The 57,671-nt window shown below is 36.9% G+C and carries 49 protein-coding genes and 2 tRNA genes (1 of these 51 running past the window's edge); 19 read left to right on the top strand and 32 right to left on the bottom strand.

Going from position 1 to position 57,671, the window contains the following annotated elements:
* From J0M37_15975 to J0M37_15965, 3 genes are all read left to right on the top strand, one after another.
* A protein-coding gene (locus J0M37_15975; GenBank protein MBN8586586.1) for an FKBP-type peptidyl-prolyl cis-trans isomerase crosses the window boundary here: on the top strand, nt 1-319 show its end. 449 nt of this gene lie to the left of the window's left edge; the window shows 319 of its 768 coding nt (coding positions 450-768); its start codon lies off the left edge, out of view; its stop codon occupies nt 317-319.
* Nucleotides 320-1,576, top strand: a complete 1,257-nt coding sequence (gene kynU, locus J0M37_15970; GenBank protein MBN8586585.1) for a kynureninase — start codon at nt 320-322, stop codon at nt 1,574-1,576. It abuts the gene before it with no gap.
* Nucleotides 1,577-1,732: 156 nt separating this feature from the next.
* Nucleotides 1,733-3,100, top strand: a complete 1,368-nt coding sequence (locus J0M37_15965) for an FAD-dependent monooxygenase (GenBank protein ID MBN8586584.1) — start codon at nt 1,733-1,735, stop codon at nt 3,098-3,100.
* Here the strand turns inward: J0M37_15965 and J0M37_15960 are convergent.
* Nucleotides 3,097-4,767 carry a hypothetical protein gene (locus tag J0M37_15960; protein ID MBN8586583.1) on the bottom strand — a complete coding sequence of 557 codons (1,671 nt, stop codon included), beginning with the start codon at nt 4,765-4,767 and terminating at the stop codon, nt 3,097-3,099. The two genes, J0M37_15965 and J0M37_15960, sit on opposite strands and share 4 nt — an antisense overlap.
* A 110-nt stretch (nt 4,768-4,877) precedes the next feature.
* Here J0M37_15960 and J0M37_15955 point away from each other — a divergent pair, with 110 nt between their 5' ends.
* Nucleotides 4,878-5,579, top strand: coding sequence for a hypothetical protein (locus tag J0M37_15955; GenBank protein ID MBN8586582.1), 702 nt, complete (start codon nt 4,878-4,880; stop codon nt 5,577-5,579).
* 281 nt (nt 5,580-5,860) lie between these two features.
* Nucleotides 5,861-8,425, top strand: a complete 2,565-nt coding sequence (locus tag J0M37_15950; protein ID MBN8586581.1) for a T9SS type A sorting domain-containing protein — start codon at nt 5,861-5,863, stop codon at nt 8,423-8,425.
* A 71-nt stretch (nt 8,426-8,496) separates the two neighbouring features.
* Here J0M37_15950 and J0M37_15945 read toward each other — a convergent pair whose 3' ends face one another.
* Both J0M37_15945 and J0M37_15940 read right to left on the bottom strand, forming a co-directional pair.
* The gene (locus J0M37_15945) at nt 8,497-9,480 is read right to left on the bottom strand and encodes a hypothetical protein (GenBank protein ID MBN8586580.1); all 984 of its coding nucleotides are present in this window, start codon (nt 9,478-9,480) and stop codon (nt 8,497-8,499) included.
* 38 nt (nt 9,481-9,518) lie between these two features.
* Nucleotides 9,519-11,012, bottom strand: coding sequence for a beta-propeller fold lactonase family protein (locus tag J0M37_15940; GenBank protein MBN8586579.1), 1,494 nt, complete (start codon nt 11,010-11,012; stop codon nt 9,519-9,521).
* A 370-nt stretch (nt 11,013-11,382) separates the two neighbouring features.
* Between J0M37_15940 and J0M37_15935 the strand changes: the two genes are divergently transcribed.
* Entirely contained in the window at nt 11,383-12,144 is a 762-nt protein-coding gene (locus J0M37_15935; GenBank protein ID MBN8586578.1) for a hypothetical protein, read from the top strand.
* 250 nt (nt 12,145-12,394) lie between these two features.
* Here J0M37_15935 and J0M37_15930 read toward each other — a convergent pair whose 3' ends face one another.
* Together J0M37_15930 and J0M37_15925 are read right to left on the bottom strand one after the other, a co-directional pair.
* Nucleotides 12,395-14,101 (bottom strand): T9SS type A sorting domain-containing protein, encoded by a 1,707-nt coding sequence (locus J0M37_15930; protein MBN8586577.1) that lies wholly within the window; start codon nt 14,099-14,101, stop codon nt 12,395-12,397.
* Nucleotides 14,102-14,229: 128 nt separating this feature from the next.
* Complete coding sequence (locus tag J0M37_15925; GenBank protein ID MBN8586576.1) at nt 14,230-14,517, bottom strand: hypothetical protein; 288 nt, start codon at nt 14,515-14,517, stop codon at nt 14,230-14,232.
* A gap of 330 nt (nt 14,518-14,847) precedes the next feature.
* Between J0M37_15925 and J0M37_15920 the strand changes: the two genes are divergently transcribed.
* From J0M37_15920 to J0M37_15905, 4 genes are all read left to right on the top strand, one after another.
* A complete protein-coding gene (locus J0M37_15920; protein MBN8586575.1) occupies nt 14,848-16,014 on the top strand; it encodes a 1-deoxy-D-xylulose-5-phosphate reductoisomerase in 1,167 nt (388 codons plus the stop codon).
* A gap of 86 nt (nt 16,015-16,100) precedes the next feature.
* Entirely contained in the window at nt 16,101-17,426 is a 1,326-nt protein-coding gene (gene rseP, locus J0M37_15915) for an RIP metalloprotease RseP (protein MBN8586574.1), read from the top strand.
* Nucleotides 17,427-17,485: 59 nt separating this feature from the next.
* Nucleotides 17,486-19,378: a phosphoglycerate dehydrogenase gene (gene serA, locus J0M37_15910; protein ID MBN8586573.1), complete on the top strand. Its 1,893-nt coding sequence runs from the start codon at nt 17,486-17,488 to the stop codon at nt 19,376-19,378.
* A 44-nt stretch (nt 19,379-19,422) separates the two neighbouring features.
* Nucleotides 19,423-20,709, top strand: coding sequence for an HlyC/CorC family transporter (locus J0M37_15905; GenBank protein ID MBN8586572.1), 1,287 nt, complete (start codon nt 19,423-19,425; stop codon nt 20,707-20,709).
* A gap of 9 nt (nt 20,710-20,718) precedes the next feature.
* Here J0M37_15905 and J0M37_15900 read toward each other — a convergent pair whose 3' ends face one another.
* On the bottom strand, nt 20,719-21,093 hold the full coding sequence (locus J0M37_15900) for a hypothetical protein (protein MBN8586571.1): 375 nt from the start codon (nt 21,091-21,093) through the stop codon (nt 20,719-20,721).
* A gap of 163 nt (nt 21,094-21,256) precedes the next feature.
* On the opposite strand from J0M37_15900, the gene J0M37_15895 reads away from it, so the two are divergent.
* The gene (locus J0M37_15895) at nt 21,257-22,561 is read left to right on the top strand and encodes an HlyC/CorC family transporter (GenBank protein MBN8586570.1); all 1,305 of its coding nucleotides are present in this window, start codon (nt 21,257-21,259) and stop codon (nt 22,559-22,561) included.
* 11 nt (nt 22,562-22,572) lie between these two features.
* On the opposite strand, the gene J0M37_15890 is transcribed toward J0M37_15895, so the two are convergent.
* The 5 genes from J0M37_15890 to J0M37_15870 are packed head-to-tail and all read right to left on the bottom strand — an operon-like array spanning nt 22,573 to nt 27,703.
* On the bottom strand, nt 22,573-24,030 hold the full coding sequence (locus J0M37_15890; protein ID MBN8586569.1) for a polysaccharide biosynthesis C-terminal domain-containing protein: 1,458 nt from the start codon (nt 24,028-24,030) through the stop codon (nt 22,573-22,575).
* A 5-nt stretch (nt 24,031-24,035) separates the two neighbouring features.
* A complete protein-coding gene (locus tag J0M37_15885; GenBank protein ID MBN8586568.1) occupies nt 24,036-25,064 on the bottom strand; it encodes a glycosyltransferase in 1,029 nt (342 codons plus the stop codon).
* A complete protein-coding gene (locus J0M37_15880; protein ID MBN8586567.1) occupies nt 25,057-25,980 on the bottom strand; it encodes a hypothetical protein in 924 nt (307 codons plus the stop codon). Before J0M37_15880 ends, J0M37_15885 begins: the two co-directional genes overlap by 8 nt.
* 4 nt (nt 25,981-25,984) lie before the next feature.
* The gene (locus J0M37_15875; protein MBN8586566.1) at nt 25,985-26,968 is read right to left on the bottom strand and encodes a GDP-mannose 4,6-dehydratase; all 984 of its coding nucleotides are present in this window, start codon (nt 26,966-26,968) and stop codon (nt 25,985-25,987) included.
* Between the two features lie 18 nt (nt 26,969-26,986).
* On the bottom strand, nt 26,987-27,703 hold the full coding sequence (locus J0M37_15870) for a hypothetical protein (protein MBN8586565.1): 717 nt from the start codon (nt 27,701-27,703) through the stop codon (nt 26,987-26,989).
* Nucleotides 27,704-27,887: 184 nt separating this feature from the next.
* Between J0M37_15870 and J0M37_15865 the strand changes: the two genes are divergently transcribed.
* Nucleotides 27,888-28,649, top strand: a complete 762-nt coding sequence (locus J0M37_15865; GenBank protein ID MBN8586564.1) for an FkbM family methyltransferase — start codon at nt 27,888-27,890, stop codon at nt 28,647-28,649.
* Here J0M37_15865 and J0M37_15860 read toward each other — a convergent pair.
* From J0M37_15860 to J0M37_15810, 11 genes are all read right to left on the bottom strand, one after another.
* Nucleotides 28,646-29,344 (bottom strand): WbqC family protein, encoded by a 699-nt coding sequence (locus J0M37_15860; protein MBN8586563.1) that lies wholly within the window; start codon nt 29,342-29,344, stop codon nt 28,646-28,648. The genes J0M37_15865 and J0M37_15860 overlap by 4 nt on opposite strands.
* An 18-nt stretch (nt 29,345-29,362) precedes the next feature.
* Nucleotides 29,363-29,968 (bottom strand): PIG-L family deacetylase, encoded by a 606-nt coding sequence (locus J0M37_15855; protein MBN8586562.1) that lies wholly within the window; start codon nt 29,966-29,968, stop codon nt 29,363-29,365.
* A 27-nt stretch (nt 29,969-29,995) separates the two neighbouring features.
* Nucleotides 29,996-31,183, bottom strand: a complete 1,188-nt coding sequence (locus tag J0M37_15850; protein ID MBN8586561.1) for a glycosyltransferase family 4 protein — start codon at nt 31,181-31,183, stop codon at nt 29,996-29,998.
* Complete coding sequence (locus J0M37_15845) at nt 31,180-31,839, bottom strand: PIG-L family deacetylase (GenBank protein ID MBN8586560.1); 660 nt, start codon at nt 31,837-31,839, stop codon at nt 31,180-31,182. The genes J0M37_15850 and J0M37_15845 overlap by 4 nt, the downstream gene beginning before the upstream one ends.
* Nucleotides 31,840-31,850: 11 nt before the next feature.
* The gene (locus J0M37_15840) at nt 31,851-33,035 is read right to left on the bottom strand and encodes a hypothetical protein (protein ID MBN8586559.1); all 1,185 of its coding nucleotides are present in this window, start codon (nt 33,033-33,035) and stop codon (nt 31,851-31,853) included.
* Nucleotides 33,036-33,110: 75 nt separating this feature from the next.
* Complete coding sequence (gene asnB / locus J0M37_15835) at nt 33,111-35,060, bottom strand: asparagine synthase (glutamine-hydrolyzing) (GenBank protein ID MBN8586558.1); 1,950 nt, start codon at nt 35,058-35,060, stop codon at nt 33,111-33,113.
* A gap of 4 nt (nt 35,061-35,064) precedes the next feature.
* Nucleotides 35,065-35,799, bottom strand: coding sequence for an SDR family oxidoreductase (locus J0M37_15830; GenBank protein MBN8586557.1), 735 nt, complete (start codon nt 35,797-35,799; stop codon nt 35,065-35,067).
* A 1-nt stretch (nt 35,800) separates the two neighbouring features.
* Nucleotides 35,801-36,358, bottom strand: a complete 558-nt coding sequence (locus J0M37_15825; GenBank protein MBN8586556.1) for a hypothetical protein — start codon at nt 36,356-36,358, stop codon at nt 35,801-35,803.
* A 25-nt stretch (nt 36,359-36,383) separates the two neighbouring features.
* Entirely contained in the window at nt 36,384-36,671 is a 288-nt protein-coding gene (locus J0M37_15820) for a hypothetical protein (GenBank protein MBN8586555.1), read from the bottom strand.
* A gap of 2 nt (nt 36,672-36,673) precedes the next feature.
* Nucleotides 36,674-38,995, bottom strand: a complete 2,322-nt coding sequence (locus J0M37_15815; GenBank protein ID MBN8586554.1) for a polysaccharide biosynthesis tyrosine autokinase — start codon at nt 38,993-38,995, stop codon at nt 36,674-36,676.
* Nucleotides 38,996-39,010: 15 nt separating this feature from the next.
* Nucleotides 39,011-39,529, bottom strand: coding sequence for an SLBB domain-containing protein (locus J0M37_15810; GenBank protein ID MBN8586553.1), 519 nt, complete (start codon nt 39,527-39,529; stop codon nt 39,011-39,013).
* Between the two features lie 235 nt (nt 39,530-39,764).
* Here J0M37_15810 and fabD point away from each other — a divergent pair, with 235 nt between their 5' ends.
* A complete protein-coding gene (gene fabD, locus J0M37_15805; protein MBN8586552.1) occupies nt 39,765-40,688 on the top strand; it encodes an ACP S-malonyltransferase in 924 nt (307 codons plus the stop codon).
* Between the two features lie 13 nt (nt 40,689-40,701).
* Nucleotides 40,702-41,421 (top strand): 3-oxoacyl-[acyl-carrier-protein] reductase, encoded by a 720-nt coding sequence (gene fabG, locus J0M37_15800; GenBank protein ID MBN8586551.1) that lies wholly within the window; start codon nt 40,702-40,704, stop codon nt 41,419-41,421.
* 14 nt (nt 41,422-41,435) lie between these two features.
* On the opposite strand, the gene J0M37_15795 is transcribed toward fabG, so the two are convergent.
* The 10 genes from J0M37_15795 to J0M37_15750 all read right to left on the bottom strand — a co-directional run bounded on the left by J0M37_15795 (nt 41,436) and on the right by J0M37_15750 (nt 52,532).
* Nucleotides 41,436-41,789, bottom strand: a complete 354-nt coding sequence (locus tag J0M37_15795; protein MBN8586550.1) for a DUF309 domain-containing protein — start codon at nt 41,787-41,789, stop codon at nt 41,436-41,438.
* Between the two features lie 7 nt (nt 41,790-41,796).
* Nucleotides 41,797-42,342, bottom strand: coding sequence for a DoxX family protein (locus J0M37_15790; protein MBN8586549.1), 546 nt, complete (start codon nt 42,340-42,342; stop codon nt 41,797-41,799).
* A 50-nt stretch (nt 42,343-42,392) separates the two neighbouring features.
* Nucleotides 42,393-42,466 (bottom strand) — tRNA-Cys (locus tag J0M37_15785).
* Nucleotides 42,467-42,528: 62 nt separating this feature from the next.
* A tRNA-Gly gene (locus J0M37_15780) sits at nt 42,529-42,601 on the bottom strand.
* Between the two features lie 70 nt (nt 42,602-42,671).
* Complete coding sequence (locus J0M37_15775; protein MBN8586548.1) at nt 42,672-45,515, bottom strand: PD40 domain-containing protein; 2,844 nt, start codon at nt 45,513-45,515, stop codon at nt 42,672-42,674.
* 462 nt (nt 45,516-45,977) lie between these two features.
* Entirely contained in the window at nt 45,978-46,874 is an 897-nt protein-coding gene (locus J0M37_15770; protein ID MBN8586547.1) for a hypothetical protein, read from the bottom strand.
* 152 nt (nt 46,875-47,026) lie between these two features.
* A complete protein-coding gene (locus J0M37_15765; protein ID MBN8586546.1) occupies nt 47,027-48,028 on the bottom strand; it encodes a DUF4065 domain-containing protein in 1,002 nt (333 codons plus the stop codon).
* A gap of 45 nt (nt 48,029-48,073) precedes the next feature.
* A complete protein-coding gene (locus tag J0M37_15760; GenBank protein ID MBN8586545.1) occupies nt 48,074-48,421 on the bottom strand; it encodes a hypothetical protein in 348 nt (115 codons plus the stop codon).
* A 136-nt stretch (nt 48,422-48,557) separates the two neighbouring features.
* Nucleotides 48,558-49,583, bottom strand: coding sequence for an HNH endonuclease (locus J0M37_15755; protein MBN8586544.1), 1,026 nt, complete (start codon nt 49,581-49,583; stop codon nt 48,558-48,560).
* 63 nt (nt 49,584-49,646) lie between these two features.
* Nucleotides 49,647-52,532 (bottom strand): N-6 DNA methylase, encoded by a 2,886-nt coding sequence (locus tag J0M37_15750; protein ID MBN8586543.1) that lies wholly within the window; start codon nt 52,530-52,532, stop codon nt 49,647-49,649.
* Between the two features lie 167 nt (nt 52,533-52,699).
* Between J0M37_15750 and J0M37_15745 the strand changes: the two genes are divergently transcribed.
* Genes J0M37_15745 through J0M37_15725 form a run of 5 tightly spaced genes read left to right on the top strand, consistent with a single transcriptional unit; the run spans nt 52,700 to nt 57,578 of the window.
* A complete protein-coding gene (locus J0M37_15745; protein MBN8586542.1) occupies nt 52,700-53,134 on the top strand; it encodes a YbaN family protein in 435 nt (144 codons plus the stop codon).
* A complete protein-coding gene (gene ruvB / locus J0M37_15740) occupies nt 53,135-54,175 on the top strand; it encodes a Holliday junction branch migration DNA helicase RuvB (protein ID MBN8586541.1) in 1,041 nt (346 codons plus the stop codon).
* A gap of 45 nt (nt 54,176-54,220) precedes the next feature.
* On the top strand, nt 54,221-54,838 hold the full coding sequence (locus J0M37_15735; GenBank protein ID MBN8586540.1) for a DNA-3-methyladenine glycosylase: 618 nt from the start codon (nt 54,221-54,223) through the stop codon (nt 54,836-54,838).
* A 12-nt stretch (nt 54,839-54,850) separates the two neighbouring features.
* Complete coding sequence (locus J0M37_15730) at nt 54,851-55,606, top strand: ABC transporter ATP-binding protein (GenBank protein MBN8586539.1); 756 nt, start codon at nt 54,851-54,853, stop codon at nt 55,604-55,606.
* A gap of 40 nt (nt 55,607-55,646) precedes the next feature.
* Nucleotides 55,647-57,578, top strand: a complete 1,932-nt coding sequence (locus tag J0M37_15725; GenBank protein ID MBN8586538.1) for a hypothetical protein — start codon at nt 55,647-55,649, stop codon at nt 57,576-57,578.
* Nucleotides 57,579-57,671 lie beyond the last annotated feature (93 nt).

Below are 57,671 nucleotides of genomic sequence, written 5' to 3'. Positions count from 1 at the left end.
AAATGTTAGTAAAGCGATAGATACTTACTGGGACCTTTACAGCGAAAAGGAAAAAGAATACAATTTCAAAGAAAGCCAGCTTAACATTCTTGGTTACCAGCTTCTGCAGGTTGGACTGAATAAAGAAGCCGTAAAAATATTTGAGCTTAATATAGAGCAGTATCCTGAATCAGCCAATGTATATGACAGTATGGGAGAAGGTTGCATGATAGCAGGCGATAATAAAAATGCGATAAAGAATTATGAAAAATCACTGGAGATTGACCCCAAAAATGAGAATGCTAAAAAAATGCTGGAACAGCTTAAGAATAAAAATTAAATGAATTACGAGAATAAAATTGAGTTTGCTTTGCAAATGGATTCAAGTGATCCCCTGCATTCACACAGAATGAAATTCCACATTCCCAAAACCAAGGAGGGGAATGATGTTATTTATTTTGCGGGTAATTCCCTTGGACTACAGCCAAAGACCGTCAGGCAGTATGTTGAGCAGGAACTGCTCGACTGGGAAAAAATGGGTGTTGAAGGGCACATGCATGCAAAATACCCATGGCTGCCATACCATGAATTTCTGACTGAACAAACCGCTGCTTTGGTTGGAGCAAAACCCGAAGAAGTGGTGAATATGAACTCACTTACCGTTAACCTGCATCTTATGATGGTTTCTTTCTACAGGCCAACTAAAGAACGTAATAAAATTCTCATCGAAGCAAACGCATTCCCGTCTGATCACTACGCCGTGCAGTCTCAGATCAAATTTCACGGTTTCGATTCTGCAAAATGCCTTATAGAAATGAAACCGCGTGATGGTGAACTGACTATCCGGACGGAAGATTTAATCGAGCGGATAGATAAAGAAGGTGATTCCATAGCGTTAATTATGTTTGCCGGCGTAAACTATTACACCGGACAGGCGTTTGAAATAGAAAAAATAACAGCAGCTGCGCATAATAAAGGATGTTTGGCAGGATTTGATCTGGCGCATGCTGCAGGAAATTTAAAGCTTGAGCTTAATAAATGGGGCTGTGACTTTGCAGTCTGGTGTTCATATAAATATTTAAACGGGGGTCCCGGCGCCATAGCCGGTGCTTTTGTTCACAAAAAGCACCTGCTTGATATGAATATTCCCAAGTTCTGGGGATGGTGGGGGCAGGATAAAGCTACCCGCTTTCTTATGGATCATGATTTCCGTCCCATCCCTACTGTTGAAAGCTGGCAGCTCAGCAACCCGCCCATTTTGCAGCTGGCGGCATTACGCGCATCGCTTGATATTTTCCATGAAACCGGAATGGATAACCTGCGTAAAAAAAGTGAGATGTTGACGGGCTTTGCAGAATACCTGGTAAATGAAAATAATAACGGTAATATAGAGATCATTACTCCTGCATCTGCAAGTGAACGCGGGTGCCAGCTTTCCATTAGAGCTAAATCAAATGGTAAAGCTCTGCATACAAAACTGAACAATGAAGGTGTAATTTGTGACTGGCGCGAACCGGATGTAATTCGCATAGCCCCCGTTCCGCTCTATAATACCTATGAAGATGTATGGAATTTTGTAAAGTTGTTGTATAGCTAACATATTTTAAACCTGCCGGGTTTTAGGAATGAAATAAATTGATTAGCCACGGTCTATAGACCGTGGATGTGAAGAAAAAAGTATAGCGGCTTTAGCCGCAATTAGAATTTGAATTGAAATTGAGTTCCCCGCCTTCGAGGGGATAAAAATAACAAAATGCAAAATATAACAATTGTTGGCGCCGGACTTGCCGGCTCCCTTCTTTCAGTTTACCTCGCCAAAAGAGGTTTTAATGTAAACGTATATGAACGCCGCCCTGATATGCGTACTGCAGATATCTCAGCGGGTAAATCAATAAATCTGGCTCTTTCTACGCGCGGCATACATGCATTGAAAGAAGTTGGGCTGTATGATGAGATTAAAAAAATATCAATCCCTATGTATGGCAGAATGATACATACGCCTGATGGCACAACATCTTTGCAGCCATATGGAAAAGATAACAGTGAGTATATTAATTCAGTATCCAGGGGTGATCTCAACAAAAAGCTTATGGATCTTGCTGAAGGCTTTCCTTCAGTAAAGTTTCACTTTAATATTCCCTGCACAGGTATCGATCTGAGATCAAACACCATAAAATTCTACAACGAAAGTACCGGGCAAAACGAAGAATTAAGCGCTGATATAGCTATTGCGACCGATGGCGCTACGTCGCCTGTCAGAATGGAAATGCTCAAAATTCCCCGGTTTGATTTTAAGCAGGAATATGAAAATTACGGTTATAAAGAGCTTCACATTCCGCCTAATCCTGATGGCACATTTAAAATGGAAACCAATGCCCTGCATATCTGGCCGCGCGGCTCTTTTATGTTAATTGCATTGCCTAACATGGATGGAAGCTTCACATGCACATTGTTTCTTGCTTATGACAGTTCATTAGGAGGTGAAAACAGCTTCGAAGCACTGGGCGATAAGCAGGCAGTACAGCGATTCTTTGAAAAGAACTTTCCGGATGCAGTTAAGCTAATGCCGGAATTGCTCAATGATTTTTTTGAAAATCCAACGGGTACTTTAATTACGGTAAAATGTTATCCGTGGTGCCTTAACGGAAAAACAGCTTTGCTGGGTGATTCAGCCCATGCAATTGTTCCTTTTTTCGGGCAGGGTATGAATGCCGCTTTCGAAGACTGCACTTACCTTAATGAGTGCATTGATAAATATCCCGGGCAGTGGGATAAGATCTTCAGCGCTTACCAGCAGATGAGAAAGCCAAACACAGATGCAATTGCAGACCTAGCGCAGGAAAACTTCATCGAAATGCGCGACCTGGTTGCTGATGAACGGTTTCAGCTTAAAAAGAAGATTGAAGCGCTGTTATATAAAAAATACCCGGAAGTTTTCATTCCTAAATATACCATGGTCACATTTTTAAGGGTACCTTATTCCACGGCTTTAAAAAGAGGCAGGATACAGGAATCAATTCTGCACGAGCTGAGCGAAGGAATTTCCGCACCCGAAAATATTGATCTTGATTTCGCCCGCAGATTGATCAGTGAAAGACTTTCAGAACCATTGAATATTTAAGCACTGTTTTGAATAATTGAAAATATTTCCGGATTATTTTCACTTATCCACTGAGAAAGTTCAGCTATTTTTTTGTCAAGTTCTTCAATTTTTAGAATACCGGCAATAAAAATCAGCTTTGCGAAATCAGACGAGATATTAAACGTTTGTTTATCACTTTTGATCGTATCTATGAATTTTAAAAGGGAGTTTCTGTATTTACGGTAAACTTTTACACTTTTCTCAGATACAAGCATTTCGAATATTTTTATGCCAAGCCTTGTAGATTCTATCCAGCTGCTGCTTATATTTATGTAATGCAGCTTCATTATTCTTGCAGTTTTTTTAATGAAGTTTTCTGCCATTTCAAAGTCTGCATCCTTGTGTTTCCAGAATTCCTGCTCTGCTAAATTTACATAAAGTATAACCAGTGAATTAGGCATAAATAATCCACTGAACCGGGAAACTGAAAGCCTGTTGATTAGGCTGAATTCATCAAGTATTTTCCTGTTTATTTTGATCTCAAAACCATAATTATTTTTTTTCATTATATAAATACTGCTTGAAAGCTGGTCGCTCAATTCCAGGTACCAGCTGTTGAGAGCTTCCGCTTTGCGTGAATACAAGATCTGTTTTGAAACAAAATCTTCAGTTATCATTTCAGTTTCTTCACCGCCTGCATAGATCAGGAATCTTAAATAATTGAACTGAAAATCCATCAATTGCTGTACATCTGTGAAATTTTCTGATATAAATCTGAAATTATCCCTGTGAAACTGAAGTGCTTTGAATGCTAGTTTATTGTTTTCTGAAAATTTTCGTAAAAATATAAAGCTTTCAAATACAATCTCATCAGCTTTTAAACCGTATTTCCCGGCAAGTTTTCTGCCTTCCTCAAAAGCTTTTATTGAGTCATCTCTGAATTTCAATACATTATATAATAAACCCATTCTATGAAAAATTTTGAAAGCGGGCTCAGGTTTTAAGTTATTCCTGTGAATTTTTAAGATCTTTTCAAGTATATCAAGAGATCTTTTAAGATTTTCTTCTTTGAACCTGTTTGCCATCAGCTTAACAGAAAGTAACAGGTCATACCTTATTTTGATATTAACCTTTATATCTTCATTCAGTTTGCTTTTACAAATACTTCTGTAATATCCTGCTGCAAGCTTGAAACTTCTGCTGCTTCTCCTTTTATCTTTTAAATAATTATATAACTGAACTGACCTTTCGTGAATTTCAAATAAATCCGGTAATTTTTTCTGAGGGATCTTTTCTTTCTTAAGTTTTTTTTCCAGTAAGAAAAGCTCGATTCTTGCTTCGCGCAGCATTCCTGCTGCGAATCTTCGCCTTATCTTATTGATCTCACTTTCTCCCTTAATATTTTTCCAGTTAAAAGCATGTTCTCTTAAACTTTTTAAAAGTCTTGATTTATGACAATCAAGAATTCTTTTGCTTATCCCTAATTTTTTACTTAATTCTGCATAATGTTTTTCGTTAAAATCATCTTCATTTACAATTTCTTCCAGCATGTCGATCAATTTTACGTTCTTCTGCTCTTCAGCACCTTTTCTTTTTAAAAGCTTTGTCCGGAATCGGGCTCTCGTATTTTTATCAATAGCTGAATATTCAAACAAAAAGTAATCTTTTACAAAAAACGGGTTGTATTTGGGGTTTTTCAGGTTCATTTATATGATATAAAACATGCAACAAATTACATATATTTTGATTTTTTTACAATTCACATTAATGTTAGATTTGTAAGTATTTAAAAATTAAAAACTCTGAGGGAGTAAAAATGTCAAACACAGAAAGATCAAAAACATTTTTTTTCAGGAACAATTTTTTCATATTTTCATCAATTCTGGTTTTATTTGCTTTTATCCTTGCCGGTTGTGTTAATGTAGAACAAAAGACCACACTGAACCAGGATGGGTCAGGTACAATGAAAGTTCACTACTGGACTAAGATGTCGAATGTTAAATCAAGTTCTGATCTCGGCGGATTCAGCTTTGAAGAATCTAAAGCAAAACAGAATTATTCTTCATCAAATACTGATGTAACCGGGGTTAAGGTAGAAGAAAAGCTGGATGATTCAACCAAACATGTAACTGTTGATCTGAAATTCAAGAATATCAACGAAATTACTTCTGCAAAAGGATTTGAAAAGGTTAAAGCTTCATGGAAGGAAGGAAAAGAAGGAATGGATTTCAGCTATACCCTTCTTAAGGATACATCAAACGCAGGGAACATGGGATCAAGTGATATAAAATTGAACTATGAATTCGAAATGCCTGCTGAAATTATTAAAACGAACGGCAGAAAAGACGGGCAGAAAATTATTTACGAAAAGACTCTTGCAGATCTTAAAAATGATATAGAAATGACAGCAACTGTAAAAAATGAAGGCAAAAAATGCGGATTGTTTGGTATGGAATTCCCGTTAATGGCATTTGCAGGTCTGGCAATATCTGCTTTAGCGCTGCGCAGAAAAAAATAATAAGATTTAATGCTTTTGCAATAAGCCTGTTAGCATATTGTTTTCCCCCAATTAATAATAATGCTTTAACAGGCTTATTGCTTTATAGAAATTAAACTCAAAGGACACAAATCTATCTCTGTTGAATTTTCAGTTGGATCTTTCTGTGTGAGAATTCAAATAAATTCGCAGTAGATATTCAATTTGTGTCCTTTTTACATTTTATAATTATTTATTTGCATTCTAAAATTACCTTTATATTGCTAAATTATATTATTACTTAATGTAAATTTTCAAAAAAAATGCGAAAAATTATTTTTATAATACCTTCTGTTTTGGTAATATCCGGTTTATATTTACTGCTTTCAGGCAACTTTTACAATTCACCTGAAGAAGCTTTCCTGAAATACAAAAAAAATGCGCCGGGTGACTGGTTCTTCTACCAGCGGTCTTATCCTTTGGGTGATATTCCTTACGAGAAATATTATGATGCTATGGAAGAAAAAAAGGTGATGCAGCAAATGGATAATCCAACATCTATGCTGAACTGGACGCCCAACGGACCCTATAATATCGGCGGCAGAATTACAGCTATTGCTGTAAATCCACAGAACCCAAATATAATTATAGCAGGTGCCGCAGCAGGGGGAATTTTCAAAACAACCAACGGCGGGTTGAACTGGACAGCTAAAACCGACCAGTGGCCAAGCCTTTCAGTTGGTGCGCTGGTAATGCATCCTGTGAATCCAAATATCATTTACTGCGGCACAGGTGAAGGGAACAGCGCTATTGATGTGTACCCCGGTTTTGGTGTGCTTAAATCAACTGATATGGGTGAAACATGGAATATTTCAGGCCTAACCGAAGCTCTCCATATTCCGGCAATGGATATACATCCGCTGGACCCGAATATTATTTATGCATCAGTTATGGCTTTCCGTTCATTCGGGCAGAACAAAGGTATTTATAAATCTACGAACGGGGGAGTGAACTGGAACAAAGTGCTTTTTGTATCAGATTCAACTTCGGGCGTTGATGTAAAAGTATCACCTGATGACCTGAACCTTGTGTATGCTGCAATGTGGGAGCGTATCCGGACTCCTCCATCTATATCCAAGACAGGCGGCATATCAAGCGGTTTGTACCGCTCTTCAAATGGCGGCGCTAACTGGCAGCTGCTTGGCGTATCCCAGGGAATTCCAGCTCCGGCCGTTACTACCGGAAGGATAAGTATTGCCGTTTCACGTTCCAACCCGAATTTTGTATATTCAATTTTTAAAACTACCACAGGCAATAATATCAGCGGTATTTATAAGTCATCCAACAAAGGATTAAACTGGACGGCTATGCCAATGTCAGGTGTTCAGTCTTCGGGGTTTGACTGGTATTTCGGACTTATAGAAGTTGACCCCACTGACCATAATAAAGTATATATAGGCAGTGTTGATATTTTCAGGACAACAAACGGCACAAGCTGGGTTAACTTAACAAATTCATACAGCGGTACTTTTGACCAGCAGCACCCTGACCAGCATGTATTATGGATTAATCCCGCAAGCCCAAATAACCTTATATGCGGAAATGACGGCGGAATTTTTGAAACCAATACCGGCAATGCCCCATGGACAAAAAGCTATGACCTGCCGATCACACAATTTTACGCAACTAATATTGATAATTTAAATCCGGTAAGAAAAATTGGCGGCTCACAGGATAACGGTTCCAAAATTACATTTACCGGGGGTACTGCCAACTGGGAAGTTATCTACGGCGGTGACGGTTTTACCGCTCATGTTGATTATACAAATTCCAATATAATATACTGTACATCGCAAAACGGCGGACTTGGACGAAGCACAAATAACGGCGCTTCATTCAGTGATATTACAAACGGTTTAAGCGGAAGGTTCAACTGGTCAACACCGTATATTCTGGATAATACTGATCCCGCAATATTGTATGTTGGCAGCCATATGCTTTTCCGTTCCACAAACCGCGGAAGCTCATGGACAGCAATAAGCGGTGACCTGACACGCGGCCCCAACGGAAGGCTTGGTACAATTACATGTATTACAAGCGGTGTGCTTGGCAATAACCAGCGGGTAATTTATACCGGCACAGATGATGCTAAGGTTTCAGTTACCACAAACTCAGGGGCAAACTGGCTTGATGTTACCGGTTCGCTTCCGCAAAGATATATTACTGATATTATCTGTGACCGCAGAGATCCGGCGAAGGCTTATGTAACTTTAAGCGGGTTTAATGTTGATGAAAGAAATACTCATGTATACAGAACTACAAATTACGGTGCAAACTGGATAAATATTTCAGGCAACCTGCTGAATGTTCCTGTAAATTCCGTAATTGTAGATCATATCAGGGATTCAGTTTTATTTATTGGATGTGATGCCGGGGTTTATTATACCACAAACTTTGGTACAAGCTGGTCTTTACTTGGTACCGGTCTGCCAAACGCACCGGTGTTTGATATAAACTATCATGCAGGCTCACAGATATTATGCGCCGGAACTCACGGAAGGTCAATGTATGAGATCAGTACAGCAAATATTCCCATTGGAATTATCGGCAGCAGTGAAATTGCTGAGAAGTTTTCACTAAGTCAAAATTACCCGAATCCGTTCAATCCCGTTACCAATATTAAATTCTCTATTCCCAAAGCTGATTATGTACGGCTGAAGGTTTATGATATCAGGGGGAGTGAAGTTGCTGTGCTGCTGAATAAAAATATGCCTAAAGGTGAATATACCTATGAATTTGACGCTTCAAATCTTCCAAGCGGGGTTTATTTTTATACCTTAAAGACAGAAAAATTTACTTCAACCAAAAAAATGATCTTGGTGAAATAACGATATTAATTTCAAAATTAAGTAAATAAAAAAAGACCCGGAAGTAATGCCGGGTCTTTTAATTTAAAGTTCTAATTAGAAGAAACTCTTAACTGCGCTAAAGGCTGAGTGACACTGAAGTAATTTGTCATTTCCTGAACTGTGCCGAAAGGAAGCGGTAAAATATTTTTTTCAAAAATTTTCAGGTAAAACGGTTTGCCCAAAGCGCTTCCCTGCTCAAACCTTGGTTCTAAAGTTATCAATACGCTGTAATTGTTATTCAGGCTCTGTATATCAGGAAGTCCGCCGCCGGGACAGTTTGATTGCAGCCAGTCATGCCCGGGGACGTTCCATATCAAACCCCCGTTAAGCTCGCAAAGCTGATTGTTATCCCTGGCGTTCGGCGCATCAAACCTTCCGATATTATAATAATTATCTGCACCATCTTTAACCCATGCCTGGTAGGTCCATTCTGTAGTATCAGGCAGAACAGGTAATGATATTCCCAAAGTTGTACCGCCGGTATCAAGTGTAAACCAAATGCCCTTCTGGTATTGCGATGAAGCTGTACCTGTAGTTGGCGAAGCCAGAATATATTTTGCCAGGGCAGAGGAAAACTGTGAGGAAACCGGTAGAATATCTGTGTATTGCATGGACATATCAAAAACAAGCTCATTACCCTGAAGCTGTTTTGCGCCGCCAAGGAGCTTAATGTTGCTTGGTATAGTATCATTATAGCCGGGAGGCTGAATTGTAATTATTACATCCCCGATATTATTGATATTTGCTATCTTCCCTAAGTTCGGAGTGAATGTTCCGCCCGAAGTATCAGTTAAACCCCCGGATGAATTAACAGCAAATCTTCCTAAAGAGCGGAATGCGTTTTCATCGTGATCGAGTCCCGTTTCAACACTTGCCCAAAGTTCATATGTGCCTTCAATATTCTTATCAAGCTGTTTTAATCCTGTGATACTTAAAACTCCTTTGTTTTGTGAATTTACAATTCCGGAATCATCTCCGCAGGAGTAGAAAATAATTGAAGCAAAAAATAAAAATACAAAGCTTAATTTTAACATAGAATAAGTTAAGTTTAAATTATAAGATTTCATAAAACTTAATTTCCCAGTCCCGGTGTTATGCATATACCGGCAGGGAATGAAGCCATCTCAATATCTTTGATCTTGTTATGGCCTGATAATACATCGATAACCGCTGTTGTTCCCGGGGTTTTACCTGCACTAGGCGGGTGATGTACAAATCCTCCGCTGACTGATTCACATGTTACATATGCGTACCTTCCGTCTGCGGTAAAATCGATCTTATGGGGCTGTGCGCCAACATTTGCAATTGTTTTAACAACAGTATTTGTAGTCAGGTCAATAACAGAAACCGAGTTGCTGTTGCGGTTTGGTACGTAACACCACCTGCCGTCAGGTGATATTTCATGCGCAAGAGGGTTCAGGCCAACTGGTATGGTTAAAATGAAAGCCCTGTTTACAATATCAAAAACGCGTACGTCATTTGATTTTAGGCATGTTATATATGCATATTTATCATCAGGTGTAATTGATACCTGGTAAGGTATAAAATTATTTGTGCCGGTACCGTTGGGGGGAACAGAAGGATCGACCGGGTATGTATCAATTATCTGTCCGGTTGATGCCTGTATCAGGTAAAGAAACTCACTGCCTTCAGTAGCCATTAATACATACTCTTCATTGTGTGTAAGCCTTAGGCCGTGTGGCTTTGTCATACGGAACTCATCAATAACCCGGGTGACTGTCATTGACTGTGTATCGAACTCCTTCATTTCTTTCTGTGCAAGTGTCGCGTCAAAATTAGTGTACCAGCCCCTGGTTCCGTCATTAGAGAGGATTATATGAGCGGGTGAATTCCCTGCAAACATTCTTCCAACTCTTTCATAGGTCATTGCATCGTATTTTTCTATATAACCTTCAGCTATTAAGCTTACATAAAAATACCTTCCCTGGTTATCTACAGTAATAACATGCGGCGCATCAAGTGGCTGGGTTGCGTTATCACGACCCCCTACATTAATAAGCCTAACTAAATGATTGTTATCAAGATTCACAACAGCAACAAAATCGCTTGCCTGGTTCGTAATGAATGCTTTGTTGGTAATATTCTCAAACGCTACTTGTCCGTTATCGTTTTTAGCCCCCTGGTTGATCCAGTCAACAATCTTCATTAACTGGTTGGAAGCAAGCGGCATGCCGTTGGTATATGGCATCAATGCCTGAGGCATAAGTGGCTCTGAAAATGGCGATATGTTGGTATCGAACCTGTTAATATGCATCGTCATATGAGACCATTTTGCATTGTAGGGAATTATCTCAGCGCCGAAAGTTGAACCGGTGAGCATTGTTGATTCCCAGCTTGTCAGGTCAAGTCCAGCCTGTCTATCTGTGGAATTATGGCACCCCGGGAAGCTGCAATTTTCTGCCAAAATTGGCTGAATATCACGGTTAAAACTAACCGGCTCACCAAGCTGTGTTGTTGTGCCTGAATCACAACCCATAAAATTAATAGAATTTAAGGTAAGAATTCCGCAAAATGCTGATAAAATGAAGATAAATTTCTTTTTCAATATTTTTATTACCCGAAATTTTGAAATATAAGCGCTAAATCTATTCAATATTAATAATATAAACAATGAACATATTTTGCGTATTACTAACTTTAAACGGCTAAAATTACATATAAATTTCATGGGTTAAACATTTCATCTATTGATGAATATTAGCAAAAAATAACATCTGCTGAAAAAATATTCAATTTGAATGAATTTGCTCTATTGATAACTGTTTCGTTTGAGGGACAATTACCTGGTAAATCTATTTAAAATAAGAGAAATAATCAAAAAAAATCAATTTACTTAGCAATATTATGGGACAATTTCTAAAAAGTCTCTTTGTTGCAAGTTGTTCAATCACTTATATTTGCCAAAAAGAAAATTTATGAAATCTATAGTAATTTCAGCAATAATTTTAATAATCTCCACATTGATTTTTTCTTCATGCGGCAATGAAAATCCGCAGACCCCCGTTACAAATAATAATGATTCCTGCGGAAGCTCAACATTTCAGCAAAGAATAATGTCAACACCTTTCACACAACACGGATTTCCTTCAACTTACACATTAGGAAGTCAAAGATATTATAATTTTTTCTTCCTGGTTGATAGTATTTGTACTGATAAACATGTGAATTCTTCTTTTTCAGCCGCTGCAGTCAATGATACAGCCAGACCAATGAAATTCAGCGCTGCAATAGAATGGCAAATATTCTGGGAAAAGGTGGATACAGGAAGTACCACAATTTCCGGGGGAGTAAGAACCTGGAATGCAAATATTAATGATCTTGGATTAAGAGTTCCTTTTGGAGAAACTGCAGCAAAAGTGTACGTCAATGTATATGTAAATTTTCTTAGCTTGGGTACGCAGCAGCAGGATTCCCTGTATTTACTTTCAAAGTTAAGTTTTACAAATATGCAGTTTGAATATAATTTCCACAAACCTCCTGCATCTACCTCCGATAACATGATTAATAAAGATAATTATCAATTCATTTCAATTGTACCTGAAAAAAATGGGGCAGCTCCTTTTTATCACGAACCAATGCAGATATTTAAAAATAAAAATATGATATTAAGATCTGCAAAACCAATTATGTTAGGGGAAATGTTCCTTTTCCCCCCGTTGTTAGCGCCGGACTGCTAGGCAGTTTGTCAGGCAGCAAATACAGTTCGCTGGCGACGGCAGTTTAGCTAATGTAAATCGAAACGCCGTTTCGATTTAACCCGGATCAGCGATTCGAGTTACATAAGTTCCGGCAGCTGCAAAAGAAGTTTTTCTCCATTTAACTGCGATAAAAAGCATTTTACTACATAGAAACGCTGTTCATAAGCTTTTGTAAATCTCAGTCTTGCCCGGATAAGCTAAGTGTAAATTAATGATCAAATTTAGATTCTTATTTCACAAGAAGCATTTTCTTTGATTCTATAAATTCCTCACCGGTTAAAACATAAAAATACACACCGCTTGATAAATTGCTTCCGTCAAAAGTAAATGAATAAGTACCGGGAATAAGGAAATCGTCTACTACCACAGAAACTTCTTTCCCAAGAATATCATATATCTTAAGCGATGTATTCATAGCTTTGGGAATATCGAACTTAATTCTCGTGGTCGGGTTAAACGGATTTGGATAATTTTGATACAAATTATATGTACGCGGCACAATATAGTTTTGCGGTTCAACATTTATAAGCACACCGCCGCCCGTTGTGGTTTTGATGATCTGACCATATAAATTTACTCCATAACCTGTGTTATCATTTATGAAAAATAAACCATGAGAAGGGTCTGCATTTATACAGTATGTTGCAAACCAGCTTTCACCGCCATTGGTGGTTTTGTAAGTTATATTGTAATATGCAGAAGCATATCCTGTTAGTGCAGTTGGAAAAGTAACAGAAGCAATTGAAAGCGGTAATTTAATATATTGCCAGTTTATCCCAGAATTTGTTGATCTGTAGATTATACCTGATTGAGCAGTACCGTTATAACTGCCATATCCTGCGGCATACCAGTAATTTTGTGGGGAAATGCAAATATCATTAATCCATAATATTGAATCCAGATAACTAATTTGCCAGTTTACTCCTCCATTGGTTGTTCTCTTAATGATTCCTATATCAGAGTTAAAATTAAATCCTCCTGTAAAACCAGTCAGATTATTCATAAATTGTACATCGCCATAAGAAATTGTATCCGGACCGGTAAATGACCAGTTAATTCCGCCATTAACGGATTTTAGATAATAGCCTTGTTTGGTTACTGCATATCCCGTATCAACTGATGGAAAACTCATACCATGCAAATGATCATAATTCCCTGTTTCAAATACCTCCCAATTTACACCGCAGTTTGTAGTTTTTGCCACTCTGCCTCCATCGATACCGGCATAACCGGTATTTTCATTCGGGAACATAATATTTTCCACATGCGGCGGCCATCCTTCTATATTTAGCATATATACTTGCCAGTTAAATCCGGAATTTGTTGTTTTATATATTTTATTATACCCTCCAGTGAAACCCGTTTCGGAATTTATAAAAGTTACATCCCAGAGATCATCCGTAAAACCTGTTGTAATACTGCTCCAGTTTGCTCCTCTATTTGTAGTTTTGTATAAAAAATTATAATTATTTAAAGCTCCTTTTCCTAAACCTTCATTTATATTTTTTAGAAATAAAGTATTAAAAGTTATAACACTTAACCAGGTGATTCCTTGATTAGTGGTGTATAGGATTTCCTGGTTACTTTTTAAGTAACCGTTTGAATTATCAAAAAACTCAATTTGATTGAATGTAGTCTGAAGGCTATAAACAGAATCCCAAATCATACCTCCATTTGATGTTTTCAGTATTTTATTATTGGTTACCGCAAACCCTGTGTTATTATTAACAAAAAACAATGTTCTCACTTCGTATCTTGAAATTACAGGGACAGTATCCCAGCTTGCTCCACCATTGGTGGTTTTATAGATTCTTGCATCATTTAATATTGCGAATTTTTTGCCGCCGGCGTAACCTGTGCTATTGCTTGGAAAGTGAACAGTACGAATAGAATTATTTGTAAATGCAGTAAGACTTAAAATCCAATTCTCACCCATATCGCTGCTTAAATACACTTTGTTATCTTTTAAGCCATAAAGTATTATTGAAGGAGTTGAGCTGAAATTATAAACATAATCTACAGGTGCCGGGATATACCTCCAGTTATTTCCGCCGTTGGTAGTTTTTAAATTCCGCCGTTTGAACCTGAAAAACCTGTAAGATCAATTATGAATGTTAATGCTCCGCCGCTTTCTTTGTTTTGCATTACAAAAAAAGTGTTTCCGCCGTCAGTGGATTTCATAAGTGTGTTACCGGCTGCAGAAACATAAACGGTGTTATTAGCAGTGAATTCGATATCGCTGTATGAGTTACCCTGCGGCAAAGGATTCAGCCAGAACCAGCCATCCTGCGAATGGACGTTTAATGAAATTGATAAACAAATTAAAGAAAGGATAAAATATATTTTTTTCATAACAAATTACATTAGGTTACTTTTAACATATTAAATAAATAGAGTTTTAGCAATACCAATTTCAAAAATTATTAATTTGTCATTCATTTGATTTTTGTTGTTGGTGACGCTTCGCTAAACACCAACAACGGGGTAAAATTTCAAATATTATTAATTAGCTTATATGACCCCCTCCCGCTCCCCCTGTTAGGGGGAGAGTTATTTGAAGAATATTCAATAAATCGATTGAATTATCAATAAATCATAGTCTTCCTGCAATTTTCAATCACCTCAACTTTAGCATATTAACTTTCATAAATTAACCCTAAATTACCAAATATATACGCTATAATGAAAAATATTGCCGTTTTAGGTTCTACAGGCTCAATTGGTAAAAATACGCTCGAAGTTGTTAGGAATCTAAACCGCAACGGTTTTCCCGTTACGGTTAAATATATTTCTGCCAACTCAAATGTTGAGCTTCTTGCTGAGCAAATTGAAGAATTTAAGCCTAAAGCCGCTGTAATTTTTAACGAGGCAGGTTATAATGCGCTAAAGCTGCGTTCTTTAAAGCATAAATGCGAAATTCTTTGCGGGCAGGCAGGGATCAATGAAATTTCCCGGCGGGATGATTTTGAGCTAGTTGTAAATGCGCTTGTTGGCTTCAGCGGCCTCATACCAACTACCGAAGCTATCAAACACGGTAAAGATATCGCGCTTGCCAATAAGGAATCACTGGTTGTTGCAGGTGAGCTGATTTACTCCATGTTAAGCGGAAGCTCTGCACACCTGCTGCCGATTGATAGTGAACACTCGGCAATTCTGCAATGCCTGCAGGGTGAGCCAATGAAGCAGGTGACGAAGCTTATTTTAACTGCAAGCGGCGGACCCTTCAGGGAATTTACCCGCGAAGAAATGAATAACGTTTCTGTTGAACAGGCTTTAAAGCATCCAAACTGGGTGATGGGCAATAAAATTACAATTGATTCAGCCACTTTAATGAATAAAGGATTTGAAATTATTGAAGCTAAATGGTTGTTCAATATAGAAGCGGAAAATATCGAGGTTTTGATCCATCCGCAGTCAATAATCCATTCAATGGTGGAGTTCAGCGACGGCTCAGTTAAAGCGCAGCTTGGGGTACCTGATATGAAAGTGCCGATACAATATGCTTTAACATACCCTGAAAGAATTAATTCTGATTATCCGAGAATTGACTTTAAACAGCTGAAAAATCTGACATTTGATGAACCTGACCTTGAAAAATTTGAATGTTTAAAGCTTGCCTATGATGTAATAAAATCAGGCGGCTCTTATCCAATAGTATTGAACGGGGCTAATGAAGCTGCAGTAGAGCTTTTCCTTAAGGGAAAGATAAGGTTTATGGATATTCCCGCGCTTATTAAAAGCGCTATGGATAAACATGAAAACCATGTTTCACCAAACCTTGAAAATATTGTAGAAATTGACAGCTGGTCAAGAAGGTTCGTTCATGAAGCTTCGCTTGAGCTGGCTTAAAAATTGAAAATTAAAAGTATTAATACAGATACACAGCAGAATATCATTTTAAAAATATTCTGTAAAAGGAGATAAACTAAAATAATATGGAAGTAGTAAGCACAATTCTTTATTTTCTGATAACGATCGTGATACTGGTTTTTGTACACGAGTTCGGCCACTTTGCCGCGGCAAAGCTTTGTAAAATGAAGGTGGATAAATTTTACCTGTTCTTCGATTTCTTCAACCTCCGCATTTTTAAGTTTGTGAAAGGTGATACTGAATACGGACTCGGCGTGTTTCCGCTGGGAGGTTATGTTAAAGTTGCAGGTATGATCGATGAAAGCATGGATAAGGATTTTGTAAACCAGCCGCCTCAGCCTTGGGAATTCCGTTCAAAACCTGTTTGGCAGAGAATGTTCGTTATTACCGCCGGCGTTATTATGAATACACTGCTGGCTTTTGCGATATTTTATACCATCAACCTTTCTGAAGGCAAGCAGAAAATGGAAACCAGGATGGTTGGTTATGTTTCACCGGGTTCTGTTGCTATGAAAAACGGTATTCTGCCCGGAACTGAAATTGAAGCTATCAACGGACTCCCTGTTCAGTATTGGGATGATGTCCGCGGAAACCTTTTCATTGAAAGTATGGGCGAAGATGTAACACTTGATGTTGCAATGGGTCCCGTTAAACAGAAAATTTTCATTCCCAAATCACAGCTTGTAGATGTGAACGAAAGAACTTTCGGTATTTTCCCGGTTCAAATGGAACCCATGATCCAGCAGGTTGCTGAAAGCGGACCGGCAAAAGATCTAGGCTTGCAAAAAGGTGATATTATTACCGAAGCTAACGGTAATCCAATAATGCATTCACAGCAGTTTGTGGATATTATCAAAAGCAATGCAGGCAAAGATATAGCCGTAAAATGGAACCGTAACGGTACCATTATGAGCGGTAACATTAAGCCTGCCGCTGATAGCACTGTCGGTATCGGAATTGGTAAATATACAGGTGTTGTTAAGAATATAGATTACAATGTTATTACGGCTATTCCCCAGGGATTTAAAGACCTTTGGCACTACGGTGTAGTGCTTTTTGTTAAATCAATGTGGAAAATAATTAAAGGCGATATTGCTTTCAGCAAGGCAGTAGGCGGACCGGTAAAAATTGCGCAGTATGCAGGCCAGTCAGCCGAAGGCGGTTTCCTTTCATTCCTCGGATTTATGGCAATGCTATCAATTACACTGGCAATAATAAATATTCTGCCGTTCCCTGCGCTTGATGGCGGTCATTTTATGTTCCTGCTGTATGAAGGAATTTTCCGCAAGCCAGTTTCACATAAGATACAGATCGTAGTGCAGAATGTCGGTTTTATAATACTTATGGCATTTATGGCTTTTGTAGTATATAATGATATAATTCATATTTAGATCCGGTAAACAAAATTTTATAAGTGGCCGGCTTTTTATAAGCCGGTCACTTTTTATTTATGAAAACTGACCGTTTTTTTATAATTGATTTTGACAGCACATTTGTTAAGATAGAAGCTCTTGATGAACTGGCTGCTATTGCTTTTAATAAACATCCCCGCAAGGATGCTTTATGCGCGCAGTTCAAAGCTCTTACAGATGATGCAATGTCAGGCAAGCTTCCTTTTGGCGATTCACTTGATACCCGCGTTAAATTATTAAACGCAAATAAAGACCACATTAAAAAGCTTATAAATAAGCTAAATAAACAGGTTTCTTCTTCAATTACCTCTAATTTATCATTTTTTAAGAAAAATGCTTCCAATATTTTTGTAATATCAGGGGGCTTTAAAGAGTATATTATACCTGTTGTAAACAGGTTCGGCATTGCAGCCGAAAATGTTTATGCCAATACTTTCACATTTGATAAAGCCGGCAACATTACAGGATTTGATAAAAAAAACCTGCTGGCAAAAAGCGGCGGAAAGGTAAAGCAGGTTAAAGCCTTAAAGCTCAGGGGAGAGCTTATTGCAATTGGCGATGGCTACACTGATTATGAATTGAAAAAATCAGGACTAATCAGCAGGTTTTACGCATTTACAGAAAACATCAAACGGCAAAATGTAATTAATAAAGCCGATCATATTACACCAAGCTTTGATGAATTTTTATATATATCCAAATTACCAATGAATATTTCTTATCCCAAGAACAGGATCAAAGTACTGCTGCTTGAAAATATCCACAAGGATGCCCATGACCTGTTCAAAAAGGAAGGCTACAGCGTTGAGGTTATCAATAAAAGCCTTACTGAAGATGAGCTTTCTGAAAAGATCAGGGATGTATCTATTCTTTGTATCCGCTCAAAAACCATAGTGTCAGAAAAAGTTATATCGAAGGCAGGGAAACTCCTGGCCGTAGGCGCATTTTGTGTAGGTACAAACCAGATCGATCTGGATGCATGCTTAAGCAGGGGAGTAATAGCTTTCAACGCTCCTTTCAGCAATACACGCAGTGTTGTTGAGCTTGTGCTGGGAGAAATTATCATGCTTATGCGGGGAATATTTGATAAAAGTAAAAATCTGCATAATGGCATATGGGATAAATCCTCAGCCGGCAGCTTTGAGGTACGCGGCAAAAAGCTTGGTATTATCGGGTACGGCAAAATTGGTTCACAGCTTTCTGTGCTTGCAGAAGATATGGGTATGGAAGTATATTACTATGATGTCCTTGAAAAGCTAGCTCTTGGTAACGCAAAAAAATGCCATTCAATGAAGGAGCTTTTCAAAAAAGCGGATATCATTACTGTTCATGTTGATGGCAGCGGGCAAAATACCGGGCTTATCGGTGAAAAAGAATTCCGGCAGATGAAACCTGGTGTTATTTTCCTCAATTTAAGCAGGGGTTATGTGGTTGATATCGATGCATTAAAAGCGAACGTATTATCCGGCAGGGTAAGAGGAGCTTCAATTGATGTTTTTCCGTATGAACCTGTAAGTAACGATGAAAAATTCACCAGCGGGCTTGAGAACCTGCCTAACGTTATACTTACCCCGCACATTGGTGGAAGTACAGATGAAGCACAGCGCGATATTGCAAATTTTGTTCCCGGAAAGATCATCGATTTTGTGAACAGCGGTAATTCTTTTTACAGCGTTAATTTTCCCAATATTCAGCTTCCGTCATTTCAGAATGCGCACAGGCTGATACATATTCACCACAATGTGCCGGGCATACTAGCCAGGATAAATTCGGTTTTTGCAGGACATAATATTAATATTATCGGGCAGTACCTCAAAACAAATGAGCTTATAGGGTATGTTATTACTGATATAAGTAAAAAGTATGACCCGAAAGTAATAAATGAATTAAAGAAAATAGATCATACTATTAAATTCAGGATTTTATATTAACATCATTATCCGTTAATTTTGACAAAAATTTTAAATAACCAAATTTGCTTACTCAGGCATTATTAATATTTGTTCTTATTCTTGTTAACGCAATTTTTGTGGTAACAGAGTATGCTATTATCAGGGTACGTACTGCTGAAATTGATAATCTTGTAAGCAAAGGCAATACAAGGGCAAAGCTGGCTAAAACAATAATCAGTGATCTTGATAAATATATTTCAGCCACACAGCTTGGAATTACTTTTGTAAACCTTTTGCTTGGCTGGGTAGGTGAAGATATTTTTATTCATCTTCTTGAGCCTGTTTTTATTTCTCTTGGTATCTCTGATTCATTCAGCCAGACGCTGGCGGTTATATTCGGACTTCTCATAATAACTTATTTTACTATAACTATCGGTGAACTTGCTCCAAAAGCTTTCGCTATAAGAAAATATCTCGGGGCGACACTTTGGCTTTCTTACCCGCTGCTTATATTTTATAAAATTTTTAAACCATTTATCTGGCTGCTTAATGTTTCAGCAGCTCTTATTATCAGGCTTATGGGGATAAAACCGCTGCTTAACGATAGCGGTATAAACAGCCAGGAAGAAATCCTGCAGGTTATAAGAGAAGGCAGGAAAACCGGATTAATTGACCAGACTGAGCATCAGCTTATAGAAAAAATATTCGATTTTAATGATAAGCTTGTCAAAGAAATAATGGTTCATCGCGGGCAAATGGTAGTTCTTAATATTGATGATCCCAGGGATAAGATCTATGAAATAGTTACCGAAGAAGGCTATTCCAGGATACCGGTTTACAAAGATACTATTGATAATATAATAGGCATTATTTACTCTAAAGATCTTATTTCGGCTTCTGAGCACAGGCAGCTTATTTCACTCAATGATATTATACGTCCGGCTTATTTTGTGAATGAAACAAAAAATATCGGTATTCTTCTCAGGGAGTTTCAGAAGCAGAAAGTACATATTGGAATAGTTGTAAATGAATACGGCGGCGTTGAAGGTCTGGTTACAATGGAAGATATCATCGAAGAAATTACCGGGGAAATAATGGATGAGTACGATATTGAATCACCTGATATCATCAAAGGCAAAAACCAGGAGTATATAGTAAACCCCTTCATCCCGGTTGAAGAATTCAACATGAAATTCAATGCATCCTTACCGCTGGATAAAGGCTACAATACTCTGGGCGGATTTTTATACAATGTTACCGGTCACATCCCTTCTTTGTACGAAAGGATCGATTATTCAGGATTTACATTCATAATAGCCGCAAAACAGCGCAATACCATTAAACAGGTTAAGGTAATAAAAAATGCATGACAATTTCCGCTATCTTACCTTAACCGGCAGCTCGCTGCCAATTATGAACTGACCGTTAACACTCTGAATATCAACCGGTATTTTATCCCCGAAAACGCTCCTGCCGTTTATAGAGCTGATATCAATTTTCAGGTTTTTACTCGAGCTGCCGTCTATTCTCTGCAGATCTACCGGCATATATCCCCCCGAAACTGAGGAACCACCGATCGATTTAATATTAACATCCTGAACTGTATCATAAGCGTTTGCCTCGCCGGGTGAAAAATATATGTTAGCAGTTATAAGCAATAGGCACACTGCAATAACTGTAAGTACCGTTTTTGAGTATTTATCAAGGTTTACAGTGGTTTTTACAGATTGCAGATTTGTATTAATTTCTGACATTGAACGCAGTTCCTTTCTTATATAATGCACTGTAAATAAAAGTGCAGTGTATTTTGATTAGTATATTTGTTATATTTACAGTGAAAATAATGTATTTACAGTAAAAAAAGTGAGTAAAAGTTCGGTTTTTTGTGTAAATTTTTGTAAAGTTAATACCCGGTAAATGCAGGTCGAAAGTATACTGTTTGAAGTAATTTTAGTTCTGCTAATAATATTTGCAAATGCTTTTTTTGTAGCTGCGGAATTTGCAATTGTGAAAGTACGTTCTACCCAAATACAGCCCCTTGCTGAAAGCAACAATAAACGTGCTAAGGTTACTGTCAAGATACTTTCTAACCTTGATGCTTATCTATCAGCTTCACAGGTTGGTATTACCATGACCTCTCTCGGGCTGGGCTGGGTTGGTGAGCCGGTGACGGCAAAGCTTTTAAGTCCGCTGTTCACAATGTTCGGCATGACAAATCCGCAGACCATACATACTCTTTCAATTATTATCGGATTCATTTTCCTTACCTTTCTGCATATTTCCCTTGGAGAACAGGCTCCTAAAATGCTTGCTATTAAATCGCCGAAATCTGTTTCACTCATAGTTGCTATACCTTTAAACCTGTTCTATATTACTTTTAAACCAATAGTGTGGATGCTGAACCATGCCGCCAATTTTATTTTAAGGCTCATTGGGATCCAGCAGGTACCTGATTCTGAGCGAATTAACTCTGAAGAAGAGCTGAGACTGCTTATATCTGAAGGCAGAAAGTCAGGTGCTATAGACCAGACCGAACACCAGCTCATAGAAAAGATCTTTGAGTTTAATGATAAACAGGCAAGCGAAATTATGGTTCCAAGAAACCATATGATAGCTATTAACCTGGAAGACTCACGAGAAGAAATTTTCCAGAAAGTAACAGAAGAAGGATTTTCAAGGATCCCGGTTTACAAGGAAACCATTGATAATATTGTTGGTATAATTTATACCAAAGATCTTATTTCTGCTTCTGAACACAGGGAGCTTATTGCCCTGCAGGATATCATCCGTCCGGCATTTTTTGTTTCATCAACCAAACAGATAGGCAACCTGCTTAAGGAAATGCAGCGCAGCAAGGTGCATATGGCCATTGTAGTGGATGAATACGGCGGTGTTGAAGGATTAGTTACAATTGAAGATATTATCGAGGAAATTGTCGGCGAGATACAGGATGAATATGATGTTGATGAAACCCAGGATGTTGTCAGTGAAAAAAGCGGGGTGTACCTGGTCAACCCGATAATTTCAATTGAAAATTTCAATACAAGGTTCAAAACCAGCCTGCCCGAAGACCCGGATTACCAGACATTAAGCGGGTTTCTACAGAAAGTTACAGGGCATATTCCCGAGGTTTACGAAAGGATAGATTTTAAGGGAATGAGCTTTGTAGTAACTAAAAAATCAGGAAACCGGATAGTACAGGTTAGGGTTCAGAAGATCTGATATAACTCATTTTAGTCCTGTTTTTCTGGCTGTTTGCTTTTTCCAATAGTCTTTATCCTGCCGAGTATCATTTTCATTTCATCTGAATTGCGGAGATTCACATACAAATATGCTGCCGCTGAAATAAAATAAATTGCAGCCAGGCCTGCTCTTACTGGTAGGTTGATATCATAATAATAGCTTGCCGCAACAATAAGTGCTGCTGGTATAAACAAAGCCGCGACCCTTAAATATCCGTAATCCACTGGATATAATTTTTGAGAGATCCATAAAGTTAACGCAAAGATAAGAAAATTCGCTGTCATTATTGAAAGCGCTGCGCCAACTGCGCCTATTGCAGGAGTAAGCAGAAAATTCATTGCAATATTTACTGCAGCGGCTGTCAGCGTGATCCAGATAGTATGCTGCGCCTTTTTTGTTACTGCAATCCCTATCGAAACAATAAAATACCCGCTGAAAAATACAACGCTCATACATAAAAACGGCACAACGGCTTTAGCTGAATAATAAGCCGGCTGGGTAAATACCTTTAACAGGTCAATTGAGAACATCGAAATAAAAAATACTGCCAGTATATTTACTACAAAATATATAAAGAATACTTTGGCGTAGATCTTCTTTGCATTGGGTTCGTATTGGATATCCATTGCATAAGGGGACCATGCCATCTGAAGCGCTCCTGAAACAAGTCCCAGAAATGATGCCAGCTTAAAACCGACAGCATAAATGCCAATATCAGCAATATTCCTGTAATGAGCCAGAAAATACCTGTCTGTAGTTGTCAGGATCCATACTGCGAATGCCGTGCCGATCAATGGACTTCCGTAAGCGAGTATTTTTTTAGCCCAGCTAAATGAAAAATGTATGCCATACCTTCTGAAAACATAATAAACAGTAAAACACGCCATTATTCCGTAACATATCACACTTGCCAAAATTGCGCCCCATACTCCTTTTTTAAGTATGAGTATAAAATAAATATTGAGCCCGATATTTATAAGCAGGTTTGTCACTGATACCCATGTAAAGATCCATGGTCTTTTTTCAAACCTGATAAGATCGGTAAAAAAGGAATAAATTGACTGTACTGCAAGCGATATACCTGTTAATATAAAGAATAAGGAATAATCTTTACCGAAAATTAAAAATGTAAGTTTGTGAGAGAGTAACCCAACAATAACAAAAGCTGCTGCTGCAAAAGTAATTCTGATTAAAAGGATGGAAGAGACCATTACTGGCCGCTCTTTCATATGTTCTTTTCTGAAATAATAATAGCTTAATGAGGAATCAGTACCGGAAACTACGAGGTATATGCTGATAATCGATACTGTTCCAAGCAAATCTAAAATTCCATAATCTTCCGGAGTAAGTAATGCAGTGTAAAGCGGGAGCAAAAAAACCCCGATAAACTTTTGTATATACGTGCTTAAACCGTATATCAGCGTTTCTTTAAAAAAACGCTTAAGCAATTCTCTTACGCCTTTTCAAATAGAGCATAAAATTTTTTTGATGTTTTTTTTGCATTATGAAATTTCTCCACAAACGCACGGGATCTAATGCCGCGTTCTATCAATTGAGATGGGTTTGAAAGAATATTATATAATGTATCATATAATGTATCTGGACTTGCATTGTAGATAGGACACTCGTCTGCTATCAAGTCCCATGAATCTTCCCTGACATAACATACTACGGGTTTGTACATTGCCATTGCTTCTATAGAAAACAGTCCGTAGATACCGGTCAACATTTGGTCAATTATTAAGTCAGATTTTTCTATTTCATTATAAAGCTCATTTATGGATATATTAGTAATTGTAATAAATTCAAAGTCAAAATTATCTTTGAGCCGGTTAATTACTTCAACAATATACTTAGTACCTTTGTAAACAGGATTTGAGGGTGCATGTAGTATCCGTAGTTTTGGATTTAATTTCTTTTTGTTATATTTTTCAGTCGGAAACTTTTCGGGGTTTACCGGAAAGTAAGCTCTAATAAAATCTCTTTTTAAATATCCCGATGCTTCCTGGGGTGCTACTATGAAATCAAATTCTCTTTCTATCTTTTCGATGATTGATTTCTTGGCTTCAATATCGCAGCCAACAAATTTTTTATAACTATCTTCACAATCTTTACATGGATTCCACCGATATTTTTCAACTAATTCCGGTATCCTGATATCACATCCGGTAAATACCATCATACATTTTTTTCCGAAGAATCTTAAGATCTTAATATCTCTATAATCAGGAAGCAAAGTGGACGATGAATCATATATAAAATATTTATATCTCAAAATTAATTTACCCATAAGGATTAATTTTTGGATAATTCTGAATACCCGAATATTACTGTACCTAATAATGAAATCGGTTTCGTAACCAAAAGTGTGTTCTCTGTAAGAGTAAAAATCAGATACTATTCCGTTTTCTTCAAAACCAGCTTTTAACCTGGTGCAAACACCAGCTGTATTATTTAAGCCTAAAAAAACTCTTTTATTCATTTGATGTTGCTGCTATCTGCCTGAGTTTTAAAACTATATAGCTATCGTGAGTTGATAATTTTACTTCTTTTAATTGATTATCTGAAAATTGATCTTGTGCAGAACTAATATATATTACTGTTCCGGGTTTTTCAAACGAATTATTTTCATAAATCGGTTTAACTGAAAGAATCTCATATTCTACATTCTCAATTGTAATTTGAGGATTTTGCATCGGCGGAAAGATGAATCCTCGAAACCAATTAAATAATGAACGAGTGTCTTTATTGAAAAATAATGCATTATCAATAATTTTATGATCAGTACTCCAGTTAATTGTTTTGTTTGAGTAATATAATGCTTTGGAATTGTCTTGTTTAATTCTATTATTAGTGCCATCCAGAATACTATCAACACTTTCCTCAAACAGTTTTATGCATTCATCTGTTGCTTTAAGAAATGCTTCATTAGCATTCATATTTTCTATATTAAAGAATTTTTGTGATATTACATCACCTCTATCAATTCCTTCGTCAATGTAATGAAGTGAAACTCCATGTGCCGTTTCTCCGTTAATGAGCGCAAATGTTACTGGGGCTATTCCTCTGTATCTCGGTAACGCAGATAAATGTGTGTTCACTACCCCGTGAGGTAAGAGATTGAGTAAATCTTTTTTGAGTATTTTGTCATAATAAATCGAAAATAAAAGATCAATTTTACTTTCTAATATATTTTTCTTCAGATTCTCATGATCTGCTTCTACTATTCTAATATTATTTGTATTTGCCCACTTCCTGAATGATAGCTGCCAGCTATCAATTCCTTTATCTGATATGTTTGGAGTTACAAATACAACGTCTATGTTTTTTGTTAAAAGGATTTTTGTACATTCTATTGCAATATTTTTTTGACCACAAACAGCAACTCTTTTTATCATAGATTTACCAATATCTTTTTCTGTTTACTTTGTAATACTCGATGGTTTTTTTAATTCCCTCTTCTATAGAAATTTCAGGTTTCCAGCCGATAGCCGCATTTATCTTTGATATATCTGCATAATAATCGCCGGGTTCCAGCGCTTTCCTCTCTGATGTGAACTCCGTATGATCAACTTTTCCTGTTCCTGCAATGGAGATGATCTTTTTTGCAAGGTCCAAAAAGCTCAAAGGCACCCCGGAACCGATATTATAGACTTCACCGTAAACATTTTCAGATCCGGCAACTGCAAGCATGGATTTCGTTAAGTCATCAATATATAAATAATCCCTTAATATTCTGCCATCACCGAAAATTGGTATAACCTCATTATCCATTGCTTTGCGTATGAACCAATTGAATACTCCGTATTCATCGTGTGCCATCTGGTGACGCGGTCCAAAGGTATTTGTAATGCGCAGGCAAACAGACTTAATATGATGCAAGTTATGATATGTGAGAACAATTCTTTCAGCAGCAAAATTTGTTATTGCGTAAATACCTATGGGGTTAATAGCGTGATTTTCAGCAACAGGCAGTGTCAATGATGAGCCGTATTCACCCCTTGTTCCTGTAAATATAACCCTTGCTAACGGATTATTCATTCTTAATGCTTCCATTAAGACCAGTGTACCTTCAACATTGATTGACAGGTCATTTAATGGATCCTTAACACTGTCAACATGATTTACCTGTCCCGCTATATGAAAAATATAATCCATCCCTTTTACAAGATGGTTCATGGAAGTTGGATTCCTGATATCGGAAATATTTACTTTTACTTTATCTTTTACAGGCTCAATATTGAAAAGATTACCGCCCTGCCGCGGAAGCATATTATCCACAATTAAAACTTCAGCGCCTGCTTCCGCAAGTCTTATGCTCAGGCTGCTTCCTACGAACCCAAGTCCGCCGGTAACCAATACTTTTTTTGATCTGAAATTTAACATTAACAGTTATTAATATTATTAAATTATATTATCCCTTAAACAGATATAAGCAATATCTTTCATCCTGAAAGTTTCAATTCCTTCGTTCCTGCATTTCTTCAGCAGGTTTATCAGCAGGTCCCTTGTACCCGGCACTTCTGTATTTTTGTACTCCAGAAGTTTTTTGGGATCATTAAAGAAATTTTTTGCCTCACTGTACCTGTATTTATTTTCTGTATTAAGATATATATGTATCGGATGAAAGTCTAATATTATCATTTCATTGGCGGTGATATCAATTTTGGGGTCTTCAAATGAGTATCCGTATGCCCAGTGAACATCATCTTCCCAGTTAAATGGTATTCTGATAAGGTTGTTCCAAAGCCGTATCGGCTTTAAACCAGTTTGATATGGCATTAATGTGTTTGATTCATAAAGAAGCTTTTTATCTGCGAACTTCTGAAGCATAACAACACTTTGCATCATTGTATGTGTTCTTATTCCGACAGCTTCAGGGTGTATATCCATTATATCATCAAGTATGTCTTCGAAAGATTTATCACTATCACCTCTTAAAAGCTGGTTAAAATTGGGATGGATCCCTATTTCGAAGAGCTTTTTATCTGATTTTGAGAGGTTTAATGAGTGATGAGTTGAAAAAAATGTGCATTTAACTCCAAAAAGCTCAAACAAATTGAGAGTATCTTCAATTACTTCTTCAGGGGCCCAGTCTATATCACAGGTAAATGCCAGCATTTTCTATGGATTTTTTTTTGATAAGTTCAAATATAACATAATTTAAATTAAAATTAGTTAATATAAAATAGTATATTCAAATTTAATATAATTGTATACTTAATTTGGAATACATTGTATTCAATTTATACTTTGGTTAATTTAGTAACCATTATTAATACAGAAATAAATAAATGCAGGTATAATGTCGGGTAAGGTAACAAATTTTTTTAAAATGGCATCGCGTCTGAAACTTGGCAGCTTAATAACCTTTTACAGGCTGAAATATTTCACCAAAGATGATAAAAATTTGCACCGGTTCCGTATGAAAAACGGATTATCGCTAAATGTTAATAAAAACCAGGGTGACCTGACGACATTATTCGAGGTTTTTGTTGATGAAGATTACAAATTCGGTGAAAGTACCTCCGAAAAACTGAATATTATTGATATTGGCGCTAATGTTGGATATTTTTCGTTATATATAACTAAAAAATTCCCCAACGCAAATATTTATTCTTTCGAACCATTTCCTGATACATTCACGAGGCTAGATGAGCATTTAAAACTTAATAAGGCTGTTAATGTTAAGCCTTACAACCTGGCAGTATCTGATTTTGAAGGAACTTCCAAATTCTATTCATTCGAATGGACCGGATGTAATACCATGATAGACGGTGAATTTGATGAATCTTTATCAAAAGTAACAGAAGTTAACTGCGTAAAATTTGACGACCTGCGAAAGCTTACCGGTTCTGAAAAATTTGAATATGCCAAAATAGATTGTGAAGGTAGTGAATATCCAATGCTTCTGAACTCATCAGATGATGCATTAAAAGCAGTTAAAAAATATATTATAGAAGTACATAATTCAGATAAGTACAGCAAGGATGACCTTGCAAAAAGATTTTCAGATCTGGGCTATAAACTCCACCGCACTGATAACCTTCTGATAGCGGAAATTTAGCTTTCCGCTTTTTTTCTTCCGAGTAAAACTTCCAGGCTTTCAGGACCGCAATTAAAAATAAGATCAAGAATGTTCATATAAGGCTGAAATTCATCTGAGTTGAATTGTTTGTAAACAGGGTGGTGATATTTCTGAAAAATTATTTTTAAGCCGCTGCTGTTCCACAGATCCATATCCAGGTAGTTAATACCTTCAGCCCCTGAAATATAAGTATCAGCATTAACATGCCTGTTAATATCAATTAATGCCTGTGTGCTAGTAGTAGTGATATCAGGCAATTCACTGCTTTTTACAAACTTTGTTTTTAAGCCTAATTGACCTGCAGCGGTAAGTATAATTTTACTGTTTAATTCTGAAATTAACTCTATATCAGAATTATATATATTCTCATAAGCTGGAGCATATTCTTTAAAAAATGGTGCTCTTCCGTATATTACCTTAATTGATCTCCAGTTTTTGGCAAGATTCTTTCCGGGGTCTTTTATCTTAACTTCCATTATTTTCTGTCCGAAATCATGCAAGATAGGAAGCGATATCCATTGCCAGCTGTTGCCGGTACACAGCTTATTCCTGTTCTGCCAGTCATTTTTTTTGAATTGTGTGGTATCATATAAAACGAAGATATCGCTGTTATAGGCTTTTTCAAAAAAACCCAGGTAAGGCAGGTAATTAGGCTGGTGTATTGTGCATATCATATTTTTAGGGCAGTATTATTATTCAATTACCTTTATAACATCAAAACCTTCAACATACCTGTCATTGAGCAGGATATCAAATGCCCTGTATTCTGCCAGACCCTCAACAGCTCTATCAGCCATGTAGCCTTTGCCGCCCTGTGAGGAATGGATCTTTACTGCTTTAACTTTGAGGCCGATATAATCCGTGATATCTACAAAATAATTGGGAGAAAATTTCCTTGATGTACTTGGTGTTTCATAAGCGTATACTTCTTTTACTGTTCTGCATGCCACCATACAAGCGTTATATGTAGCCCGGTGGTCCTGGTGAGTATCTGATTCAGTTGGAATAAAAACAGCATCAGGATCGAGCTGTTTAATATACTTTTCAATTATAGTAATAGTTTCTGGACCTTCACTAATGAACCTGTCAGGCAGATCTTCGATGAACAGCTTCGCTTTAATTAGAGAGGCAGATTCTACAGCTTCATCAATTCTGTTAGTGTTTTCTGTACCGCCTTCTCCTTTGGTTAATACAAGAAAGTTGACATCATCTCCTTTTTTCTTGTACTTTGCCATTGTTCCAAAGCATCCAAGTTCTATATCATCAGGGTGTGGTCCTATTGCAAGTATTTTTTTCATATATGATGTAATTAATTTATACTTTGCTTATTTATTATTAAAAATTATAAAAATTCGTTCCATTCTGTCTGCAACTGCTTCTAAGGAATAAAACCTGTCAACACTTTCACGCATATTTACGAATCTGTTGGGATCATTAAGAATATTCAATATCGAATTTTTATAATCTTCCAATGATTCCGGTATCTCGCCAATTTCTTTAAGGTTCGGTCCAAGATAATTCTTTAATGCATTTGAAACAACAGGTGTATTGCAAGCCAGGCTTTCAAGCGGTGCAATACCTATTCCCCCGAAATAATCATCCCTTAGATTTAACAATACATATACATCAGCTGCGCAGTAATATTTATACAGTTCAATATTCAGCACTCTTCCAACTATTATAGCTCCTGATCTTTCAGCAAGGTCATAATATTCTTCTCCCCATTTGCCTTTTTCTTCATTACCAACAATCAATAGTTCAGTTTCAGGCTTTGACTTTTTGATCTCCAGCCAAATTTCGATAAGCTTATCAACCTGCTTATATTTGTACAGTTTTCCAACATACAGAATATATTTTTTGTTTTTATCTAGCTTTAACAGATCCCGTGCTTCATTTCTGGTTATATTTTTGAACCTGTGAATGTCCAGTCCGGTTGAAAAAATCTCATATTTAAATCCGGGATATGCCATTTTTATGAATTTCACCTGGTTTATATCACAAATCAAAAAGTAACTGATATTTTTAAAGGTTAATTTTTCAGCCATCTTGCCAAGTAAAGCCTTCACTTTACGCAGACCTGTTGTATTATTGTATAAAAAGAACGGTGACCAGTCGCCGTGATGCGTTGTAATTATTTTTGCCCCCTTCAAAAAGTAGGCTGCCTGGTACGTTTGCCAGTTGTGTGTATGAACAACAAAAAATATTGTGCCGTGGTTCTGTTTTTCTCTTTTAAGCTCTTTAATATAATTCCATGAAAAATATCCCAGTTTGCTTAAATGAGCTGCTTTGAACACTCTGTATTTTATGTTATCAATATTTTTCTCATAATATTTTTCTTTGCAATAACCATCAATTCGCCAGACTTCAGTTGAATATTGTTTAAGATAATTGTTAAACAGCCTGCCAAAAGTACTTCCAAATCCGTAGGTGTAGAACCTGTTCTCCGTATCCGGTTTAACAGGGAACTGGCTTGGCTCATAATTAAAACACAATACTACAATTTTATGCTTCATAACTTAAGATGGTACACTTCGAATGCTTCAGCATATTCAACGCCAAACTGAGCGCCGCGGGCTCTCATAAGACCTTTCATTACTTCTTTTGAAAAGTAGTAACCTCCGCTTTTGGTGGTTGACCATTGTGATTTATATGATTGAGCTGCCTTAATTTTTAAATTTACCAGTTCTAATGGAATGTTTACATGCATGTTCGGCATAAAATCATATCCGCTTCTTATTACTTCATAGCCAAATATTGTCTTTTCCCTGAAAAGCCTTATGACTTCATCTGCCAGCACAATATGATCCTGGTGTATATCATGAATTGGGGGAGTGAAAACAACATCCACATCTGTTTTTGTAGCAATATCGTACAGTATATTTCTGATTTTAGAGCGGAAATCATGGAAAATCCTTGTAGGAATATCATAGACAGTACATGGTACCTTATCCAGACCCAGGATCCTGAAAGATTTATCTTTTTCTTTCAGGTTTCTAAGCTTGCCGTCTTCATAGCGGTCAGACATTACATATATCTTAAGATTAATTGTATCAAGATATTTAAGTATAGTTCCTGAACACCCGACTTCAAAATCATCAGGATGCGCTCCAAAAACAACAACATTCTTTTTTTTACCGGGTTTTCGTTTGGAAATTATGCTGTCTATCATATTATTATTTATCAATGTTTTGGTTTTTTTACCAGGAATAGCCTGCGCATAAGTAGAAATAACACGGCATTTATATAAAGTATCAGAAGGAAAAAATACATGAAGGTTTTAATTCCTACATAATAAAAACCGTTCTTTACAATCGGAAAATTATTTGAGAACAGGTATAAATAGTAGTTAAAATTCCCGTAAAATATATTGATCAGTTTTTTTAAGATCCTGTTTTTCCATTCAGGCATGGAAAATACAACATTTTCGTAATACTTGAAATAGTCTTTACCGACTAAAGAGCGTTTGGTAAGTAAAACACTATCCTGTATTATCTGATCTTCTCTCCTGAAAGTGTGTTTATTTGCAATTTCAACTGCATTAAGATAGTCATTGAAATCAGAAAGCTTGAACCTGAAGCCGTATGTTGGATCAACTACATACCATTTTTTGTGTTTACTTGAAAAAATTTCACACACTACATGTAATGGGTAGCCTATATTATCTGAAAATCCGACTTTATCATCATCACCGCCCTGCAGGTTAACTAATCTGCAGGGTACCCCGAACCTTATGCAGATCTCCTGGAATATCACGCAATTTCTTCCGCATTCTGCAATTCCAAGCTTATCAATGTTTGAATTGAAATAGCTGAAAACCTGGTTTATCAGTGTATCATTGCTTGCAAGCAGTTCATCATTAACAAGTATTGATTTATTTATCCTGAACTCAGAGGGATCTTTTGAAAATTCATTCAGATTATTTATTAGAACAGAGCTGTAAAATATCTGGTTGTAAAAGATCTTATCTTCCTGTGACCTGGAAACAACAAAATATACTGAATCATAATCATGGGAATCTTCAAATTTTATATAAATTTTATTGATCTTGTCATATGAGCTGTCAGGGTAAGAAAAACTTACTGTATCATAATAATCATTTGGCTTATTGCTGTTTTGCCTGCTGAATCTTTTGTTGCCTTCAATTGCTATATTATCCTTACTTATCAGCTTAAGATTGATCCTGTTAAAATTATCATATTCAACCGGAAAAGAATAAACACTATTCAGGCTGACAATTGGAATATAAGAGCTGCTTCCCCAGGCCTTATCAAATAAGGTACTTAAAAGGAACAAAACAGCAATTGATAATACTGTTAAAACCAGTATCCTTTTAAAGGAATAAGATTCAAGAATAAATTTTATCAAATAGTTTTAATATTTTAACTAAATTAATGTAAATATTACAAATTTAATACTTAATTAATTTTCAGTTCTTATACTTTAAAGAATTGATTTATATCTAAACAGCTTAAGGAAATTATTCAGGCTCAGCATTCGCCAAATTTCCCAGCCATAATCTTTTTTACCTGAAAAATGCAGCTCCAGGTTATCTACAAGTTTTTTCCTGTTTACAAAATCAAATAATGCGCTGTTATTTTCAGTCAACTCATCCATGATCATACTTTTCAGTGAATTGTGAGTCCATTCAGAGAAAGGGACCGGAAATCCCAGCTTATCTTTTCTGTTCACCACTTCATCAGGCAGGTATGGTTTCATTGCGCTGCGGTATAAAGGGCGCGAAACACCTTTATGGGAAAGATACTTTGATCTCAAATTTATACCGAATTCCACAAGCCTGTAATCCAGGAACGGAACACGGCTTTCTATTGAATGCGCCATTGAAGACCTGTCTTCATAATGCAGCAAAGCAGGGATCGTCATGTTCCTGATAAAGTGATATGAAAGGCTGCTTAAATAGCTGCCGAATTTTTTAGCAGGTTCCACATCAAAATAAAGCGAGTCTTTTTCCATTTCATTCAGTAAAGCTGTGTTGATGATCTCAAATCTTGCTGAAAGCTTTGAGCGTGTCATATATCCGTATTGCCTCGGGAAGAGCCAGCTTGTAAAAGAGTGCAGCCCGTTTTTATTAAAGAATTTCAGGAAGTTAGGTGATTCTGCAGCTATTTTGAAAATATTTTTATCCCGTAAAACACCTCGCAGGTATGCCCCCATCTGAAAATACCCGCCGAATACTTCATCTCCACCCTGGCCATCAAGCAAAACCTTGACCTTTTCACTCGCTTTTTTCATTACATACCATTGGGGGTATAAACCGGGTCCTTCTGTGGGTATTTCCTGGTAATAACACAGTTCATTAAACACCTTAACGAATTCTTCTTCTTTCGGAATAATCTTATTCGGCGAACATGAAAATTTTTGGTTTACTATATCAATATAAAATGATTCATCACAGCTTTTTTCCTGCCAAACCGCAGAAAATGTTTCCAGGTTGTTTTTCCCTACATCTGTTGCCAGGGATACTATACTTGATGAGTCAAACCCTCCGCTAAGGCAAGTACCAACAGGTACATCACTTCTGAACCGGAGCTTTATCGAATCTTCCAGAAGATTTACAAGTGTTCCCTTCAGCTCATTTTCGCTTTTTTCAATATGGATTGCTTTGGCTATATCATAATACTGGCGTGTTGTAACATTCCCGTTTTCATATATAAGGAAATGCGAAGCTTTCAGGGATTTTATATCTTCCAAATATGTATCTTCAGTATTTAATCTGTTGCCATAGATAAGGTAATAAGGAATTTTTTTCCTGTTGATGTTTACATTAAAATCACTGTAAAGTGCCAATGGCTTAAGTTCCGAAGAAAAAGCAAAGTAATTTTCACTGTGGATATAATATAATGGTTTTACTCCAAAACGGTCCCGGGCAATAAACAGCCTTTTTTTGGATCTATCCCAAAGTGCAAAAGCCCACATACCATTGAATTTATTAAGGCAGTCAGTTCCCCAGTGTAAATAGGAATTTATTATTACTTCGGTATCAGAATTGGTGCTGAACCTGTAACCTGCGGTTTTTAACTCATCTCTTAGTTCCAGGTAGTTATAGATTTCCCCGTTGAATGTAATCCACACACTGCCATCCGGATTACTCATCGGGCCATGGCCATGTTCGCTGAGATCGATTATTGCAAGCCTTCTGTGGGCTAAGATCAGGTCTTCACTTGAATTATTTTTAAACGAGATATAAGGATATTTATTTTTAATAGCGGCTGATGAATCCGTTCCTGAAAATTTTTCATGAGTGCAGCGTTCAGTATTTATTACTACATAACCTTCATCATCGGGACCCCTGTGTTTTAACAGTTCATTGGCCTTTATTATTTTTCGCTTCAGGTTATCATCTGCGGTAATTAAACCGTTTATTCCGCACATCCGGCTAGAATAATCCTCCGTTTAGGTTTATTGTCTGGCCGGTAAGGTATTTTGATTCTTCAAGGCATATATATTTAATGCACTCAACTATTTCCATTGGGTCGCCAAAGTTTTTTACGGGAATAGATTCTTTGATCTGTCCCCGGATCTCCTCAGGTATCTGGTAAAGCAGACCGGCATCAAAATAACCCAGTGAAATGAGATTTGCAGTAATATTGTTCTTAATTACTTCTTTGCTGATGGTTTTGCACAAGCCGCCAAGCCCGGCTTTTGATGCTGCATATGCAGCAGTTCCCGCTACGCCTATTTGCGGAACCACTGAAGAAATATAAATGATCCTGCCGAACCGGCTTTCCTTCATTACAGGAAGTACATGTTTTGTGCATAAGAACGGGCCCGTTAAATTAACGCTTATAACCCTGTTCCAGTCATCTGCACTTAGCTTCCAGCTCATTGCATTTATGGAAATACCTGCATTATTTATAAGTACATCAATACTTCCAAGATCATTTTTTACGTTGTTTACAAGCTCCGCAACTTCTTCTTCTTTGGTAATATCAGTTTTATAAGCTTTGATCTTTGAGTTAAGGTCTTTAATTTCTTTTATGCTTTCGGCAATGCTGTTTTCATTGCTGTTGAACTGCAATGCAAGATTGTGTCCTGCATTTGCCAGGCCCAGGGTAAAATGTTTGCCTAAGCCCCCTGATGCACCGGTTAACAGTATATTAAGTTTTTTCATTTTATTTACCTGCAAGTACTAATTCATACGTTTGGTTTCTTACTTTTTCAAGATCAGCCAGCATGAACAGCTCTTTATTATTCCTGATGCTGTCTATTTTCCATCCCATCCTTAAAAATAGTATGATAGATCCGTTATTCGTTTTTGGCCAGAACCCTTCCTGGTGAGTGAAGCCGGCATCAAGCCCGGCCTGGCACAATTTTATGATATGCAGCTTGGCAAAATTAAAGCTGCGTGTATCTTTTCTTGCATAAGTGCAGTGATTATGAATGATCTTATCGTAAACAGATGAGAAATTGACAAAGCAGATCTCGTCTTTTTCATTTAAGATAGTAAAGCTGAATTTGAATTTATCTTTTAAAGGGTTTAAAAAATATTCGCGGGATTCTTCACTCCAGCCGTATTCACGGCTGTATTCCCGGCGTATGCTGTTAACAAAATCCATGAAATCGCCGGTTCTGCTTTCCATCATCTCACTTGTGATGTGTTCTATCCTGAAGCCGTTTTCAGCAAGCTTTGCCGAAACAAATTCATGAAAATTTATATCGTAAATAGCCATAATTATAAAAGGTGAGACGTGTAATTTATGTGCCGAAATTTTTTGTTAAAACCTGTCTTATTACATAGGCCACAGAAACAATGAGCACTATATAAAATATCAAAGTAATGAATGAATATTTGTTGACAGTGTATTTTTTAAGCATTCCCCGCCAGCCACACTCCCTGCATTTGTACAGGTTTGCAACCCTGGAAAGCTTAATTGACGTTTCCAGTAAGTTTTTAGTCCTGCTTCTTCTTATCGTTCCTATTTTGCCGCAGGATGGACACTTTGATGTTTCAGGAAAAGATTTAAAAAATATTCTTAGCTGCAATACTAGTTAGGTTTAATTATCTTTTCTTTCTGGGTGCCATTGGTACTTACACCGTTTGTAGATTTACCGTTCGTACCTGATGCACCTTCTTTACCTTTTTCTGAACCGTAATAATAATAGTAATATTTATAATAACTTCCGTATGTTGCCTGGTAATCAAAGTTGTTAAGTATTACTCCAATGAACGTATCATTGATTTTGTTCAGAGTATCAATTGTATTAACCAAAAGGTCAAGCCTTGTTTTACTTGCTAAGCTTACCACCACAGTGCCATCAACATATGATGAAAGAAGCTCAGCATCTGTTACAGTGGCAAGCGGGGGAGAGTCAATTAAAATATAATCATATTTAGGCTTCATCATATTTAAGAAGGTCTGCATATGCTTTGAGGCAATAAGCTCTGCCGGATTTGTAGGAATTGTTCCGCATGTCATAATATGAAGGTTTGGAAATGCTGTCTCTCTGACGGCTTCTTCAATTGTGACAGTTCCGAAAAGGTAATCGCATAACCCGGGGTAACGTTTCATATTAAAGATATTGTGCATCCTCGGTTTTCTGAAGTCACAATCTAGAAGCAATACCCTTGAAGATAAAGCAAAGCTCGCAGCGAGGTTGGATGATATGATGGTTTTTCCTTCCCTGGGAATGCTGCTAGTGATTAAAATTGTCTTTATCGGTTCAGGTTCAAGCTTCGAGAACTGAAGTCTTGTTCTTAACGTTCTGAAAGCTTCTGCAGGTACTGAATCAGAATTATATGCTAATACAAGCTCCTGTTCAGTATGTGTGTGCCTTCCTGCTTTAGGTTCGCGCATAAATGTAGGAACCCATCCGATAAGAGATATTCCGATGTTTTCAAGATCTTCCGGTGATTTGACTGATACATCAAGAATATTTCTAAGTAATGCAAAACCGTAACCTAAACCCAGGCCAATAAGCAATCCTATAGTTATGATCAAAAATCTGTTGGGTTTGCTTGGTGCTTTCGGAACTTTGCCGTAATCAATAATTTTTACATTATTTGGCTGAGATTCCTCATTTATAAGCGCTTCCTGGTACTTCTCTAAAAGCATTAAATAAACTTTTTCATTAGCCATTCTTTCACGTTCAAGATTGGCATATTCAATGCTTTGGGCAGGGAGTTTGTTGAATTTTTCCTGGTACTTGTTTAGATATCCTTTTAATAATCCTTCACGGATCTTATTCTGATTGTTCAGTATCCTGGTCTCAAAATATTTGTTCGAAAGGCTTCTCAGCTCTTCAGGTGTATTTGATTTTGCCCCATCCATCAGAACAGTGAGCTTTTCGTTTAGATTCTTCTTCAGCTCAGCTATTTTTTTATCTGTTTCAATGAGGGATTTGTTGTTTTTCAGATATTCTTCATTTCCGGTTTTAGCAAGATCCCTGGTGATTTCCAGTTTTGCTATCTGTGTCTGAAGCTCTGATACATATGGATCAGTTATCTTGCTTTCAAAATAGTCGGTTGATTTGGGGTCATATTTATCCAGCTCTGACTTTATATCTGTGAGAGCTTTATTTGTTGACTGAAGGTCTATCAGCGCTCCGTTGTAGCTGCCTTCAATGCCAGAGAGCTGATTGATAATTGAATTTGCCTGGGCATTAAGCTCAACTACATTTTCTGTTCTTAAAAAATTTGTAAGCTTGTCTTCCGTCTGTAGGAGTGAATTGTACTTTTCCTGTACCTGCTTTTCAAGAAATTCACGGTTTAATGTTAAATGTCCGCGGTTGTATTTCATTGAATAATCAGCGTAAGCTTCTGCATAGCAGTTAGAAATTAAAGCAGCTTCCTGGGGTGAAGGACTTTCAGTCTTGATGCTCACGATATCAAGCCCCCTTTTTTGTGATATTTCAGTAACAGCCTGAAGTACATTTGCTATCTGGTTCTTGCTTTTTGGCTCAGTCGGATTTTCAGGGTTTACAACAAGCAATGAAAATGGAATTTTACCTTTTAAAACCTGGAATGAGTCAAGCAGCGAAGCTGCGGTTTTTTCGCGGATAGCGAAAGATTTTAAAATTTCAACTTCATTGTTAATGTATCGTTCCGGAAGCTCACCTTCTATATCGCTGAAAATTTTATTTTCAAGAACATTTTCCTTTGGTTTGGCAAGCCTCATTGAAGAAGCAGAAGCGTAAATATCTACCTGTGAATATGCGTAAAAATATGAAACGATCAGTCCCACGGCAAGGCTTAACAATATAGGTACCTTGTTCCTGAGTATCAGGTTGAAATAAAATCTGATACTGTGAGATGATTTTATATTGGAGTCTATGCTGCTGAACGCTTTTCCGTTTGACTGTGATTCCATATTCTTTTATAAAATTTAATTCCTTGAAATTGTGATAAGCAATGTCGCAATTGAAACAATTGATGTAATAATTGGTACGTATATCTGTAAATAATCCCTGAATGTATATCTTTTTTCTCTTAATACTACCACTACATCACCCGGCTGCAATACAGGGTTTGGTTTGGTTTTTGTTGAAACCTGGTCTTCCCAAAGCAGATCTTCGTAATTGATCTTTATTACAGTTGGTTTTTTTGCAGGATCATTCATATCTCTTAAGATCCTTATATCTTCCAGATTTGAATCTTCGATCGGGCCCCCGGAAAATGTAAGAAGATCCAAAAAAGTTGTATTAACAGGTACTCTGTACCTTCCGGGATACCGGATAAATCCCCATAAATTTACTTCCATATTTACCCCGGTCGGGTCACTAAGATCGAAGACCGAAACTGTAGCATTCTTGCTGGATAATCCAAGAATAAGACTGCTATCGATCTGTGAATGTGTTATACCGGAAACTACGAGAATAAAAAACAGACCAACTAATAATTTCATTAAATTTCACCCAAATTTTTAGGAAAATTACAAATATTTATATTATTTGCAATACTATACACCGTATTAAAATAATGATTTTTTGCCGCTTTTACAAAGCTATAATAACTCATTGAATTTAAGTTAAATTACTGAATTACCGTAAAATATATAAAACTTATTTTTTGAAAGTTTTTTCAATATTTTGCTTTATTTGGATTTTGTGATTTCTAATTTTCGGGTATATTTGCAGATTATGAGTATAGCATTTATTTACCCGGGTCAGGGATCCCAATATGTTGGGATGGGACAGGATTTATACGATAATTACCCTGAAATTAAAGAGCTTTATCTGCAGGCTAACGAAATACTTGGAATAAACATAGCAGAAGTTAGTTTTTCAGGACCTGAAGATAAACTTAAACAGACATTTATAACCCAGCCTGCAATTGTTACACATTCCATTGCAGCAACTAAGCTGGTTAAAAATATTGAACCGCAATATACCGCAGGACATTCCCTGGGGGAATTTTCTGCACTAATAAAGGCCGGGGCATTGAGCTTTGAAGACGGCTTAAAGCTGGTTCAGCTTAGGGGTGAACTAATGCAGAAAGCCGGCGAAGAGAATAAAGGAACAATGGCTGCAATTATCGGCCTTGATACCATAAAGATAATTGATGTATGCCGCGATGCCTCTGAATTTGGCATTGTACAGGTTGCCAATTTTAATTCCCCGGGGCAGATAGTTATTTCCGGCTCAGTCGAAGGTGTCCAGCAGGCGATGAAGCTGGCTAAAGAACGCGGTGCAAAAATGGCAAAAGAGCTGGTTGTGCACGGGGCTTTTCATTCACCGCTGATGGAATCAGCAAAAGAAGATTTTGAAGTTGCCCTTGATTACACTGAGTTCAGGAAAGTTAAAATACCTGTATACACCAATGTTCATGCAAAACCGATCACACAGGATACGGATCTTGAATTCATAAAAGAAACACTTTATGACCAGCTTACTTCATCTGTAAGATGGGATGAAAGTGTGGTGAATATGATCAATGACGGCGCTAAAGAATTCATTGAGCTTGGTCCCGGTAAGGTTCTGCAGGGATTAATAAAACGTATAAATAATACTGTAAATATTCGCGGTATTGATAAAGCTGCTGATGTTGAAGCATTAAATAATTAAACAAAAACAGGAAATGTTCGAAAATAAAATTGTTATTGTTACCGGCGGTTCAAGAGGGATCGGTAAATCTATCGCAAAAAAGTTTGCTTCACTTGGCGCGAAAGTTACAGTAACTTATAAGAATTCTGTAGATACTGCAGTATTCGATTCACTGGGAATTAAATATCATCAATGTGATGCAGCAGATACAACAGCCGTTCAGGCGTTTGCTGACGGTATAATAAAAGAACACGGAAAAATTGACATACTTGTAAATAATGCAGGTATGACAAAAGACGGTTTGCTAATGAGAATGAGTGAAGCTGACTGGGATAGTGTACTTGATACAAATGCCAAGGGAGTATTTAATTTTACAAAGGCTGTTACCAGGCAAATGATATCACAGAAACAGGGCAAAATTGTCAATATCAGCTCTGTTGTTGGCTTAACAGGTAATGCAGGTCAATCAAATTACGCGGCATCAAAAGCTGCAGTAATTGGTTTTACGAAATCAATTGCCAAAGAGCTTGCTTCCAGGAACATTAATGTGAACTGTATAGCTCCCGGTTATATTGATACTGATATGACAAGCAAACTTAATGATACTGTTAAGCAGGGTATTTTACAGTCTATACCTATGAAGAGGATAGGTGACGGCAATGATATTGCCAATGCCGTAATGTTCCTCTGTTCAGATGAATCATCATACATTACCGGGCAGACCCTTTGTGTTGATGGCGGCATGGTAATGTAATTTAGGGTTTAATATTATAATAAGTTTATACGGGGAAGTCTTTTGGGGACTTCCTTTTTTTTAAGCCTGTTCAAAATATTGAGGAGCTGTTTCTTAAGTATTGGTATATCAACTCCCATAAAAGGTTCCTTGTACTTATCAAGTTTGTTCATGGATTTTTCAAGCTGCAGTACAGTGCCTTTAAAATTGTTCTTTTTTGTAAGATGATAAAAAGCGGTTGCTGCATGAAGTAACCCCTGGTAAAAATCCCTGGCATCGCCTCTTTCATCAAACCAAATATCTTCAAGGATCTCATGGCATTCGAAATAATCTTTATTGTTGAATTTATTAACAGCAGCAATCAGCCTTGAACGGTGATATGCGCTCATAGGGTATTTAGTTTATAATTTTTTCATCCTGCTTAGTCTCAATATCATCAGCAGGCTTTTCAGATATAATTTCTGCAGTTACCACAGTTTTGCCTTCCGTGATATTTTTATCAACAGGGCCTATTGCATTCGGTTTTTTCTTTTTCCTGTCCAGCAAAGCATCAAAGCTAATTATACCGGCACCGGCAAAGAGTGTAACTAAAAAGCAAACAAAGAACAGAAGATCTTTATTGAACGGTATTCCTTCAGTAGGGAAGAGGCCGCGTGAAGCTATTTTCACAAGTGATATGAGTGCAAGAGTAAAGCTGGTAACCGGAGTAAAAAAACCCATGATATAAAGTCCCCCGAAAATTATCAGAAGAAAAGGTGTAATAAAGCCAATAATGAAAGCAGTGTTTTCACTGAAGAAATGAAGAGCTTTAACTTTGTTGATATAATCTTCGATATTGCTTGCCTGCATTATTCCTAAGGATAAAATATAAGTGCCAACAACTAAGCGGATAAGCAGCAATCCAATGGATGGTTTTCCGTGGGCTTTAAAAAATAAACTCATATTAACGGAGTTTAATTTATGGAAATTTTATATGAACGATAAAACAATTGAGGCGACGATCGGATTCGAACCGATGAATAAAAGTTTTGCAGACTTTCCCCTTAAGCCACTTGGGTACGTCGCCAAGTTAATGTAATTGCCTTACTTAGGCAAAAAAAGCCTTAAATTGCATTCAAGGCTTTAATGAGCGGGAAACGAGACTCGAACTCGCGACTTCAACCTTGGCAAGGTTGCGCTCTACCAACTGAGCTATTCCCGCTTGTATGATATGCAATTATAGCATTTTTACTGAAATATTTCAAGGAACACATTTATACACAAAATTTTGCCTAAAAATCCCACCCAAAGAAAAATTGCTGAAATATACCGCTTTGGAAATGTTTCAGATTGTTTTCGACCCTTTTGCCTATATCATAACGTAAAGCTATTATGTAAAACAAATTAATACGCATGCCGATTCCAACACTGGCTTTTGTTTCCCCGTACTCCTTATCCCATGCATTACCGATATCAACAAATGCTGCGCCGCGGATATATGGAAAGAAAAAGTTTATGCCGAACGGAAACCTGATATCAACAAGATCAACAAGGGGGAAACGAAGCTCATTGCTGATAACAAAAGCTTTTTTACCTCTTAAGCCGAAGCGCGGCCAGCCTCTCAGATCCCAGCTACCGCCGATAGCCCAGCGGCGGGCTTCATCGCCTTCGTTCATTAAGTAAGCGAAGCGGGAGCCAACAGCTACCGTATTGCTTAGCCTTGTATATCTGCGGTAATCAAAAATGAATGTAAAATAATTCACATTGCCGAACTGTATATCTGTGGTATAGCCTAATGTAACATTCAGCCTGCTGCCATCAAGCGGGCCTGTTGGACCCCAGATAGCATTATCTTTTGTATATGCAATAGAATTAGTAAGAAGCAGGGCGCGCCTGTTAACTTTTTCTTCGGTTACGCTGCGTTTGCTGTTTGCAAGTGATATACTCGCATCTATTCTTCTGAAAAAGGATAAAGGATAGCTTAGAGCAAAATATCCGCCGAAAGTTCTTTCAAAATACGAGAACGCATCTCCGTAATCATACCTTCTGCCTGATAAATGGAAAATGCCGTAAGCGTAGTTTAAACGCTGGCCCCTTGATACTTTTGATATAGCAACATTAAAGCTCTTAAAAAATTCATCGCCTGATTCTGAGTTATTATACACCAGGAAGTAATACTGGTCATTTCCAAGAAGATCGCTCATTGCAAGAATTCCTCCTGCGGTTGCACCAAAAACAGGATCTGCTGAAATGTTAGTGGTCGCAATATCCAGTGTATATTCTTTTTTGTATTTAAGCGCGTTCCTTTTTTCTATGCCTTTGAGTTTACTGAAAGACCACATCTTTTGGGTATCACCAAAAAAAAGATTACGTGTTGTTACCGGTGAATCAATAAGCTTAGGAACGTCATCCATCAGCCTTACGGAGATCCCGCCTTTTTCGTAAACTGCAAAAACAAGCTGATCATCTCCTGCCCAGCGCGGATCAAAGCTTGATGTAATGAAATTTGTGATCTTTTGAGTTTTGCTGCTATCAGCAGTTATAGCAAGTGAGCCATCAGGCTGTGCGGTTTTGACAAGCTTTGTTATCCATATATTCTGAAGGCCTCCCGCAGTAGAAGTATAAACCACTTTATTACCGTCAGGCGATATCTGCGGAGAAAAATCAACCTGGCTGCCTGTTGTTAAATAACTTATCCTTTTGCTCTGTATATCATAAGTGAACAGGTTGTAGTTATTATCCTGCCCGGCATAAGTCCTGTCTGAAGAAAACACAATAAATTTTCCATCGGGTGAAATATCGGGATCCCTGTCATCATAATAATCATTTGTTAGCCTGGTAAGTGATTTATCGGTGAGGCTGAAAATATAAAGATCGCTTTTTCCTCCTTTATCAAGCGCCGGGAAAACAAGGCTCATCCCGTCAGATGTAAAAGAAGGTGAGCCTATCTGTATCAAGCCATCAAAATGATAGCTAGATATGAGCTTTTCAAGCTTTACATCATAAAAATGCAGTGCATCGGATTCGCCTGATTTTGTTGCGAATGCAAGCAAACCTTTTGAGGAAATATCCATACCGGTCCTGAAAAAATGAAACTCTTCAAAATCTTCAGTGCGTTCACCTTCAATAACCGTTTCAACTTTGCTTTTATTTTTTAAATTGACCTTAAAAATGCTTGTATAGCCTGAAATATTACCGATGAAAAATACTTCTTCTTTATTCCCATCCTTATAATACGCCGGTTTATGGCCAAAGCCGCCTGTGAAAACAGGCTTGGTTTTCATTAACGGAGAGTCTTCAGTTGAGATCTGCGGGAAATATTTCTTTTTTAAATTGAAGAGGTACTCATAATCAAAAGCTTCGTAATCCTTCCCGATGGTTTTTTCCATCACCACAGAAAAATCATCGCTCATCCATATATTTTCTATAAGAAGCAGAATTTTTTCTTTACCGTAATTTTCGCCTATATACTGCAGTACATTTTGGCCGAACTTGTACATAAAAAATGTTCCGTAAAATCTTTCCCAGTCATCCAGTCCTACCATGTATTCGTTCATTACAGCATCTTTTATTACCATCTCTGCCGTAGCGTCCCAATCAGTGCTCCAGTATTCAGCAAGTCCTTCGGTGAACCATAGCGGCATTTGGCGCTCAGCCGGCTGGCGGTGCAGCCGCAGTATATTGGCAACTTTTGCCACCATGAATACATGGCAAAGCTCATGGCGAATAACATGTTTAAAATTGCCTAAAGAACCATCGAAAGGAATTACAACCCTGCCTTTAATGAATTCAAAAAAACCGCCAACTCCGTCCGGTATCAGGCCGGGAGTTGTATTGGTTTCGCGGAAGTGTGTTGGAGTTGCATAAAAAATTATAGGGACGGTATCAATAAGCGAATAGTTAAAATTCTGCTGATGTATTTTGTAGGATTCTTCAGCGTATGCTGCGCCTATTTCAGCCAGCTCTTTCATTTCGGGGTAATAATATATCTTAAAATGTTCGGTAGAAAGTGTATGCCACTCAAAATCATTATACTGGACCTTATTTCTGCCAAAACCAACGTATTGAGCATTAGATATATCACTTAAGAGCAAAAACAGCGCTAAGATGATCCCGGTAAATTTTACTATCAGCATATCCATAAAATATTGTTTCAAATGTTGAAAATCAACGGAAAATTTAGAAATTATTAATTTTAAAAATGATTACTTATAAAGGCAAATTTGTAAAAAAGGAATTTGTTTTCTGGTCAAAGTTCAAATGAAAAAGTATCATAATTTAATTTATTGGTATTTTGAATGATTAGAATTTCTAAAAATTCATATTTTTTTTTTAATTGTTGACCGATTAGAATGCGGATCCTGAGCTGTTTTGTTAAGAATTCCAGCTTTCACATGATTTTGGAAAGGCTCTTTCCAGTCGTTGAACGATTAGAAAATCTAATGTTTGACCCCCTCCAGTCAATCGCACCGGTGGTGCGATTGACTTTCTCCCCCTTCATAAGGGGGAGATACTTTAAGTCCTTTTCTTACCAAGGGAGGGGATTCAGGTCTACGACTCTTCGAGTCGCAGACTCGCAGAGAGAGGTCTTATAACACTCATTTTATACTTCTGTCTTTTATAAACCGCACAACATCTTCGCGGGATGTTTCGGGTGAAAAATGGCACACCGCATCCATAATATCGTCAAGGTTATAACCGCCTTTTGAAGAATTATCAGCTTTTACCTGCGATGTTTGAGCAAGGCTTTTGCGGATATACTCAAGTTGTTTCAGCTCGCCCGGTGCAATATAAATTCCTTTACTGAATTTATATGTTTTATTAAAAAGAACAGTTTCTATGTAAAGCCTCAAAATTTCATCTTTGCTTTTTCCCCCGGTTTCACCGGAAGCAGCAAGGGTATTAAAAAAGCTTTCAACAATGCTTTTATGTACATCAAATACGTTTCCTTTGATATCTATCTTAATTGGCCGGTCATCGCTGATCTTTTCAATATGTGAGAGCCTGTAAAAGAATTTACGAATGTTACCTTTAAACTCAACCGGTTCAGCGGGTGATGGCTTTGAGGGATCATTTCCTGTATACCGGTGCTCAGCTTCGGTTTGAGCCAGATTTGGTTTTATCACTTTTATAACTTTACCGGCGGAGTTAATAATTTGTTTGACTTTCTTAAGCCTTAAGCTTGAATAACTGAAGCCAAGCTCAACTTTCATAAATTTTTTAATGAAATCTATGGTTTTACCCTTTTTGAGAAGCATGTTTACAGTATCAACTTCTTTACGGCTGATATTTACTGTTCTGCCTTTTGGTTCGTAATCTTTATAAAAGCCGGGTTTATCCTTAGCAAGCTCGTTATAAACGGTAGCTTTGGAAATTCCGTGTATCTTCATAATGCTTTCAAATAATTTTTTGTACTGCGGGGTACCTTTTGCATTGGCAAATGTTTTAAGAAGAAGAATATCATCGTGAAGCTGCTGGTTGAAAGGTTTTGGCATGGCTGCTTAGGGTTTATTTTATAAAAGGTTAACGCCCTATGCATAGGGCAATTACGCAAATATAATATATGCTGATTGCATATGCAAGGGGTGAAATAGTTGTCTTTTGGCAGAATATAGCGTTTTTACCTGCTAAAGGGGATTTTTAATGTTTATATACTTAATAATGGTGCGTATTTCTGATAACTGATATTGCCTTTATCTGCAATATTATCCTTCCAGCCTGTCTCGTTATGACTTAGGTCTATCAATTCCTGTGTTTTCTTAAACTTGAAGTCTTTACTTATTTGTGTTAATATTTCTATTTCATCATTGCTGAATAAAGTACTGTCAAAATCTCTTATCGGAACAAACTTATCTACTTCTTTATCACCAAGATTACAAGTTTTATTCTCTACGTATTCTTCCTCCCACAATTCGCCAAACAATCTTTTATAATTATCCAGGACAGGTCCATTTTCTATCGCGCTATATGAATAACCGCTTATTGGACTGCCCAGTAATTTAAAACTAAGAAAATCTGAATAGAATAAATATTTATTTAATCTTACAGTAAAAGCTCTTTCGTTTTCTTTTAAAAAGAAGACGATCATGTTCGCCAATTTTGCAAAATGACGAAATGAATATCCAGTAAACTGATCTATTTCGTTGCTGTAATTCCTTAATAAACTCTTTAGGATTTCTTTTTCGCTTTTATTTTGAATGCCTACTCCAATAAATTTAAGATCATTTATTTCTCTATCAGAAAAAAGTTTGGATTTTTCTGCAAGATCAATGAAGTTATCGGGATTTGTAATCAAATCTAATGTCCTTGCATTTGATTTGCTTGGTATTTCACCTTTTTCATAATTTCTGTAAACATTTTCGCCAAAGCCTAATACTTCACTCATTTTTACGGGAGTAATACCATACTGTTCACGCAATTGTTTTATCTGTTCAGGAAATAAAATATTGTTTTTTTCCCTGTATTGGTTATACATTTGTTTTAATGTCAGGTCAGTTGCCTCCGAAGTTGTGAATTCTTTTTTTGTTTCATCGCAAACATAATAATAATCATAAACATCAAATTCTTCTTTACGGAATGACATTTTTTTAGGTGTAACATGCAGCACCGCATTGCAGTCTGCAAACGGACTTTCTATAGTCTTTTTCATTTTGTTGCTTTCTTTATTTGTCCTTTTTTTTGAGCAGTATTGAACCTATGCCAGCGGGAATTTCATTTCATATTCAGCAAAATGAAATGAAATTAAAATACACGGTTTACCCGATAAACCATAATTTATTTTAATGTAAATCTGTTTAGAGGATATTTCTGTACCGAACTCCCAATAATCGCCGCTATTTTGAGCATCAGTAACCGGACCTCTAAAATAATTTTTGTATGTTAACTTGTTAATTTCATCAATATAAAAGGATTTAGAGCTCAGGATCTCCAGCTCAGCCAGTGTTTCAAGATTCTTTTCTCTTCTTTCAATTACCATATCAAATGTAGTGATCTTAGTTTTCAAATCACTTAAAAATCTCTCAACCTCAACTGCCGTAGCCATTTACCTCCTGATACTATTGATACAATAATACAATATTTAACTTAATTTGTCAAGAGAAAAGTGGGAAAAACGGTAATAATTTCAATTATTAGCTAGTAAACACACTTTAAAGTTGTTACCTTGTTTAGATTTAGTATTAAATTCGAGCTAATTTCTTAAATTGAATAATACTAATTGTTTCTACATTTTTCATTGACATAAATTTATGAATTGCTCTATGACAATCAGGACACAAAACCGCATAATCTTCTCTCTTTGGGATTTTTGCAATTTCCCAATATTTAATGGGTAATATGTGATGTGCTTCAAAGATTGATTTACCATGAATATTATATTTTCTATTTTTATTGATATTGCAGCCCTCACATTTCGTTACCCCATGTTTAACTTTATTTATGTTTTTTCTATTACGGTTAACAATTATTTTTTCCAATTTTTCGTGAGTAATTGTTTTCTTTCCACCTTCCGGGTCAAGTGCAGTTGAGAGTTGTTGTGTGGGTTTTTTATTGAATGATTCCCAAATTAATTTCGCAAAAGAAAAAACATCTAGCGATTTATCTCTATGCTTATGAATAAATTTTTGTAATTCCATTCTATTGGTTTTTCGATTAAAGTTGTTATCCTTAACCTGTTTTGATGCATACAGAAGTAAATCTTTATCAAAAAAAGGATAATAAATTCGTTTTGGAGAAAGTAAATATACAATTTTCCAGCCAAATTCTGGATTTATCCTTCCGATTTTATTTATATCTAACTCATATTCAATTGTATCACGATCATTATTAAAAATTGCTTTTGCGAGTATATTAATTTTATTGTGTATTTCCTTATAGGCCCTGGCAGAGGAATTTTCGTCAAAAACTTTTCTCCAGGAGTACATACCATTTGATATATATTGAGATTTTTTCTTATATCGTTTTAATTTCTTAGGTTTAAAAATTCCAAACTTAAAGGAACCACCGCCGCCTATGCCGGAAATTCCACCAAGACGTTTTGTTTTCTTTTCAATCCAATAACAGAAAGTATCTCTGCTTTTTGTGCCTAACACATATTCATTAATTTTCAGTTTCTTTATTTTATTAATTGTCCATCTTTCACGGCAATCAAAAAGTAATTCTTTTAAGTAATTTATTTCTTCGTTATCAAGTTTTATTTTTTTCATAATATAAATTCTATTTTTAAAAAATTTCTTTTCCAGTTTATTTAGCTAAACTAATAGTTCTTTTCATCCCTCCACAACCTTAATTTCTTCTTCAGTCAAACCATAAAGCTCATACACCAATGCATCTATTTTTTTATCGGTGTAGGTTATGCGCTGCTTTAAGTGTTCCTGTTCCTCGCCGGGTTTAGACTTTTGCAGCTCTTTGTTAAGCTCAAGCATCGTTTCTACATGCTTTACTATCTCATCATGTTTTTTCTTTTCTACGGGATTGGTGAAGTCGATTTTGTGAATTGGAAGTTGTGAAACATTCGTTTTTTTAACTTCTGCCAATGCCTCACCTGCTTCAGGATTTATTTTCTGATAGTACCAGTTTAACAATTTTGAATTTATAATACCGAGAAGAAAAGCTAGTTTAACGTTTAGTGATTTGTGGGGTACTAAAACATGCATATTATTTAGACAAAGATATTTTTCTAGTTCAACAACCCCTATTAAACTGTCCCCTGTCTGCCTCATGAATATTTTTTCTTTAGCATCGAAATTTGCAGCAGGTCTAGGTTCGGCTAACCATTCTCCATATTTTATGTATCTGACTTCAATGGGTTTCAAAATGTATCTTTGAATATCAGAACCTCTTAGATACTTTCTATATGTATTATCATTCTTTACATTACTGTCAAAAACTCTATTTTGTACGTCCTTTCTTATTTGCTTCGGTTTACCTTTTCCTACTTGATATGGTTTAATTCCGACATTTATATCGCAAAAGTGTTCTAAGTCAAGAATATTTTTCAACATTTTTTTAATGATACGTCGGTCTTCGTTTGTTAAAAAGATGTTGATTACGTCACCATTTGGCGAAATCCATTCTTCCTGCTTATGGTAGATTAATAGATTATTTGCGTCTCCTAAATTTTGATCCTTTTCTACTACTGTTACTTTGACTAAATTATTCTCAACAATTTCCTTTTTTAAAAGAATAATTTCAGTATCTACTGTAACTTTAAAAACTTTCTTCTTAAAGTGTACAATTTCAAGTATCGAAGTATTCTCTGTTGTATATTTCCTCAGTTTTTTTTGTAAAAGATTTGTAAGCCAAGGATTTGGTATAATCATACCTAAATGCCCAAGTGTTTTTAATAGGGTAGAAATACTTCTTTCAAGGAAGAGTAAATAACTATCAAGCTGATAATTTTGGTGTTTATATCTCTTTAAGAAGTAATCCTTAGAATCATCAGTAAATAATGCACCATATGGTGGATTTCCAATCACGCAATCAAATCCACCCTGTTTAAATACTTCCGGGAATGCGGCTTGCCAGTTGAAAGGCTTAATTTTGCGTTCCGTACCGGCAAACTCAAGCTCACCATCGTAAAAATCCAGGTCAATCAGTGAATTACCGCTTTTAATGTTATTTTCAAGTTTAGGTAAAATACGCTCATGCATAAAGCTCATAGTTTGCTGTACGGATGCAAGTGTTTCACCTTCCATGCACTTTAACAGCAGGCTAAGTTTTGTAACTTCCGTTGCCTGTGTATCAATATCAACACCGTATATGTTATTAATGAGTATTTTTTTCTTCTCAGCGGTTGTTAGCCTGCCATCTGGGGTTAAGGTTTTTTCTTTTCCTCCCTTACCCATGTAATAACTCAAATGCCAGTCAAGCAAGTATTGGTATGCCCCTATAAGAAAGCTTCCGCTTCCGCAGGCCGGGTCAACAATTTTTATTTTCTCAACTTCTTTAGGTGTTTTGCCTTCTACAAGCTTACCAACAGTATTTTTTACAATGTAATCTACAATGTATTGCGGTGTGTAATATACACCTCCTGCTTTTCTTACTTCGGGCTTTTCTTCTATCCTGGCTTTATGGCTTGGTGTAAGCCTGATTACCTTACCCAAGAACTGCTCATAAGCAGAGCCGAGTATTTCAACTGAAAGAACGGAAAATTCATACGGAGAAACGGGGTAGTAAAGCTCTTCTATAATTTTCTTTAATACCTTGTTGTCAATATTCAGCTTACTTGTGGTATTATCCTTGGCAAGATCAAATAGACCTGAATTATATTTTTTATCTGCTTCTTCGAAGTACTTGAAAAGGTTACTGTACACACCCCCCGCCTTCGGCGTACCTCTCTCGCCAAGGGGATCTTTGACTAGAGGGGAATAGAGGCAATGCTTAAGTTTCTCATAAGGCTCAACTCCTCTATCTTCGCATATTCTTAAGAAAATAATTCTATCAAGTGTCTGCTGTACCGCAAAGTTAAGCTGGTCTTCATTCAGTTTTACGTTGTTAATGCTTATTGTTTCGGCAAGCAGTTTACGCCACTCGTTAAGTGATTCCAAAAATTCCTTATCGACAGTTGCGGTTCCTTTTTTACCGGTATCGCTTAAAACAAACTTATCAAAGCTGCCTTTAAGTACACGTTCTTTTGAAAATGTATCCCACAGGAAATCAAATTCCGTAATATATTCTTTGTAGCCAAGGTATTTTATTCTGGCTGTTGAAGCTTTATCGGTGGCTTTGGGTTTTTTGGTGCAGTCGTATATTGCGAACTCTTCAAAATCGGTAACAATAGATATTGGAAGTTTAGCTGACCAGCCATAACGCCTTATCTGGTAAGCAGGCGGTATTTCTTCTTTCACAAATACACTCGGTTTTTTGGCCTCTACAAAAAAGAGCCGTTTACCCCCCGCGAGCCTGAAGGAATAATCAGGCGCTTTGGTAGCGCTGCCAATTTTAATTTTATCTTCGTGTATTACTTCGCGGTAGGCTTCGGCATTACCCTGTTCATTATCCATATCCCAGCCCAGGGCTTTAAAGAACGGGTCTATAAAATCCCTCCGGGTAAGTGTTTCGTTATAATCTGAATGTTTATAAGAGCCTATCTGCTCAGAAAACCTGTTAACTAATTGACTAATTTTCTGAAATGCTGATTCTTTAGTAACCATAAGATTAATTTGTTAGAAATAAGTATCCAAATTTAGTTAATATCACTAACTTAATAAAGGCTTTTTGTATCAGCAGATTTTGTTTTCTGATTTAATTTATATTCTAAAACAGGTGATTTTATGTAGACTTTTAATAATGATAAAATTTCCACAAATTTAGAAATATTATGTCAAATAATCATCAAAATAACAAAATAAACGAGGAAATTCTTCCGCACCGTAACCCGGTGATTAGGTGGACACTTTTGGTGAGCGGATTTGTTTTGGTTGCTATCGGTGTGCTGGGTATGTTCCTGCCTTTGCTTCCTACAACGATATTTTTTATACTGGCTGCATGGTGTTTTGCGCGCAGCTCTGAGAAATTTCATCACTGGCTTCACAATAACAGGTACTTCGGCAGGTATTTAGCAAACTACCGCACAAAAGGCGGTATGACCCTGGGATCAAAAATATTTTCGATCGCTTTTTTGCTGGCAGGTATATCGGTATCAGTAATTTTTCTTACCGAAAATCTTTACATCAGGATACTGCTGGCTTCAATTGCTGTTGGTGTAACATGGCATTTATTGGCAATAAAAACCATAGAAGCAGAGAAAAAATAAATGGCTAAAAGAGAGTCCGGTAAAATTACACCTGATGCGCTTGCAGAAGACAGGGAAATGCTAAATGAGCTTCGCCCGCATGCATTCACCGATTTTACCGGCCAGGAAAAGATAAAAACCAACATAGGCGTTTCAATAGCAAGCTCCAGAAAGCGCAGTGATTCGCTTGATCATGTGCTGTTCACGGGTCCCCCGGGACTTGGCAAAACAACCCTTGCATATATAATTGCCGCCGAAATGAATTCACGTATTATCACAACCTCGGGTCCAGTGCTTGAAAAGCCCGGCGATATTGCGGGAATGCTTACCAAGCTTGAGGCAAGGGATATACTTTTCATTGATGAAATACACCGCATACCAAAAGTTATTGAAGAGTACCTGTATTCCGCAATGGAAGATTACAAGCTGGATATAATTATTGACCAGGGTCCCGGAGCAAGAAGTGTAAGCCTTCAGCTTGAAAAGTTCACATTAATTGGCTCAACAACACGGGCCGGACTTTTGAGCGCTCCTTTACTTGACAGGTTCGGTATCCGCTGCCGCCTGAATTATTATAATACAGATGAGCTGGCTGATATTGTAAACCGATCTGCGGGAATTCTGAAAATAAGGATCGAAGATGAAGGCGCATTAATTATTGCAAAGCGTTCAAGAGGTACTCCGAGAATTGCTAACCGCCTGCTGAAACTTACCCGTGACCTTGCAATAGTAAAGAATAAAGGTGTAATTACAGCAGAAATAGCAGATGAAGCGCTTAATAACTGGGAAATTGATCATCTTGGACTGGATGAGCTGGATAAAAGGATATTAACAACTATAATAGAAACCTATAAAGGCGGGCCTGTAGGGCTGAATTCAATAGCTGTTTCAGTAGGAGAAGAGCCGGGTACAATTGAGGAAGTTTATGAACCGTTCCTCGTACTTGAGGGATTTATAAGGCGTACTTCAAGGGGCAGAGAGGCAACTGAGCTTGCATATAAACATCTTGGTATTACAAAGAAAAAATCCTTAAAAGAACAAAATGGTTTATTTGACAGCTGATAAAAAAATATTTTCACCGGGCATGTAATACTTGGTTTTTAAAAATTGGAATATAAAAAATTAAGTAAAGAGTTTTATTATAAGACCTGTTTAAAAACTGCAAAAGAATTGATTGGAAAGATAATTGTTCGCAAAAAAGGAAAAAGGTTTTATTCAGCGGTAATTGTTGAAACAGAAGCTTACCTTGGAAATGCAGATGCAGCTTCACACTCATTTAACGGAAAAACAAAACGCAATGAAGTGATGTTTGGCGAATGCGGAAATGCATATGTGTATTTTACATACGGAAACCATTACTGCCTGAATGCAGTAGCAGGAAAAAGCAATTCAGCTCATGCTGTACTTATAAGAGCGGCAGAGCCGCTTGAAGGTATAAAATATATGCAGCGGAACCGGGGAACTGATGATATTTATAATCTGCTGAGCGGTCCGGGTAAGCTTTGCGAAGCTATGGAAATAAATCTTGCTCAAAACGGTATATCACTTGCAGGCGATGAGCTTTTTATAGCGGAATCGTTTTCAAAAAATAACCGGAAGATCAAAAGCACCAAAAGAATTGGGATATCGAAAAATCCGGATGTACTTTACAGGTTTATAGACCCGGAGAGTCCGTTTGTTTCAAGAATAAACTATAAAAAACTGCTTAAGCTTCTTAAAAATTAAACCAGCTTTTTAATGATAATTGCTGAAAATCTTGTAAAAGTATATTCAGGTGATGTTAAAGCGCTTGACGGGATTTCATTTCATATAGAGCCGGGCGAAGTGTGCGGTTACCTGGGTTCAAACGGCGCGGGAAAAAGCACTACTATACGTATCCTGTGCGGAATGCTGGAGGCAACTTCGGGGAATGTAATAATTAACGGTTTTAATGTTAATGATGACCCTACTATGGTAAAAAAAATGATAGGGTATGTTCCCGAAACCGGCGCGCTGTTCCTTTCACTAACACCCTTCGATTTCCTTGAGTTTGTATGCAGAATGTATGATATGCCGAAGGATGTTTACGTTCAGCGAATATATGCATTTATGGAGCTTTTTGACCTCAAAAATGAAATTAATACTCCAATGCATGCCTTTTCCAAAGGCATGCGGCAGAAAGTGCTTATAATATCATCACTTATTCACGACCCGGAAGTAATTGTTTGGGATGAACCTCTTAGCGGAATAGATTATGATACAACACTTACAATCCGAAACCTGGTAAAAGATCTGAGGCAAAGGGGAAAAACCTTTTTTTATTCAACCCACATTGTGGAAAGCGCAGAGAAAATATGCACAAGGGTAATTATACTTAACAAAGGAAAGATAGCTTTTGAAGGAAGTGTTCATGAAGATTCACCGGCTGAGCTTGAGCAGTTAATGGGCAAGTACAGTGTTATGCCCGGCGTAAATGAAAAGATCACCGGAATTTTTGGGAATAATAAGCAGTAAAATTATAACAGCAATATAATATATCCCGCAGGGAAAATTCTTGAAGAATATTTTATGTAAATGGGCTGCCTTCTTAGCCGTTATTCAGTGTACTGTAATGGCTCAAAGTGATTTTACAGACGTGCAGACATTTATAGATTCAAACATAACCCGTAATTTCCTTTTCACCAACTTTGATAACAATAAAAATTCCGCTTCATATATTTCACGTTTCAATTTTTATAAAAAACATAAAAGGCTCAATGTTTTTTTAAAAAACTATTATTCATCATCTGTTACAAAGCTTGATGAAAACCTTTACCGCGATTTTGATAATGTGAAAATTACTGCCGGCTACAGTGTAAATGATGTGATAAATGTTTCGGCAAACTATTTCGGCCAGTTCTTCAGTGATGACAGAACTTTCCAGCTAAAAGGCTCATCATCCAATATGGGCTATATAAGCGGACTTTATGACGCAGTAGTTAAGGGTTCGCAGATTTATTCTGTGCTTAACGCGGGGTATAAGGTTGAAAGCCAGTATGATGAGCTGAACAAGGGACCGAGTGTTTCAGGTGAATTCAGTATCTATAATCTCAGCCTTTCTGATTTCCTGGTTGACGGACAGCTGAAGCTGGGTTATGAAACCCTTGACCCGCGCAAAAAAAGCCTTGTATACAGCCGTGTTTATTTTGAAAAACCGTTTGAAAATAACCTGGCGCGGAATGAATTTGACGGGACTTTTTCAAGGGTAAGAAAGGATTTTTACTTTCCCGCTGATAATAATTCTATCCAGCAGTACGGTATTAAAAATAACATCGAAAAAAGAACAGAAAATATTTTTAAGTTCTACAACAGGTTTGATTATACAGTATCAAAAACACTGGCTGTAGTATTTAATATTAACCCTGATTACAGAAGGATCACAAAAGAAAATACATACATCCCTGTAACTACAAATACCCAGCCCGGAATATATGATACCGATATTCAGGAGCTGAGCTTTGCAGGTGATATTGCGCTGAACTTTCAGTTCCCAAAAGTTGATTACCAGCTTAAGGCATATTACCGTGAGCGTGATGAAAAGCATTTCCTTATAAATTCTTCCAGGATAAACAGCAATTTTGTTAATATTATAGAAAACAACGAGGCGACAAAGAACAATCATTCAGCGATATTCAAGCTGAATTCAAACCTTTATTATAATATTGATCTTATGAACAGGGTTGAATTTTCAGGAAGCGCTTCAATTATGAAATACGATACGCAGAGTGATTTTAACTATGATGACAGAGATGAACTTGGATATATTCTGTATGCTGCTCACAGGTTCAATAATCTTAGGAATCTTATATTGATAACATCGTTCGATGTGAATCTTTATCACACAGTATATATATTCTCACAAAAAAGCTCAAATAATAACTGGAACAGGGTCATAAGGTTCACAAGCAAAAGCTTTTTTGAGCCATCTGAACATTTCAGGAATGTAGGTACATTCAGCGTTCTGGCTAATTATACAGTTTATGATTTCCAGGATATTATTTCAAGTGTGAAGAGTTATTCTTTCCGCCAGCTGAACCTTAAGGATTCACTGATAGTCAGGTTTAACGAACATTTCGGCACAGATATTTACGGCGAGGTGAAGCTGTATGAAAGGGGAGAGCTGAACTGGAGCGAATTTACCCAGCGGCCGGTGAACTATTTTGAGGACAAAATTATTAATTCTGAATTGAATTATTTTTTTAATAAATTTATAACTTTATCAGGCGGTTACCGCTGGTTTGAGCAGCGAAGGTTCAATTATGTGGCAGGTGAGCGGGTTTTTGATAATTATGTGCGGACAATGGGTCCGTTTGTTAAGCTAAGGGCGGAATGGAAACGGAATTCCGTAATTGAACTGATATGTTCATATGATTATTACAGGTATGGTGACGGTAACCCCGGAACTGACAATGGTAATATTTATCTAAATGCCAGTTTGAATTTTTGACAGATCATGATCTGTGCTGTTAAAATCCCCGTAAGGATTTATGCAAAGCATTATTCTTTGAACAAACTGTGCTAAATGTATAATTTGTACTAA

The organism is Ignavibacteria bacterium, from assembly GCA_017303675.1.
Classification (GTDB): domain Bacteria; phylum Bacteroidota; class Ignavibacteria; order Tepidaquicellales; family OLB5; genus OLB5.
This window is presented reverse-complemented; position numbering and strand designations above follow the sequence as displayed.

Excerpts from the sequence above, each read along its gene's own strand:
- kynU (MBN8586585.1), top strand. The coding sequence starts at position 320 with ATGAATTACGAGAATAAAATTGAGTTTGCTTTGCAAATGGATTCAAGT.
- J0M37_15965 (MBN8586584.1), top strand. The coding sequence starts at position 1,733 with ATGCAAAATATAACAATTGTTGGCGCCGGACTTGCCGGCTCCCTTCTT.
- J0M37_15960 (MBN8586583.1), bottom strand. The coding sequence starts at position 4,767 with ATGAACCTGAAAAACCCCAAATACAACCCGTTTTTTGTAAAAGATTAC.
- J0M37_15955 (MBN8586582.1), top strand. The coding sequence starts at position 4,878 with ATGTCAAACACAGAAAGATCAAAAACATTTTTTTTCAGGAACAATTTT.
- J0M37_15950 (MBN8586581.1), top strand. The coding sequence starts at position 5,861 with ATGCGAAAAATTATTTTTATAATACCTTCTGTTTTGGTAATATCCGGT.
- J0M37_15945 (MBN8586580.1), bottom strand. The coding sequence starts at position 9,480 with ATGTTAAAATTAAGCTTTGTATTTTTATTTTTTGCTTCAATTATTTTC.
- J0M37_15935 (MBN8586578.1), top strand. The coding sequence starts at position 11,383 with ATGAAATCTATAGTAATTTCAGCAATAATTTTAATAATCTCCACATTG.
- J0M37_15930 (MBN8586577.1), bottom strand. The coding sequence starts at position 14,101 with ATGGGTGAGAATTGGATTTTAAGTCTTACTGCATTTACAAATAATTCT.
- J0M37_15925 (MBN8586576.1), bottom strand. The coding sequence starts at position 14,517 with ATGAAAAAAATATATTTTATCCTTTCTTTAATTTGTTTATCAATTTCA.
- J0M37_15920 (MBN8586575.1), top strand. The coding sequence starts at position 14,848 with ATGAAAAATATTGCCGTTTTAGGTTCTACAGGCTCAATTGGTAAAAAT.
- rseP (MBN8586574.1), top strand. The coding sequence starts at position 16,101 with ATGGAAGTAGTAAGCACAATTCTTTATTTTCTGATAACGATCGTGATA.
- serA (MBN8586573.1), top strand. The coding sequence starts at position 17,486 with ATGAAAACTGACCGTTTTTTTATAATTGATTTTGACAGCACATTTGTT.
- J0M37_15900 (MBN8586571.1), bottom strand. The coding sequence starts at position 21,093 with ATGTCAGAAATTAATACAAATCTGCAATCTGTAAAAACCACTGTAAAC.
- J0M37_15895 (MBN8586570.1), top strand. The coding sequence starts at position 21,257 with ATGCAGGTCGAAAGTATACTGTTTGAAGTAATTTTAGTTCTGCTAATA.
- J0M37_15885 (MBN8586568.1), bottom strand. The coding sequence starts at position 25,064 with ATGAATAAAAGAGTTTTTTTAGGCTTAAATAATACAGCTGGTGTTTGC.
- J0M37_15880 (MBN8586567.1), bottom strand. The coding sequence starts at position 25,980 with ATGATAAAAAGAGTTGCTGTTTGTGGTCAAAAAAATATTGCAATAGAA.
- J0M37_15875 (MBN8586566.1), bottom strand. The coding sequence starts at position 26,968 with ATGTTAAATTTCAGATCAAAAAAAGTATTGGTTACCGGCGGACTTGGG.
- J0M37_15870 (MBN8586565.1), bottom strand. The coding sequence starts at position 27,703 with ATGCTGGCATTTACCTGTGATATAGACTGGGCCCCTGAAGAAGTAATT.
- J0M37_15865 (MBN8586564.1), top strand. The coding sequence starts at position 27,888 with ATGTCGGGTAAGGTAACAAATTTTTTTAAAATGGCATCGCGTCTGAAA.
- J0M37_15860 (MBN8586563.1), bottom strand. The coding sequence starts at position 29,344 with ATGATATGCACAATACACCAGCCTAATTACCTGCCTTACCTGGGTTTT.
- J0M37_15855 (MBN8586562.1), bottom strand. The coding sequence starts at position 29,968 with ATGAAAAAAATACTTGCAATAGGACCACACCCTGATGATATAGAACTT.
- J0M37_15850 (MBN8586561.1), bottom strand. The coding sequence starts at position 31,183 with ATGAAGCATAAAATTGTAGTATTGTGTTTTAATTATGAGCCAAGCCAG.
- J0M37_15845 (MBN8586560.1), bottom strand. The coding sequence starts at position 31,839 with ATGATAGACAGCATAATTTCCAAACGAAAACCCGGTAAAAAAAAGAAT.
- asnB (MBN8586558.1), bottom strand. The coding sequence starts at position 35,060 with ATGTGCGGAATAAACGGTTTAATTACCGCAGATGATAACCTGAAGCGA.
- J0M37_15830 (MBN8586557.1), bottom strand. The coding sequence starts at position 35,799 with ATGAAAAAACTTAATATACTGTTAACCGGTGCATCAGGGGGCTTAGGC.
- J0M37_15825 (MBN8586556.1), bottom strand. The coding sequence starts at position 36,358 with ATGGCTATTTACGATATAAATTTTCATGAATTTGTTTCGGCAAAGCTT.
- J0M37_15815 (MBN8586554.1), bottom strand. The coding sequence starts at position 38,995 with ATGGAATCACAGTCAAACGGAAAAGCGTTCAGCAGCATAGACTCCAAT.
- J0M37_15810 (MBN8586553.1), bottom strand. The coding sequence starts at position 39,529 with ATGAAATTATTAGTTGGTCTGTTTTTTATTCTCGTAGTTTCCGGTATA.
- fabD (MBN8586552.1), top strand. The coding sequence starts at position 39,765 with ATGAGTATAGCATTTATTTACCCGGGTCAGGGATCCCAATATGTTGGG.
- fabG (MBN8586551.1), top strand. The coding sequence starts at position 40,702 with ATGTTCGAAAATAAAATTGTTATTGTTACCGGCGGTTCAAGAGGGATC.
- J0M37_15795 (MBN8586550.1), bottom strand. The coding sequence starts at position 41,789 with ATGAGCGCATATCACCGTTCAAGGCTGATTGCTGCTGTTAATAAATTC.
- J0M37_15790 (MBN8586549.1), bottom strand. The coding sequence starts at position 42,342 with ATGAGTTTATTTTTTAAAGCCCACGGAAAACCATCCATTGGATTGCTG.
- J0M37_15775 (MBN8586548.1), bottom strand. The coding sequence starts at position 45,515 with ATGCTGATAGTAAAATTTACCGGGATCATCTTAGCGCTGTTTTTGCTC.
- J0M37_15770 (MBN8586547.1), bottom strand. The coding sequence starts at position 46,874 with ATGCCAAAACCTTTCAACCAGCAGCTTCACGATGATATTCTTCTTCTT.
- J0M37_15765 (MBN8586546.1), bottom strand. The coding sequence starts at position 48,028 with ATGAAAAAGACTATAGAAAGTCCGTTTGCAGACTGCAATGCGGTGCTG.
- J0M37_15760 (MBN8586545.1), bottom strand. The coding sequence starts at position 48,421 with ATGGCTACGGCAGTTGAGGTTGAGAGATTTTTAAGTGATTTGAAAACT.
- J0M37_15755 (MBN8586544.1), bottom strand. The coding sequence starts at position 49,583 with ATGAAAAAAATAAAACTTGATAACGAAGAAATAAATTACTTAAAAGAA.
- J0M37_15750 (MBN8586543.1), bottom strand. The coding sequence starts at position 52,532 with ATGGTTACTAAAGAATCAGCATTTCAGAAAATTAGTCAATTAGTTAAC.
- J0M37_15745 (MBN8586542.1), top strand. The coding sequence starts at position 52,700 with ATGTCAAATAATCATCAAAATAACAAAATAAACGAGGAAATTCTTCCG.
- ruvB (MBN8586541.1), top strand. The coding sequence starts at position 53,135 with ATGGCTAAAAGAGAGTCCGGTAAAATTACACCTGATGCGCTTGCAGAA.
- J0M37_15730 (MBN8586539.1), top strand. The coding sequence starts at position 54,851 with ATGATAATTGCTGAAAATCTTGTAAAAGTATATTCAGGTGATGTTAAA.